General features: G+C 60.5%; 48 protein-coding genes and 1 pseudogene (2 of these 49 running past the window's edge). 23 read left to right on the forward strand and 26 right to left on the reverse strand.

Annotated elements, in window-relative coordinates; translation table 11 throughout:
* Positions 1 to 511, forward strand: partial view of a transcriptional regulator GcvA gene (gcvA, locus tag AC097P_RS08670; protein ID WP_479609992.1) — the 3' portion only. It extends 386 nt beyond the left edge of the window; only the last 511 of its 897 coding nucleotides appear in the window; its start codon lies off the left edge, out of view; it ends in the stop codon at positions 509 to 511.
* Positions 512 to 543: 32 nt separating this feature from the next.
* Here the strand turns inward: gcvA and AC097P_RS08675 are convergent, their stop codons facing one another.
* The 3 genes from AC097P_RS08675 to AC097P_RS08685 all read right to left on the reverse strand — a co-directional run bounded on the left by AC097P_RS08675 (position 544) and on the right by AC097P_RS08685 (position 3,139).
* Positions 544 to 1,599, reverse strand: coding sequence for an alpha/beta hydrolase family protein (locus AC097P_RS08675; protein ID WP_479609993.1), 1,056 nt, complete (start codon positions 1,597 to 1,599; stop codon positions 544 to 546).
* Between the two features lie 113 nt (positions 1,600 to 1,712).
* Positions 1,713 to 2,903 (reverse strand): AraC family transcriptional regulator, encoded by a 1,191-nt coding sequence (locus AC097P_RS08680; protein ID WP_479609994.1) that lies wholly within the window; start codon positions 2,901 to 2,903, stop codon positions 1,713 to 1,715.
* On the reverse strand, positions 2,894 to 3,139 hold the full coding sequence (locus AC097P_RS08685) for a hypothetical protein (RefSeq protein ID WP_479609995.1): 246 nt from the start codon (positions 3,137 to 3,139) through the stop codon (positions 2,894 to 2,896). The genes AC097P_RS08680 and AC097P_RS08685 overlap by 10 nt, the downstream gene beginning before the upstream one ends.
* Positions 3,140 to 3,273: 134 nt before the next feature.
* On the opposite strand from AC097P_RS08685, the gene AC097P_RS08690 reads away from it, so the two are divergent.
* The gene (locus AC097P_RS08690) at positions 3,274 to 4,053 is read left to right on the forward strand and encodes a substrate-binding periplasmic protein (RefSeq protein ID WP_479610428.1); all 780 of its coding nucleotides are present in this window, start codon (positions 3,274 to 3,276) and stop codon (positions 4,051 to 4,053) included.
* Positions 4,054 to 4,080: 27 nt separating this feature from the next.
* Here the strand turns inward: AC097P_RS08690 and AC097P_RS08695 are convergent, their stop codons facing one another.
* From AC097P_RS08695 to AC097P_RS08715, 5 genes are all read right to left on the reverse strand, one after another.
* Complete coding sequence (locus AC097P_RS08695) at positions 4,081 to 5,637, reverse strand: sensor histidine kinase (protein ID WP_479609996.1); 1,557 nt, start codon at positions 5,635 to 5,637, stop codon at positions 4,081 to 4,083.
* Positions 5,638 to 5,734: 97 nt separating this feature from the next.
* Positions 5,735 to 7,027 (reverse strand): hypothetical protein, encoded by a 1,293-nt coding sequence (locus tag AC097P_RS08700; protein ID WP_479609997.1) that lies wholly within the window; start codon positions 7,025 to 7,027, stop codon positions 5,735 to 5,737.
* Positions 7,024 to 8,001 (reverse strand): ABC transporter ATP-binding protein, encoded by a 978-nt coding sequence (locus AC097P_RS08705; RefSeq protein ID WP_479609998.1) that lies wholly within the window; start codon positions 7,999 to 8,001, stop codon positions 7,024 to 7,026. Before AC097P_RS08705 ends, AC097P_RS08700 begins: the two co-directional genes overlap by 4 nt.
* A gap of 137 nt (positions 8,002 to 8,138) precedes the next feature.
* Positions 8,139 to 9,467 carry an MFS transporter gene (locus tag AC097P_RS08710; protein ID WP_479609999.1) on the reverse strand — a complete coding sequence of 443 codons (1,329 nt, stop codon included), beginning with the start codon at positions 9,465 to 9,467 and terminating at the stop codon, positions 8,139 to 8,141.
* Between the two features lie 80 nt (positions 9,468 to 9,547).
* Positions 9,548 to 10,585 carry a MerR family transcriptional regulator gene (locus tag AC097P_RS08715; RefSeq protein WP_479610000.1) on the reverse strand — a complete coding sequence of 346 codons (1,038 nt, stop codon included), beginning with the start codon at positions 10,583 to 10,585 and terminating at the stop codon, positions 9,548 to 9,550.
* A 103-nt stretch (positions 10,586 to 10,688) separates the two neighbouring features.
* Here AC097P_RS08715 and AC097P_RS08720 point away from each other — a divergent pair, with 103 nt between their 5' ends.
* The 7 genes from AC097P_RS08720 (at position 10,689) to AC097P_RS08750 (ending at position 16,683) form a co-directional block, all read left to right on the forward strand.
* Positions 10,689 to 11,996, forward strand: a complete 1,308-nt coding sequence (locus AC097P_RS08720; RefSeq protein ID WP_479610001.1) for a leucine-rich repeat-containing protein kinase family protein — start codon at positions 10,689 to 10,691, stop codon at positions 11,994 to 11,996.
* 114 nt (positions 11,997 to 12,110) lie between these two features.
* The gene (locus AC097P_RS08725; RefSeq protein WP_479610002.1) at positions 12,111 to 12,635 is read left to right on the forward strand and encodes a Clp protease N-terminal domain-containing protein; all 525 of its coding nucleotides are present in this window, start codon (positions 12,111 to 12,113) and stop codon (positions 12,633 to 12,635) included.
* Positions 12,636 to 12,665: 30 nt separating this feature from the next.
* Entirely contained in the window at positions 12,666 to 13,100 is a 435-nt protein-coding gene (locus AC097P_RS08730) for a GNAT family N-acetyltransferase (RefSeq protein ID WP_479610003.1), read from the forward strand.
* An 8-nt stretch (positions 13,101 to 13,108) separates the two neighbouring features.
* Entirely contained in the window at positions 13,109 to 13,513 is a 405-nt protein-coding gene (locus AC097P_RS08735) for a nuclear transport factor 2 family protein (RefSeq protein WP_479610004.1), read from the forward strand.
* 251 nt (positions 13,514 to 13,764) lie between these two features.
* Complete coding sequence (locus AC097P_RS08740) at positions 13,765 to 14,319, forward strand: GNAT family N-acetyltransferase (RefSeq protein WP_479610005.1); 555 nt, start codon at positions 13,765 to 13,767, stop codon at positions 14,317 to 14,319.
* Between the two features lie 341 nt (positions 14,320 to 14,660).
* Positions 14,661 to 16,331 (forward strand): methyl-accepting chemotaxis protein, encoded by a 1,671-nt coding sequence (locus tag AC097P_RS08745; RefSeq protein WP_479610006.1) that lies wholly within the window; start codon positions 14,661 to 14,663, stop codon positions 16,329 to 16,331.
* A 76-nt stretch (positions 16,332 to 16,407) separates the two neighbouring features.
* Positions 16,408 to 16,683 (forward strand): hypothetical protein, encoded by a 276-nt coding sequence (locus AC097P_RS08750; protein ID WP_479610007.1) that lies wholly within the window; start codon positions 16,408 to 16,410, stop codon positions 16,681 to 16,683.
* 66 nt (positions 16,684 to 16,749) lie between these two features.
* On the opposite strand, the gene AC097P_RS08755 is transcribed toward AC097P_RS08750, so the two are convergent.
* The 8 genes from AC097P_RS08755 to AC097P_RS08790 form a co-directional block, all read right to left on the reverse strand.
* Positions 16,750 to 17,043, reverse strand: a complete 294-nt coding sequence (locus AC097P_RS08755) for a hypothetical protein (RefSeq protein ID WP_479610008.1) — start codon at positions 17,041 to 17,043, stop codon at positions 16,750 to 16,752.
* Positions 17,044 to 17,082: 39 nt separating this feature from the next.
* Positions 17,083 to 19,482: an MCP four helix bundle domain-containing protein gene (locus tag AC097P_RS08760; protein ID WP_479610009.1), complete on the reverse strand. Its 2,400-nt coding sequence runs from the start codon at positions 19,480 to 19,482 to the stop codon at positions 17,083 to 17,085.
* 218 nt (positions 19,483 to 19,700) lie between these two features.
* The gene (locus AC097P_RS08765) at positions 19,701 to 20,069 is read right to left on the reverse strand and encodes a response regulator (protein WP_479610010.1); all 369 of its coding nucleotides are present in this window, start codon (positions 20,067 to 20,069) and stop codon (positions 19,701 to 19,703) included.
* 18 nt (positions 20,070 to 20,087) lie between these two features.
* Positions 20,088 to 21,062 (reverse strand): chemotaxis protein CheX, encoded by a 975-nt coding sequence (locus tag AC097P_RS08770; protein WP_479610011.1) that lies wholly within the window; start codon positions 21,060 to 21,062, stop codon positions 20,088 to 20,090.
* Positions 21,063 to 21,093: 31 nt separating this feature from the next.
* Positions 21,094 to 21,648, reverse strand: coding sequence for a hypothetical protein (locus AC097P_RS08775; protein ID WP_479610012.1), 555 nt, complete (start codon positions 21,646 to 21,648; stop codon positions 21,094 to 21,096).
* 11 nt (positions 21,649 to 21,659) lie between these two features.
* The gene (locus AC097P_RS08780; protein ID WP_479610013.1) at positions 21,660 to 22,313 is read right to left on the reverse strand and encodes a methyl-accepting chemotaxis protein; all 654 of its coding nucleotides are present in this window, start codon (positions 22,311 to 22,313) and stop codon (positions 21,660 to 21,662) included.
* A gap of 400 nt (positions 22,314 to 22,713) precedes the next feature.
* On the reverse strand, positions 22,714 to 23,265 hold the full coding sequence (locus tag AC097P_RS08785; RefSeq protein WP_479610014.1) for a methylated-DNA--[protein]-cysteine S-methyltransferase: 552 nt from the start codon (positions 23,263 to 23,265) through the stop codon (positions 22,714 to 22,716).
* 8 nt (positions 23,266 to 23,273) lie between these two features.
* Positions 23,274 to 24,389 (reverse strand): ABC transporter substrate-binding protein, encoded by a 1,116-nt coding sequence (locus AC097P_RS08790; RefSeq protein ID WP_479610015.1) that lies wholly within the window; start codon positions 24,387 to 24,389, stop codon positions 23,274 to 23,276.
* A 412-nt stretch (positions 24,390 to 24,801) separates the two neighbouring features.
* Between AC097P_RS08790 and AC097P_RS08795 the strand changes: the two are divergent.
* A pseudogene (locus tag AC097P_RS08795) lies at positions 24,802 to 25,221 on the forward strand (lectin-like protein); the annotation flags it as partial.
* Between the two features lie 5 nt (positions 25,222 to 25,226).
* Here AC097P_RS08795 and pbpC read toward each other — a convergent pair.
* The gene (gene pbpC, locus AC097P_RS08800) at positions 25,227 to 27,521 is read right to left on the reverse strand and encodes a penicillin-binding protein 1C (protein WP_479610016.1); all 2,295 of its coding nucleotides are present in this window, start codon (positions 27,519 to 27,521) and stop codon (positions 25,227 to 25,229) included.
* Between the two features lie 265 nt (positions 27,522 to 27,786).
* Here pbpC and AC097P_RS08805 point away from each other — a divergent pair, with 265 nt between their 5' ends.
* The 3 genes from AC097P_RS08805 (at position 27,787) to AC097P_RS08815 (ending at position 33,079) form a co-directional block, all read left to right on the forward strand.
* Positions 27,787 to 28,992 (forward strand): efflux RND transporter periplasmic adaptor subunit, encoded by a 1,206-nt coding sequence (locus AC097P_RS08805; protein ID WP_479610017.1) that lies wholly within the window; start codon positions 27,787 to 27,789, stop codon positions 28,990 to 28,992.
* Positions 28,993 to 29,007: 15 nt separating this feature from the next.
* Positions 29,008 to 32,130: an efflux RND transporter permease subunit gene (locus AC097P_RS08810; protein WP_479610018.1), complete on the forward strand. Its 3,123-nt coding sequence runs from the start codon at positions 29,008 to 29,010 to the stop codon at positions 32,128 to 32,130.
* Positions 32,131 to 32,233: 103 nt separating this feature from the next.
* Positions 32,234 to 33,079 carry a hypothetical protein gene (locus AC097P_RS08815; protein WP_479610019.1) on the forward strand — a complete coding sequence of 282 codons (846 nt, stop codon included), beginning with the start codon at positions 32,234 to 32,236 and terminating at the stop codon, positions 33,077 to 33,079.
* A 51-nt stretch (positions 33,080 to 33,130) separates the two neighbouring features.
* Here the strand turns inward: AC097P_RS08815 and AC097P_RS08820 are convergent, their stop codons facing one another.
* Together AC097P_RS08820 and AC097P_RS08825 are read right to left on the reverse strand one after the other, a co-directional pair.
* Positions 33,131 to 39,151, reverse strand: coding sequence for an alpha-2-macroglobulin family protein (locus tag AC097P_RS08820; protein ID WP_479610020.1), 6,021 nt, complete (start codon positions 39,149 to 39,151; stop codon positions 33,131 to 33,133).
* An 81-nt stretch (positions 39,152 to 39,232) separates the two neighbouring features.
* On the reverse strand, positions 39,233 to 39,976 hold the full coding sequence (locus tag AC097P_RS08825) for a substrate-binding periplasmic protein (RefSeq protein WP_479610021.1): 744 nt from the start codon (positions 39,974 to 39,976) through the stop codon (positions 39,233 to 39,235).
* A gap of 95 nt (positions 39,977 to 40,071) precedes the next feature.
* Between AC097P_RS08825 and AC097P_RS08830 the strand changes: the two genes are divergently transcribed.
* Positions 40,072 to 40,995: a histone deacetylase family protein gene (locus AC097P_RS08830; protein ID WP_479610022.1), complete on the forward strand. Its 924-nt coding sequence runs from the start codon at positions 40,072 to 40,074 to the stop codon at positions 40,993 to 40,995.
* 147 nt (positions 40,996 to 41,142) lie between these two features.
* Positions 41,143 to 42,354 carry an MFS transporter gene (locus AC097P_RS08835; protein WP_479610023.1) on the forward strand — a complete coding sequence of 404 codons (1,212 nt, stop codon included), beginning with the start codon at positions 41,143 to 41,145 and terminating at the stop codon, positions 42,352 to 42,354.
* Positions 42,355 to 42,406: 52 nt separating this feature from the next.
* Here AC097P_RS08835 and AC097P_RS08840 read toward each other — a convergent pair whose 3' ends face one another.
* The 3 genes from AC097P_RS08840 to AC097P_RS08850 form a co-directional block, all read right to left on the reverse strand.
* Positions 42,407 to 42,814 carry a hypothetical protein gene (locus AC097P_RS08840; RefSeq protein WP_479610024.1) on the reverse strand — a complete coding sequence of 136 codons (408 nt, stop codon included), beginning with the start codon at positions 42,812 to 42,814 and terminating at the stop codon, positions 42,407 to 42,409.
* Positions 42,814 to 44,352, reverse strand: a complete 1,539-nt coding sequence (locus tag AC097P_RS08845; protein WP_479610025.1) for a S41 family peptidase — start codon at positions 44,350 to 44,352, stop codon at positions 42,814 to 42,816. Before AC097P_RS08845 ends, AC097P_RS08840 begins: the two co-directional genes overlap by 1 nt.
* 100 nt (positions 44,353 to 44,452) lie before the next feature.
* Positions 44,453 to 44,962, reverse strand: coding sequence for a TlpA family protein disulfide reductase (locus AC097P_RS08850; protein WP_479610026.1), 510 nt, complete (start codon positions 44,960 to 44,962; stop codon positions 44,453 to 44,455).
* A gap of 47 nt (positions 44,963 to 45,009) precedes the next feature.
* Between AC097P_RS08850 and AC097P_RS08855 the strand changes: the two genes are divergently transcribed.
* The gene (locus AC097P_RS08855; protein WP_479610027.1) at positions 45,010 to 45,501 is read left to right on the forward strand and encodes an aminoacyl-tRNA deacylase; all 492 of its coding nucleotides are present in this window, start codon (positions 45,010 to 45,012) and stop codon (positions 45,499 to 45,501) included.
* A 34-nt stretch (positions 45,502 to 45,535) separates the two neighbouring features.
* Positions 45,536 to 46,177, forward strand: a complete 642-nt coding sequence (gene plsY, locus AC097P_RS08860; protein ID WP_479610028.1) for a glycerol-3-phosphate 1-O-acyltransferase PlsY — start codon at positions 45,536 to 45,538, stop codon at positions 46,175 to 46,177.
* A gap of 23 nt (positions 46,178 to 46,200) precedes the next feature.
* Here the strand turns inward: plsY and AC097P_RS08865 are convergent, their stop codons facing one another.
* From AC097P_RS08865 to AC097P_RS08875, 3 genes are read right to left on the reverse strand one after another with little or no spacing between them, the layout of a single operon-like run.
* Positions 46,201 to 47,160, reverse strand: a complete 960-nt coding sequence (locus tag AC097P_RS08865; protein ID WP_479610029.1) for an HD-GYP domain-containing protein — start codon at positions 47,158 to 47,160, stop codon at positions 46,201 to 46,203.
* A 9-nt stretch (positions 47,161 to 47,169) separates the two neighbouring features.
* Positions 47,170 to 47,820: a retropepsin-like aspartic protease family protein gene (locus tag AC097P_RS08870; protein ID WP_479610030.1), complete on the reverse strand. Its 651-nt coding sequence runs from the start codon at positions 47,818 to 47,820 to the stop codon at positions 47,170 to 47,172.
* Entirely contained in the window at positions 47,820 to 48,305 is a 486-nt protein-coding gene (locus AC097P_RS08875; protein ID WP_479610031.1) for a YajQ family cyclic di-GMP-binding protein, read from the reverse strand. The genes AC097P_RS08870 and AC097P_RS08875 overlap by 1 nt, the downstream gene beginning before the upstream one ends.
* Positions 48,306 to 48,394: 89 nt before the next feature.
* Here AC097P_RS08875 and murB point away from each other — a divergent pair, with 89 nt between their 5' ends.
* Positions 48,395 to 49,465, forward strand: a complete 1,071-nt coding sequence (gene murB, locus AC097P_RS08880) for a UDP-N-acetylmuramate dehydrogenase (protein WP_479610032.1) — start codon at positions 48,395 to 48,397, stop codon at positions 49,463 to 49,465.
* A gap of 16 nt (positions 49,466 to 49,481) precedes the next feature.
* On the opposite strand, the gene AC097P_RS08885 is transcribed toward murB, so the two are convergent.
* Positions 49,482 to 49,820 carry an Mpo1-like protein gene (locus tag AC097P_RS08885; protein WP_479610033.1) on the reverse strand — a complete coding sequence of 113 codons (339 nt, stop codon included), beginning with the start codon at positions 49,818 to 49,820 and terminating at the stop codon, positions 49,482 to 49,484.
* 63 nt (positions 49,821 to 49,883) lie between these two features.
* Between AC097P_RS08885 and AC097P_RS08890 the strand changes: the two genes are divergently transcribed.
* The 5 genes from AC097P_RS08890 to AC097P_RS08910 form a co-directional block, all read left to right on the forward strand.
* Positions 49,884 to 50,843, forward strand: coding sequence for a complex I NDUFA9 subunit family protein (locus AC097P_RS08890; RefSeq protein ID WP_479610034.1), 960 nt, complete (start codon positions 49,884 to 49,886; stop codon positions 50,841 to 50,843).
* Positions 50,844 to 51,099: 256 nt separating this feature from the next.
* Entirely contained in the window at positions 51,100 to 51,258 is a 159-nt protein-coding gene (locus AC097P_RS08895) for a hypothetical protein (RefSeq protein WP_479610035.1), read from the forward strand.
* A 932-nt stretch (positions 51,259 to 52,190) separates the two neighbouring features.
* Positions 52,191 to 53,336, forward strand: coding sequence for a Fic family protein (locus tag AC097P_RS08900; RefSeq protein ID WP_479610036.1), 1,146 nt, complete (start codon positions 52,191 to 52,193; stop codon positions 53,334 to 53,336).
* Positions 53,337 to 53,613: 277 nt separating this feature from the next.
* On the forward strand, positions 53,614 to 55,503 hold the full coding sequence (locus tag AC097P_RS08905) for a DNA methyltransferase (protein ID WP_479610037.1): 1,890 nt from the start codon (positions 53,614 to 53,616) through the stop codon (positions 55,501 to 55,503).
* Between the two features lie 4 nt (positions 55,504 to 55,507).
* Positions 55,508 to 57,671: the 5' portion of a DEAD/DEAH box helicase family protein gene (locus AC097P_RS08910; RefSeq protein ID WP_479610038.1), read on the forward strand. Its footprint extends 470 nt past the window's final position; 2,164 of the gene's 2,634 nt are visible here — the first part of the coding sequence; its start codon is at positions 55,508 to 55,510; its stop codon lies beyond the right edge, outside the window.

Here is a 57,671-nt window from a genome sequence, read left to right on the forward strand (position 1 = left end):
CAACCTCAGCGTTGTGAACCTGCACAACACCGGCATAGACCTGGCGTTTCGCTACGGCCCCGGACAATGGCCCGGCGTGCAGGCCGAGCGCCTGATGGGTGAAGAGATGCTGGCCGTGTGCAGTCCGACCTATCGCAACGGAAAACTGCCCACGCGGCCGCGGGACCTGCTGCGCCATCCCTTGCTGCGCGACGAGTCCACACGGGCCTGGCACGACTGGTTTCGTGCTGCCGGTGTCAGCGGTGCCGTGCCCAAGCTCGCGATGGCTTTTAGTGACGCCGGCCTGTTGTTGCAGGCCGCATTGGCAGGGCAGGGCGTGGCATTGGTGCGCTCGGTGCTGGCGCACGACGACATTGCGGCAGGTCGCCTGGTGCTGCTGCCGGGCCCACGCCTGCCTGCAGCCTATGCCTACTATCTGGTGACCGATCTGCGCGACACTCTGCCCGCCAAGGCCCCGGTTTTTCTGGACTGGGTGCGCGCCCAGGTCAAGGCCATGGCGCCACAGGGCTAAGCACGTCTTTCAGCGGCGGCGACTGGGCAGCTTTAGTGCACCAAGTGGCGCGCAAAAAACGCGGCGATTTTTTGGTCCACGCCGTGCATCTGGCTGCGGTCAAACCCAGGCGGGTCGTTCAGCATGTCCCCCACCAGGCCGGTAAGGCCCGGTGGCAACGGCGATAGCAGCGCTCCGTGGCCGCCGTGGGGCAGATCGGCGATGTGTTCGCAAGTGGTACAAGCCTGCAGCACGCGGTCACTGTGGAAGCGGGGCGTCAGCCAACGGTCTCCTTGCGCGGTGATCAGGCCCAGTGGCACGCGCGGTGCGGCCAAGGATGCCATATCGAAATCGGCCGCCGCAGGCACACCGGCCACCACGGCGGTCACCCGCGGGTCGGTATGGGCGTGTGGCGTGGCGTCGTCAAAGCGGTGGCGTATCACGGCCCGTGCCACCCATTGTTTGATGCCGTCCAAGATGCCACCGGTCAAGCGCGTGATCAGCCCTACGCAAGCCTGGAAGTCGTCGACCAAATTGGCCTCGCAATGCTGCTTGAAGCCTGCAGGCGACCATCGTCCGCCCGCCATCGACAGCGCCGTGTGGCCCCCGGCGGACATGCCATACATGCCTACCTGGTCTAAAGACAGCAGCGGCGCAAAGCCCGCATCGCGGCCCACGGCGTCGATCGCGCGCGACACCTCTTGCGGGCGAATGGCCCAACTGGCAGGGCCGGGGTTGCTGCCGTCCCGGCTGTTGTCGGCATGGTGCTGGGGCACAGCGACGACAAAGCCGGCTTCGACCAGGGTGCGGGCCAGGTCGGCGTGCACCCACGGTCCGCCGCCCGAACCGTGGGATATGACGACGAGCCGGCCGTTGCCGCGCTGTGGCGGCGCTTGCTCAGCCAGTTGCAGCGTGAACGGGCCACGCCGCACGGGTGCAGCAGCGGCTTGGGTGGGGTAGTACAGCGTGACGGGGCCGTCGCCCTCGACGCCCGAGATGGTGCTGAGGCCTACTTCGGCCTGGGCCCCGCCGGCGCCCAGTGTGCAGACGAGGGCCAACAGCGCAGGGCGCCCAGCCTTTGAAACGAAAGAATGCAAATGTGAAAACATAGTCCGATCCCCCAAAAACCAGCGGCGTTTTGCCGGTGGGTGGGCGGACTGTGCCGGGCAGACGAGCCAAAGTCTTGCCAAAGCCTGCATGTGCAGCTTTCGGCCAGCCGATTTCAGGAATCGGTGGTATGTTTTTTACGAAACTCGGTCGGCGTCAGGCCGGTAGCGGCTTTGAATGCCCGGTTGAACGGGCCTATGGACTGGAAGCCCGCATCCAGCGCCAGCGTCAGCACCGGCAGGTCGCGCTTGGTTGGGTCCCGCAATGCGGCCTGCACCGCGTCCAGCCTTAGGCCGTTGATGAAAGCGTTGAAATTGCGATAACCCATGCGCTGGTTGATCAGCCGGCGCAGCTTGTATTCAGGCGTCTTCAGCCGTGCGGCCAGCGTGGCCAGGCTCATATCCTCGGCCCGGTAGGCGTGCTCCACAGCCATCAGGTGTTGCAGCGCCTGGGCCAGCCGTTCCTCGGCCGGGTCGGGCGGGGGCAGGGCTTCTTCTTCTCCCGGGGCTTCGGCCACTTCGCCGGTAGGTTCCAGCGGGTTGCTCAAGGCGGTGATGTCCGGGTCAGCGACCAACGGCAAGTGCACTTCGACAGAGGCGGTAGCCGGAAACAGGTTGGAGCTGCCCAGGCGCAGCAAACGCGCAACCAGCACCGTGACGATCAGCAGCAGCGCCAAAACATCCAGCGTGGCGGTTGTACCCGTCAGCCGACCCTGCGGCGCGTCCAACCGCGCGGCCAGCATCGCCAGTGAATAGATGACACCGGTGACAACCACAAAGATGCGCAGGCGCCGGCGCTCTTCGACCAGATCGCTGTGCCAGTGCCGGGCGGCAGCCACTGCGGCCAGCACGGCAAACACCAGTGGTACCGCGCGCTGCACGCCCATCGTGACCGGCGCGAGTATCGACGCGCTGTTGGCAAGCAGCGCGCAATTGAGCCCGCTTAACGTGGCGGCCGCCAACCAAGCCACCCCATGCACCGGCCGCAGCACAAATTCGTCGTCAAACAAGGCCTGCACAAAGATCCAGAACAGCACGGCATTGCCGACCGAGACCGCCACCCACGGTGCCTGCCACAGGCGCGGCACCATGTCTTCAAACAGCGGCGTGGCACTGATGACCTGGATGCACAGGCCCAGCGCCATCGCCACGCCAATGCGTGCGGCGGCCAGGTGGGGCCTGTCCCGGCGCATCACCGCGGCCAACACAACCAGCAGCGCGATCAGCGCGCCGCGTATTGCAACGTCGGCCAGCACCAGTGGCCAGGAGCCGGCGGCCGACAAAAAATGGGCGTTGCTCAATCCCATTTGGCAAAAACCAGGGCGCTCAGACAAATACCCACGCACCACAGCAGCCAGGTCTCTCCGACGGCATAGGGGTACAGCATCAGTGCAACCCCGGTCCAGGTCAGCAGCGGCTTTGGTGCCTTGCGGCCCCGGCGGAACGCCACTATGCCGATCAGGCCGAACACGATGGCGCCAATTATGTAGGCCGTGCTGGGCAGCACAAAGCCCATGGATTGCAGTGCTTCTATTGCATTCATGGGCGCTATGGTAGTGCGCCGCAGCCCCGCGCGCCCGTGACACTAGAGACCTCAAGTATTTGTATCCACTTTAGCCAATGGGTGCTAGGCTGTGCACCTGTCGGTCTGGTTTTTGGAGGTGCACTGTGAAAAGCATGCGCGTATTCGCGTTGATGATGGCCGCTTCGCTGCAGGTGCTGGCCCAAACCCCTACCCGCTCGCTGAAGATTGCCACCGGCGAGCTGCCTCCCTACATGACCGCTGCCCGGGCGGACCAGGGCATATCCTTAAGCGTCGTGCGCCGGGCGTTCGAACTGGCCGGTTACCAGGTGGAGTACACCTTTTTGCCCTGGTCGCGCGCGCTGGCCGAAACCCGGCTTGGCAAGTGGGACGCCACGGCCGCCTGGGGCAACAACCCCGAGCGCAACCCCCCTTTCTTTGTCAGCGACAACGTGGTCACCGAGAAATGGGTGTTCGTGTACCGCAATGCCGTGAAGTTCGGCTGGAATAATCTGGCTGACCTCAAGCCCTACCGCGTGGGCCTGGTCCAGGACTACACCTACACCCCCGAGATCTGGAGCATGGCCAGCGCCGGTGATTTCAAGAGCGACAAGCTGCCCAACGATGTGGCTGCCATCAAGATGCTGCTGCTGGACCGGCTGGACGTGGCTCCGATGGAGCGCAATGTGGCCTGCGACGTGCTGCAGAAAAACTTCACCGATGCAGACGCCGCCAAGCTGTCGGTAGACCCCAAGCAAATGATCGACACCTTCACGTCGCACGTGTTGCTGCCGCGCGCATTGACCGATAGTGCAAACCGTGCGGCCGACTTCAATGCCGGGCTGAAGAAGCTCAAGGCATCGCCCGAGTACGCCAAGCTGCTGTCGCAGGTGAAATGCCCATCGGGCTGGAGCAGCGGCACCGCTGGCAAGTAGGCCCGGGGCTGCATACACGCGCGCTGATCAGGGCTCGTCGTCGAAGTCGTTTTCCTTAGCCACGCATGGCATCGCCAGCACAAAACGCGTGCTCTTGCCCGGCGTACTGTAGACGTGCACCGTGCCACCCAGCACATCCTTCATCAGGTTGTAGACGATGTTGAGCCCCAGGCCGCTGCCACCTTGGCCCAGGCGTGTCGTGAAGAACGGGTCAAAGATGCGCCGCAGATTGGCCTCGGGTATGCCAACACCGTCGTCTTCCACCACCAGCTCCACCGCATCGGGCGACAGACTGCGTGCGCTGATATGGATGGCGCCAGGTCTGCCGTCGGTAAAGCCGTGCAACACGGCGTTGTTGATCAGGTTGGTCAGTATCTGCCCCAGCTGGCCAGGGTAGCTGGTCATCGTGATGCCGGCGGGCACCTCCACGGTGATGCGGTGGTGCTGGTTGCGCTTGAAGGAGGGGCTGAGGATCAGCAGGGTTTCGGCCACCATCGCGTCCAACGCAAATTCGCGCCGCTGCGCCCGCGTGCGGTCTACGGCCACCTGCTTGAAGCTGCGTATCAGGTCCACGGCCACGTCCAGGTTGCGTGTTAGCAGTTCGCTGGCGTGCTGGGTGCTTTCAACATAGGAGTTCAGGGCCGAGCGGGTGATGCCCTTGGCGCTGGCCCGAGAGAACTGCATGCTGATGTCGTACAGCGTACTGGCTACCGTGACGCAGTTTCCGATAGGGGTGTTGAGTTCGTGCGCGACGCCGGCTACCAGCGCCCCCAGGGCGGCCAGGCGCTCCGAACGCTGGATCTCGTCATGCGCATTTTTCAGCGCGGCCATGGCGCCCACAAGTTCCTGGTTGGCGGCGTTCAGCGACTGGGTGCGATCGCTGACGCGCTGCTCCAGCGTAGCGTTCAAGTCGCGCACGTGGGATATCTGCTCGCTCAGGTTTTCGCGCATGGTGTCCAGGCCTTCGGCCAGTGCCCCGATTTCGTCATGGCGCATCACGGCTACCGGCTGGGTCAACTCGCCGCTGGACAAGCGTCTGGCGTCGCCCAGCAATTGGCGCAGCGGGCGCATCAGGCGGTGCTCGAACAGCAGAAAGAGCAGGCCAAACGAGATCAGCACCTGCAGTACCAAGGCCACGGTCGCGGTGACCAGCTTGCCCAGGAAATGCTGCTTTACGTACGTCGTGGTCATTTCAATGCTGACCCGGCCAATCGTTGCACCATCGCGCAGCACGGGGCGCACCTCTTGCACCAGTTCACCGCCGCTGGGGACGGGCTTCTCCGCCAGGATGAAGGGGCCCAGCGACGCATCTTCTACCCGCACACGGATCACGTCGGGGTTGGACATCAGCGAGTTGACGAAGGACTCTGCGGTCGGCTGGTCCACATGCCAGATTGGAGTGGACATGCTCTGCGCCAACATGGTGCCGTATTGCTTGAGCAGTGTGGTGATGCGGGCATCGATCTCGCGCTGGTAGCTGTCCAGCGCCAGCACCGGGCCTACGGCCAGCACTGGCAGCAGAATCCCGAGTGCCATGCCCAGCACAATGGCGCCCTTGAGCGACAGAGACGCTAGCCAGCGCATGCGCCGGGGCCTTTCAAAGTCACTGTGCAATGTTGGGTGTGGTTCACTGCAATCTCCGCACGTGAGGAAGAACTATGTAGCACGTAGCTTCTGCCGTTTATGGCGCCGTCGTGCGCCATCGCCAGTGCAGCAGGCCCAAGGCTGCGGCTACATGTACAGCGGCAAACGCCACCGACAGATTGCTATCGGAAAGCAAGGGCAGTGCCACGCCCAGCAGCAAGGCGCTGCCGACCGCGTTGAGCAGCCATGGCAAAAGCATGTACAAAACCAGCATCAGCACCACAAACGACAACACTGGCCGCCGGTCGGTGGTCGAGAACGCGAAAAACAACGCCAGCGCGCAGTCTCGGCCCAAGAGCAGCGCAAAGGCCAGGGGCTGCACCAGCACCGCGGTGGACAGCGTCCACGGCACTGCCGCGTAGGGTTTGAGGGCGGTGGTGGTCAACACGGCAAATGGCAACACCAGCAGCAGCGTCGTGGGCCAGCGCGGCAGTTGCAACAGCGCGGCTCGCCATTGGCCGCTTCGTGCGCGGTCGACCACCCGTTGCCACATCGGGCGTTGCTGGGGCTCGGTCAGCAGCGCGAAGTAAGTCAGCACTGCGCAGGTGCTCAAGCCCACCACGCCCAGCACCGATGTACGCTGCGCCCAGGCAAAACCGCTGATGTAGGCGGTGGCCGCCAGCGCCAGTGCCGGCCAAGCCCAGGGCATTTGCCGCACGGCCAGCACTTCGGCCATCGACCGCCAAGCCGCCACCAGCGCGCAGGCGCTAAAGAGGGCCAGCGACGCCAGCGCAAAGTCCAACCGCTCGAACCCGGTATCCCACCACACGACCTGCCCGCTCCTTAACATGGCCAGCACGGTCCCGCTGCTCCATAGCAAGACCAGCAGCAGCGCTGCCACGCCACCGCGGCGTGATACCCGGGTGCCAGACCTGAGCAACTGCAGGTTGATGGCCACCAGAAGGGCCTGCAGGAACACGCCCACCAGCACGGCCAGCAGGCTGGCCTTCAAGACGTAAGCCGCCGGCTCCAGCACCAGCGCGCTGGGCAGCGCAACCAGCAGGCACAGCGCGCCGCCATACCAGCCATAGGCGCTGGCGCCGGCCAACTTGCCCCAGGTCATGGCCCAGGGCTGCATGGCGCTCATGCGCTGCTGGTCCCAGGTGCGGTCGGCTATCTCGTCCATGATGCTGCCACCCGCAGCAAAGGTGCCCATGCCCATCACCAGCACGCCGAACAGCAGCGCCGAGGCTGCGGTCAGCGCAACCGCCGGTGTCGCCGGCACACTCAGGTAGATGGCGGTAAAGATGCCGGCCAGCAGCAACGGAAGCAGTGCCAGACGCGTGGTGGAGAACTGCAGCCAGAGCTGGCGGCGGAATTCGGGGTTCATGCTGCCCTCCTAGGCGCGGAGGCTGTGGCGCGCTCGGTCGCCAGCGACTTCAGGTAAGACTGCTGCAGGTTTTCGGTAACAGGCGCAATGCTGACCACGGCGTGCCCCGCTGACACGCAGGCAGACACCAGCGCCGCCTGGGCGGTGCGGTCCCCGGCAAAGTCAATTTCCACCGCGTAGCTTTCAGTCTGGCGCAGGCGCACATGAGCCTGGGTTTGCAGCCAGGCAGCGATGGCCTCGGCTGGTTGCACAAACTCCAGCCGCAGCACGCGTTCCATCGGCCCACCGTCGCCGCCATTCGCTGCTGTGGTGCCCAAGGCACGGTGCTCCAGCACACGACCCTGGTTCAGTGCCAGCATGTGGGTGGAGTAGGCGTCCAGCTCGGCCAGGATGTGGCTGGATACCAGCAGGCTCATGCCCTGGGCCTGAAGTGCCTTGAACACTTCGGCCAGCGCGCCGCGGGCTTCGGGGTCCAGCCCGCTGGCGGGTTCGTCCAGTAGCAGTACTTTGGGCGAGTGGATGATGGCCTGGCCAATGGCAAGCCGTTGCCGCTGCCCGCGCGACAGCGTGTGGGCCCGGTTGCCCAGCTTGTCGGACAGGCCCAGGCGGTGGGCCGTTGCGCGCACGGCGTCCAACACAGCCGCGGCTGGCAGGCCCTGCGATCGCGCCGCGTATTCCAGGCCCTGTGCCACGGTCAAATCGCTGTACAGACCAAAGTTGTCGGACAGGTAGCCCATCAGGCGGTGCACCTCGCGCGGTGACTCGTACACGTCAAGTCCCATCACGCGCACCGTGCCGGACAGCGGCGTATCCAGCGCGGCAATGCAGCGCAGCAGCGTGGTCTTGCCCGCACCGTTGGGGCCGACCAGCGCCGTGACGCTGCCGGGCGCAATGGACAGGCTGACGCGGTCCAGCGCGCGAAAACCGGGGTAGTCGAAGGTAAGGTCGTGGACCTCGATGACGGGTGGGATCAATCTGTCTCCTGCTGCAGTGGCTGACATGGATTATCAGCAAACCGCACAGAAGATACCGCCAGAACCCGATTTGGGCAAATTTCTTATGCCGAATCGGGCTGCAGCCCTCGTCCAGCGCGCGTAAGCCGCTCCTGAATTTATAGCGCTTGGGGCGACGGTGCGTCGGTCACCTGCCGCACCGGTGATGCCACCAGGGCCAACAGCGCGATGCACACCAGCAATCCACCGCTACCCACGAACAGCTGGGTCAGCGTGATGGAGCGCAGCATCCAGCCGGTAACCGCACCCGACAGCGGAGCGAGCCCCAGGAAAATGAACATGAACATGCTCATCACCCGGCCCATCAGCGCCGGTGGTGTGCGCCGCTGCAGCCACGTGAAGATGGACACCTGCATGAAGCCGCCCAGCACGCCGATAGCGCCCAGCAATGCTGCGCCCTGCCAGGTTGCGTTGATCAGGCCCATGGGCATGAAGAGAGCGCCCACCACCACATCAATCACCAGCATGGTCATGCCCAACGTACCCAGGCGCATGCCCGGCCGCGCGCCGGAGATGGCCATGCCCATCAAGGTACCTGCACCGTGCGCACCCAGCAAAATGCCGAGCGCCGCGGCACCCAGATTCAGCGTGGTCGCCAGCACCGGCACTGCAATCTGTACCGGTCCGGTGATCAGCACCGCCACCACGCCCCAGTAGATGAAGCACAGGCGCATGTCGCGGTCGTTCCACAGGTGGCGCAGGCCCGCACCCACCGCCGAAAACACCGCCTGGTTGGCGGAGGCCGGAGTGGCAGGGTGGGCTGCCACCTGGCTGTGCAGGCGCACCTGGGACAAGGTCCAGGCAGACGCCAAAAAGCTCAGCGCGTCGAAACCAAAGGCAAGGCCCAGACCGGTGGCATCGGTCACCGCGCCGGCTGTCGCGCTGCCGCTGGGGCCATCACCAAACAGCACGATCAGCAGACCCGCCAGCAGCGGACCCAGAAACATCGACAACTGGCGCAAGCCCATCATCACGCCATTGGCGGCGGGCAACTGGGCGCGCTGCATCACGTGTGGCAGCATGGACGTGGCCGACGGAATGCTGAAGGCCGTGGCCAGGCCGATCGCAAAGGCCAGTGCGTACACGGCCCACAGCGACAGGCCGCCGGCCAGCACCAGCACGGCCAGGGCAGCCAGCAGCACGGTGTTGATGTACTTGGTGACCATCAGCACCTTCTTCGGCGAGTAGCGGTCTACGACGGCACCCCCGATCAGGATAAAGGCGGCACGCGGCAGGCTCATCAGGGCCAGCACGGTACCCAGCACCAGTGTGTCGCCGGTCATGCGCAGCACCAGCCAGGGCAGGGCCACCAGCGTGAACTGGTCGCCCAGCATGGAGATGATGGAGCCGGCCATCAGCCAGACGAAATTCTTGTCGCGCATCAGTGCGGCGCGGTCGTTATTGGGTGGGTGTTGTTGTGGGTGCATGGTCAGGCCTTGCTTATTGCGTTTGCGTATCCAAAACCGCAATGGTCAGCCCTGACGTTGCGTAAGGGTCAAGCGCTTTTTCAACTTTTCTCGAAGAGCGGGTTTGCCAGTGGGTGGCCCTGCACATCCATCGACCGTTTGATGACCTCCAGCGCCAGGCTGTCAAACACTGTAGTGCCCTGCAGCAGCGGCTCCGCTGTGTAGGCCGCGATCAGCTTGCGCAGCAGTGCAGGCTTGTTCCCACAGACCCGCAGCATGAATTGCTCCCAGCGTGCGACCAGCGCACGTGCGGCCGGCCCCGTGAGGTCGGCCTGGGCTGTGTGCAGCGCATGGGCGTCTCGTGCCAGCTGGTCAACGTCGGCCTGGGGCCCCGTGCGCAGCGTATGCAGCTCGGCCAGTGTCATATGGCGCAGCATGGCTTCTATGCGCAGCGCAATGGCGGCGTTGATGAAAGTAAGCACTTCGGGGCCGGGGCCGTTCTTGAACTGCGCCTTGGGCTCGGTGTTGTACATCTGGCCCCAGCGCTCGATGAGTTTGAAGTCGTCGTCCATCATTTCCAGCGTCAGGTTCATCCAGCGCAGGGCTAGCGACTGCACGGTCTTGCTATCGGCGGCCAGCTGTTGCTGGATGGCGGTGTGCACTTCGGCGATCAGGCGTTCCCAGATCGCACCTTGGGCCTTTCGGTTGTCCAGGATGCGCTTGATCTCGGCGGCGCTGAAGTATTTGGAATAGGTTGTCATCAGGGACAGAGTGTTCAGCCAGTCCGCCATGTCGGGCGCGCTGCCGGTGGCCAGGCGCTCTTGCAGCAGTTGCAGCCGTGCCTGCAGCTCGGTGGCTTGCGTGATCTCATGGTCCAGCGCGCGGATCTGCCGGGCGATGGTGTCGCCCAGGCCCTCGCCACCGCGCGCCAGCATGTCGCCCACATCGGCCAGCGACAGCCCCATGTGGCGCAGCGCCTGTATCGCGTGCAGCCGCGCCACATCGTCCTGGTTGTAGAGGCGGTACCCGGCGTCGGAGCGTGCCGACGGCTTGAGCAGCTCTATAGTGTCGTAGTGGTGCAGGGTGCGCACCGTCAGGCCCGTGCGGGTGGCCAGTTCGCCAACTTTCAGTAGAAGCACTACACGTTTCCTTATAAACAGACCCGCAGTATCAACCCTTACGTAGCGTGAGGGTCAAGTGTGGATGCCGCTCGGCGATGTCCCGGCGGGATAATCGGCCCGCATGCACACCCTTGAACAACTGCGCAGTGGCGAGCTGATTGGCACCCGCCGCCTGGACCTGTCCTGCGACCTCGAGACACTGCCGCCCGAGGTGTTTGACCTGGCCGATACGCTGGAGGTGCTGAACCTTTCCAACAACCGGCTGCGCACACTGCCGCATGAGCTGCCGCGGCTGCGCAAGCTCAAGGCCATCTTCTGCTCCAACAACCCCTTCACCCGGCTGCCTGAGGTGCTGGGCGACTGCGCAGTGCTGCAGCAGGTGGGCTTCAAGGCCTGTGAGATCACCGAGGTGCCCGGCGCCGCCATGCCACCCCTGCTGCGCTGGCTGACGTTGACCGACAACGCTATTTCCCAATTGCCGGCGGAAATTGGTGAGCGCCCCGCCATTCAGAAGCTGATGTTGGCCGGTAACCGGTTGCACGATCTGCCCGCAGGTCTTGCCAATGCCCATAAGCTGGAGCTGTTGCGCATCTCTGCCAACCAGTTTGCGCAGTTGCCGCCCTGGTTGACCGATCTGCCACGCCTGGCCTGGCCCGCATTGGCCGGCAACCCGCTGGGCTGGCACCGCGCGGCGCCCGCGCCCATGGCCAGCGTGCCGTGGGCACACCTGCGCTTGGATGGTGTATTGGGCGAGGGCGCGTCCGGCCACATCTACCGCGTGCACCAAGAGGGCAGCACCGAGGGCTTGGCGCTCAAGCTGTTCAAGGGCGCCGTCACCAGCGATGGCCTGCCCGAGCACGAACTGGCCGCCTGCCTGGCCGCGGGCCAGCACCCCGCCCTATGCACACCCAGTGCGCAGCTGACCGACCATCCGCAGCGCACACCTGGCCTGTTGTTGCCGCTGATACCCCCGCACTTCGTCAACCTGGCCGGGCCACCCAGCCTGGACTCGTGCACGCGCGATGTGTATGCGAGCGGCTTGCGCATATCCGTACCCGCCGTGCTGCGGCTGGCGCAGGACATGGCCGGCGCACTGGCGCATCTGCACCAGCGCGGCGTTCTGCATGGCGACTTCTATGCACACAACATCCTGTGGGACACGGCCAGCGGCCAGGCTTTGTTGAGCGACTTTGGCGCCGGCACCTTGTTGCCCGTGGACCAGCCTGTGCTGAGCCGCGCGCTGCTGGCGTTGGAGGTGCGGGCGTTTGGTTATCTACTGGAGGAGCTGGTGGCGCATGCAGAGCCGCCTAGTGCGGCCCAGGCGAGCACGCTGGCGGCGGTGGATGCGCTGGCGCGGGCGTGCCTGCACGACAGGCCTGCGGACCGCCCGGAGATGGCGGATGTGGTGGACACACTTGCGCGCGCGTAGCACACGCTGGGGCGGGGACTCAGCGAGTGCTACTGTTTTGGTAGCGGGTTACGCACGTTACACGAGGGCTACAGCCTAGTTTGTCAAATATTCCTCTTCTTAGGACTTACCAACATGTTTGAAACCATCAAGCAGCGTGTTCGGGACATGAGCACCATCAAGGCCCTGTGTCTGGCTGCCGAGCAGCACGCCAACGCGGACGGCCAAAAAGAGCCGGGCGCGGAGCATTTTGTACTGGCGGCACTGGAGGCGCCCGACGGCACGGCACGCAAGGCATTCGAACACATCCATGTGGACCCCAACGGCTTTCGCACAGCCATCGCCCAGCAGCATGCGGATGCGTTGAAGGCTGTCGGGCTGGATATGCCAGCCGGCATTGGCGACGCTGCGATTGCAGTGCCGCCTGGAACAGGCCCCTACCAGGCGCAGGCCTCAGCCCAGACCATGATGCAGCTGCTGGCCAGCCAGCAGAAGGCCAACGCTGGAGCGCCCTTGTTGAGCGCACATGTGCTGGTAGCCGTTGCCGCCGTCCAGCACGGTGTGGCCATTCGCGCACTCAAGGCCATGGGCGCTGATCCCAAAGCGCTGGCAGAAGCCGCCGCGGTGGAAATCAGCGCTGCGACCGTCTACGAAATCTGAACAACCCACCATCGCCGCTAGGAACCCCGCATGTCTTTATCCTGGTCCTATGACCTCACAACGGTCGACTGGCACGAACTCGAAGCGCTGTACCACGCAGCCCCGCTCGGCCGCAAGCAAGCCGATGAACTCGCAATCGTCTTTGCCAACAGCCGCTTCCGCTGCTTTGTGCGCGACGAAGCCGGCAGGCTGGTAGCCGTGGGCCGCGCGCTGGCCGATGGCATGGACTGCTCTTACATCTGCGACGTGGCCGTGATGCCCAGCCACCAGAGCACGGGTTTAGGGAAAGCGGTAGTCGAAAAGCTGATGGAACTATCCGCAGGCCACAAGAAAATCATTTTGTACTCGGTGCCCGGCAAGGAAGGTTTCTACCGCAAATTGGGCTTTTTGCGCATGCTCACCGCCATGGCAATATTCCAGGACCAAAGCGCTGCCATCGCACGCGGGCACGTCAGCGAATCATGACAACGTTGATGGTCAACCACATAGACTCTGCCGCTGTTTACCCCTCCCAAGAAGATCACCTGCGCGCAGTAGAGCAGACGCGTTTGAAGGCCTTGGTAGCCGGTGATATGGTGCTTGCTCTGCAGCTTCATGCACCCGACTTCCAACTTGTTACCCCGGGCGGAACATCTTTTACGCGAGAACAATACCTGGGCAAGATCGCAAACGGCGCTCTACGCTATCTGCGGTGGGTGCCAGGCCCTATTGCCGTCCGTATGCAAGCCACCAGCGCTGTGCTGCGGTACCAGGCCACGCTGGAGATGGATTCGGGCGATGGATCGGGCACGCCCTTTCAATGTTGGCACATCGATACCTATGAGCTGGTCGATGCGCATTGGCAGGTGGTGTGGTCGCAGGCCACTTCGATCAAGTAGTTGGTAGCCCTGCATGACTGCGTATTCCGGCGTGACTGACCACATATTCCGGCAATTGTTGACCACCTGTCTTCAATTCTGCCGCGGGTGTTCTACTTGGCGGTTGGAAGGTCCAGAGATGGGTGGGCATCCTACAAACCTAAACTGGTCCAGTCAAGGTCTAACGCACCTTCGGTTGACCGCGCTGGTTAGTTCAAGCAGGCTGGTCAGCACTTTTCGGATCGATGGTCGGTGGTTTCTAGCGTACGCACATGACAACAGATAACGTCACTTTCCACCTTGCCAACCCGGTTACTTACCGAGAAGCACTGCTGGCCACCAACCTCGAATACATGGCCTGGGTAGCTGCTGGCATAGAGCAGTCGTTCGGGATGACACCGCAGGCATTGCTGGGCATGGAGTTACCCGACTACGTGGCCAGCGTCATCGATAAAGTGTGCGGCGAGCCACCACCGCGCGGGGCGTTTTATCTGGTCCATGTGGGTAAAGACGTGGCCGGCATGGGTGGCTTGCGGCCGCTGGGCGATGGCGCTTGCGAGATCAAACGCATCTACGTACGCCCGGCCTTTCGCGGCCTGAAGTTAGGCCAGTCCATACTGCAACGCTTGCTGGGTGACGCGCGGGCATTTGGCTACCAACGCGTGCGCCTGGACTCGGCTCCATTCATGCACTCTGCCCAGCGCCTGTATGTTGCCGCTGGATTTGTTGACCGCGGACCGTATGAGGGGTTGGAAGTGCCTGATGTGTTGCACCCAGTGTGGCGGTTTATGGAGCGTGCGGTAGAGTTGCCTGCGGATCTATCTTGATCCACTGACACCCTTCGTTTACGCCTACACCCAACAACGATGATCACCGAAATTTATCCTTGGCTGTACCTGCTTCGAACCCAATCACCGGCCTGGATCAGTGCTTGGAATCCTAGTCTCTGGGTACCAGGCCCCCGTCGTCTCCCGCGATGCGCCGCTGGCTATTAACCTCGAATACATTGCCTAGGCGGCCTCCGGCGGAGAGTGGTAATTGGCTGACACATTTGGCCCCGCGAAAGCTTTGCTGATTCTGCGGATAAACTGGTAAGAAGGTAAGCAAAAACCTAGGGGCTTTCAACTCGATGAGGTGCTGGGACTGCGGCACAGAAAGAGGGCTTATTGTGAACAACACGCGCATTTCCACACGGCTATTTGTTTTGCTGGGCGTTTTGTGTGCCCTCCTGGTTGCAGTGGGCAGTTTTGGTCTTTATGGCACAAACAGTGCCAATGCAGCGTTCAAGGGTGTTTACGATGATAGGGTCGTTCCCCTAGGGCAACTGGCTGAAATAAGCCGACTGTACCAGCGCAACCGAATTTTAGTTATGGATATGGCCATGTTCCCTGAGCCCTCGGTAATCGAAAAGCGCAGCCGGGAAATCGCGGAAAATTTAACAAAAGCTACCAAGCTGTGGGACGCGTATATGGCTACCACATTGACTTCTGAAGAAAAGGTGCTTGCCGACGAATTTGCGCGTACCCGCGCCGTTTATGACAAAGAAGCCATCTTGCCTATGAACGAAGCGCTCAAAGCCCATAAGGTAGACGAGGCGCTGAAAATCTACAAGGAAAAAGTTAGCCCGTTGTCGCCCAAATCATCGGACATCTTGAGCAAGCTTGTCACCCTGCAGTTGGATGTGGCCAGCCAAGATTATGAAGCGTCAGTAGCCAGGGCCAGCGTACTGCGCAAGCTGTCTATCTTTGCACTGGTTGGCGGTCTTATTTTCGCTGCAGGTTTTGGTTCGCTGGTCGTGCGCAGCATCGGACGTCAGCTTGGAGCAGAGCCAGGACAGGTGTTGGCGATTGCTAGTGCTATCACCGCAGGTGATTTGACCACTCGCATAGACGTCGCCCAGGGTGGAGAGCAGAGTGTAATCTCGGGCATGCTAGCGATGCAGCAGTCGCTTAGCATAGTTGTGGCATCTGTACGCCAAGGTTCGGAAGGCGTGGCCACCGCCAGTGCTGAAATCGCCCCGGGTAACCACGACTTATCCGCCCGTACCGAGCAACAAGCTAGTGCCCTTGAACAAACCGCAGCGTCTATGGAAGAACTCGGCTCCACGGTTAAGCAAAACGCAGACAGTGCACGACATGCCAATCAGCTTGCCGTGAACGCCAGTACAGTGGCAATGCAAGGTGGTGAAGTGGTAACCCAGGTGGTGGAAACCATGAAGGGTATCAACGAAACGTCGCGCAAGATATCGGACATCATCAGCGTCATTGACGGTATTGCTTTTCAAACCAATATTCTTGCCCTCAATGCGGCGGTCGAAGCAGCCCGTGCCGGGGAACAGGGTCGAGGTTTTGCCGTGGTTGCCAGCGAGGTACGCAGCTTGGCGGGACGCAGTGCGCAAGCGGCCAAAGAAATCAAGAGCCTCATCAGCGCGAACGTAGAACGGGTGGAACAGGGTACTGCACTAGTGGACAAGGCGGGAGTTACCATGACAGAAGTGGTCTCTAGCATTCGTCGGGTGACAGACTTAATGGGCGAAATCAGTGCTGCCAGCAATGAGCAGGCTATGGGGGTGGAGCAGGTTGGCGAGGCAGTTACCCAGATGGACCAAGCTACTCAGCAAAACGCTGCATTGGTCGAGGAAATGGCGGCTGCGGCCAGTGGTCTCAAACTTCAAGCGCAAGAGCTGGTTAACACAGTTGCGGTGTTCAAGGTGGAGAGCGGATCACCGGGCGTCCTGATTGCACAACGGACATCCGCGGTGTGCGCGACATATGCGGACACGGTGTACGAAAGCCCTAAGCGTCTCACTCGGGGCGTTCTTCCGGGGCGTGCCACCTAGTCCATCTCAAGATTGGCAGTGAAGATCATTGTTCAAAACATGTGGTAGCGACGACACGTAAGACCTAAGACAAGCCATGTTCAAAATCTATTGGACCGACAACAACAACGATGTGCACGGCCAAGAGGCATCAGAGATCGTGAAAGCCCTGCAAATCACCAAAGAAAAACGCGACGCCGGCTACACCTTTGTGACCATGGCCAACGAGAACCCGCAGCATGTGGGCAAGCAGGGGGTGGACACGGTTGCGGATGGCAAGACGCCGGATGGAGAGGACTACGACTGGTCCAAGGCGGGGCGGGCGGGCAGGCCGCGCAGGAACGACCGCATCATCACCAAGAAAGATCATTGACCTATGGCCTCGCCGGTCTTTAAAGTGCTACAAACTTAATAGCTGCTTACGCTTGCTGGACGAGGGCTAGAGCCCGCTTTCATCTCCGTTGAAGTCGTCACCTAGCGCAAATTCACCGCGTTCGTATGCGGCAATGACGGACTTGGCTTCATCCACACAATCGGCCGGCACACGGACGCTGGCGCCGCCGATGGCGATGGACAACAGGGCGTGGGTCTGGGCGAGTTGGGTGTCGGCGGTCTCGGCGGGTACGCCGCCCGCGCGCAGACAATTGCACAGCATGTGGGCCTCCGTCGCGGACAGGTTTTTAGCGACGGTGGTGAGGTCGCCTTGGTATCCGGCAGTGTCGTCGTCATCCATTGCTGTCCCCCTAGGCCGCTGGGCGATGGCCTCAAACCCCTAAGCTATCGCCTGAACGGCAAACTTGGCTGGCATGCTGATCACCGTATCAAAGGCACGGTGGCTACTGCTGGTGTCGGAACTGCGAAACACCAAGCTTATGGTTCCGTCTTCGCGCTCGACAAAACTCTTCACTGCGTCCATGCCAACACCCCTGCCCGACACCTCTGTCACCACTGCTGCAGTAGAGAAGCCCGGGGCGAAAATGAGTTGGGCAATTTCTTCAGGGCTGGGTTGTTCATCGGCCCCTAAGAGACCTTTTTCAATCGCCCTTTGCTGTATCAAGGCAACCGCCAGTCCAGCACCATCGTCGCCAAGCTTGAGCAGCACACGCCCGTCAGCCAACGACACGTCCAGGTGGATGTGCCCCGCGGCGGGCTTGCCTTTGGCCAGGCGCTTTTCTGGCGCTTCGATACCGTGGTCGATGGAGTTTCTGTAGAGATGCATGAAGACGTTCTTCAACAAATCGGCAATCTGCGTACGAAGCACAATGTTGTGGTCGTCGATGCTGACTTTTGGCGGCTCTTTAGACAACTCCTTGGCAAGCGATGGAAGAGATTCCACAATGCCCTCCAGAGCTTCCTGCACACGCACGGTGCCTAGCATTTGCAGCATGTTGTGCACGCGCATGTGGGCTGCCCTCATGAGCTCCAAATCATTCCCGCGCACGGAGTCGTCCATCAAATCCAGCGCGTCTTGAATGTCTACCTTCTGCACCATGAGGTATTTCTCGACACCCGCACGACGCCCCGGCCCTGTTCGGCCCAATTTGACCTTGTTGATATGTGCGTATTCTTCAATGGCAGCCGATGCGCTGGCCAGTTCACCCAGCAGCTTTTCTTGGTTCCACTCGGCATCTGCGTTTTGGCGCAGTTCTTCGTAGGTCTGCTCAGCTTCGTGAACCAAGTTTGTCAGGTGTAGCAGGCCGTAGGTACGCGCATTACCTTTGACGGTGTGCATGTTGCGAAACAACTGGGTGGCCGTATCGGGGTCAAGGCCACCCTTGGGGGTGACGCCCACGGCATCGATAATTTTTTTGTTTTCAGCCAAGAATTCGACTGAGCCGTCAATAAATCCGGAGAATTTTTCTTGGCTGATGGCCAGAATTTGGCCAATGATGTCGAGCTCTCGCTTTTGCTGTCCCGCCTCTGCAGCCAATGCCTTCAACTCGGTCACGTCGCGCACACATAGCATGAGCTTATCAACGACACCGCTGGTGTCAGAGATCGGCGACCAGCTCAGCGCCACCGACTTCACGCGCCCATCAGGCATCGTCAGGTCAAAATCGGTAACGAGCAAGTGCGAATTGAATTCGTACTGCATCTCATCCTCGCCGATCACAGAGCTGATGGTGGTGTCGATTTGCGACAGTATGTCGGCGCCAAGGTTAGAGCCGCTGAACACCAGCTCCATCACCGGCCGATCAGCGATAGCGTCTGTTTCAAAAATAGTGGCCATGTAAGCGGAATACTCGGGGTGGATGTTGCCACCCTTGACCACCGTAAGCACACCCTGGGGCATGTTTTGCAGCATGGCATTGATATCGTTCGTTTTCTGCCGCAGCTGCTCTGTGCGCTCTGCCAAGCGGTGTTGCATCTCGTGCAGGGAGTACAACAGGCTATGTGTGTCGTTTTCGGCCAGTTTGATGACCATGGTCAAATCCCCGTCGGCAATGCGGCCGGCAATGGACTTGGCATAGGCAGGCTCGCCGCCAAGCTGGCGCGTCAATCGCAAGATCACCCAGCTTCCTACAGCGACGGACATGGCTACCAGTAGCACAACGATACCAATCACCCACACCACAGAGGTTTTGTAAATCTCACCCGTCTTTTGCAGGGTGGCCAAGGCGGACTGGCTGCGTTGGGCCACCAGGCTGTCGACAATTTTTTCGACCTTGCGGGTTTCGTTCAGCAAACCGGCATCTTCCAAAGAGACGCCGACATCCATTTCCAGGTAGGACAGCGGTTGCTCCTTGACGAACTTCACATATTCACGCAGGCGCTTGGACCACTTGGCAAGGATTTCGACCAATTGCTTGGTCGTTTCGGCCGCCTCTGGGCCGCTGGACAGGCCCTGGATGACCGCGATCTTCTTATCCACTTCGGCCAAGCTTGTCTCAATGTTATTGCCCAAGGTTTCGCGTTCTTGTGCCGTGCTGGCGGTCAACAATTGCGTTTCTGCACGGCTGGCACGTAACACATTGCTGCGCACCTGCTCGGCGGCTTGCCCCGCGGTGTATTCCTGGTCGTAAATGACGCGGGTGGAGGCATTCAGTCGCCCCATCTGGAATAGGGAGAACACGCCAATAACCAGGGCGCCCGTGACCACGCAGGCAAAAGCCAGCCCCAGGCTGGCGCGCACCGACAGTCCATCGATCGCCTCCCGAATCGTCTGGACCATGCCACCCGGCGCTTTTGGGGCCGGGTTGTCTGGAGATGGCCGACCTTTTGATAGCGAATCAGATACCACGGCCCTCGAGCTTTCTTTTGGATCAGATTCCATTTTGCGATTCCTAAATTGGACGATGCGAAAACAACATTTTCACTGGATGCAAAGACACCTTGGCAGAAGCCAAGCAAGTATCGTTCCACCAACCATGGGTATGGAGGCAGGGCGAATTACATGCCGACGAGCTTTTTGAACGACGGCAACACGGCGTCGCCCTTGAAGGGTTTCACGATCCAGCCTTTGATGCCCGCTGCCTTGCCACGCTCTTTCATGACCGGCGAATTCTCGGTCGTGAGCATCACAATGTTCACCGTGCTGTTGTTCAGTTCGCTGCGAACTTTTTCTGCCATAGTCAGACCATCCATATTCGGCATGTTCACGTCGCAGACGATCAGCTTGATCGCAGGGTCCGCCTTGAGCTTTACCAAGCCGTCTCGCCCATCAACAGCCAGGGCAACCGTCAACCCATTTTTCTGCAAGAAGTCGCCCACTTCGTTGCGGACGGTGCTCGAATCATCAACTACCAAAATTTGCGCCATGTCCAACCTCTCAATGTGTTAAAAAAATTCCAATTCACCCGAAGAAACCAACTCGTCTACCGAAGTGAGATTTTCAGAAAACTCCTCAGGAGACCAATTCAAATTGAAAACGAATTTCTGTTGCAGCACCAGCGGCTGAAACGCCGGATCATTGGCATCTGTGACGGTGTACTTGAAGCACAGTTGTGGGTTGTCCGAGCCGAACGAAATGTACCGGTGTAAATTGTTGATGATGATCGGCACCTGAGACAGGTAGACACCGTCACGGACACTCGACAGGTAGCGGTTTTTGATCGCACCCCAGATCAGGTTGGTGATTTCACCCAGTAGCCCATTGAGGTTTCGAAAGTCGTAGGCTTCTTCAGGGTTGACAAAAGTCCGACCGGACTTCACACAACGCATCAAGGCTTCTTCTTCCGTTTGCAACATCATGTAGCCTCGGCACCAGCTACTTTCCAAGGGGATAAGCGTGAAGATTTCGCCGAAGATCAAACGATCCCGCACCAGGTAGGGCGCTTCGACTTCAACTTGCATGGACTTGAATTGGCTCTCCAGCGCAGGAATCGCAATTTCTGTGATCCCACGGACCAGCGCATTGGGGTAAGACCGGCTGAAGATGAACTCATCAATAACCGTTTGCAGTTTGGAAATATTGCCGATGGTGTACGCCGCACTGTAGAGCAGGCGATCACGGTCAGACAAATCGTTCAGACCGTCTTCCACTTCACGGCGCAAGAAGATCGGCAACTCTGGCCTGACCGCATGGATTTTCCGCGCCAGTACGTTGCCCCCCTGCGCGCTGCCGGCGTATGTTTCGGACAACAAAATAGCGCCTAAGTCGAGGTTGGAGCGCAGCACTGCCATGACGTTGTCGGGTAGCACTTTTAGCCCCACCAGACCATTGCTATCGCAGAAGACTTTGATACTTTCAAAGCAACCCGCATCGCCGTCAAGTACCAAAACTTTACTGACTATCTTTGTCTGCTCGGACATTTCTATTCCCTTCGAGACCATTCAATCTTTGCTAAAAGAACTCCATCTCTCCTGCTGCAGTGGTTTCTTCGATCATCGTCCAATCAAAATCGATATCTGCGTAGTCACGCACGCATACGCTCGCATGCAACTGCTGGCCCCCGTCCATGGTGGCGCGAAAATATTGAAGATGCCCGCCATTCAAAGAACTCAAATGGTCGACGCACTCGCGCTCAATAATATTGGGCGTGGACATGGCAACATGCGGACAGACACGGGCCAATTCACGGTTCAAGGTACCGCAACAAATGTTGCCGCACTCCCGGATAGCATCCAGGTATGCCTGGTCTGTCATCTCTGCCGGGTCAATATTGTTGAGGCGCGCAAAATAGGCTTTGGTCGTGTCATCCGACGAAAAATAAATCACCACTGAGAGTCGGAACAGGAACGATGCTACGGTGAGCATTACCACCGTGGTTTCCCGAATTTCCTCTGGATTTGCAAGTACTTCAATCTGGCAGGTCTCCGGAGATGCGCCTCCCATACTGGCTTTCATGCCCAGCATCAGCATTTGGTCAAAACTGTTGCGTGCTCGGTTGCTGATCATTTGGCGTCAACTCAGGAAGTCAATCCATCTTTAATCTTGTTGTTGATCAGGTTCAGCCCTGTCAGGGAGCCGATGATCATCTTTCCACCGGCTTGGAGGTCCTGGAACGTGGTGGTCGTAATCAAGTCATTTTGGTGCAGGCTATTGCGATAACCTTCCGACAGGCTCTCGGCACGCGCTGCCAGATTTCGCATTTCATCGGCAACCACTGCGAAGCCGCGTCCGGAAGCACCAGCCCGGGCCGCCTCAATGGAGGCGTTAAGCGTGACAATAATCATGTACTTGACGATTGATGCAAACTCGTCATTCTTTTCATGCATAGCCCGGTTGTGAATGATGAGCTCATTCATATCGGCATGCCAGCGTTCAAAGGTTTTGACCAAATCCAACAGCGTGAGGATCTCGCCGGATAAAGCCTTGCTTCCGTCCAGCGCGGTGGCACTGGATTGCTGGATTTTTTCAAGCTGATCAAGCGCGTCCGGGCGGACTTCCGATCGTAAACGTGCCAACTCTGACTCAAGCGCGGCCTGCTGCCGCTCTGAGGCTTCACGAAAATCTTTGCTTTCTCTTCGTTCCGCATCCAGCAACTCGTGCAAGTGTTGCTCTTTGGCTGCTGCCTCTTGCGCGTCCACCATTGTCGCAAGCGCACCTTTGAGTTTCAACATGCGCCAGCCCAGGACACACGCTACGGCAACAGCCGCAAAAAGTAAAACCAATGATGTGTTACCCATGGCACCTCAATGCATTAACGCTTGGTGTGACTAGCCTAACATAGACAGCCGACAAGTGGAAAGAAAGTGAGATGCGATCATCGAAAGTGACTCTATTGCGCTATAGAAAAACTCGCAGGCGCGGGGGGTGCGTCAACAGGTAGTGATCCCTCAATTTGAGAGCCAGCGCAGCGTGTTCTGTAGAAGGGGTTTCGGCACTTGCTCCCAGAGGTTGGTATCGCCACAGAAAACGATTCGACCCTTGCCCAATGGCATGACACCAAGCCCGGCCGGTTTTACGCTCTCGCCGGGATCTTTTATGCCGTCACCATCGAGGTTCTTGGGAGTTGCGGTGCTAGTCGAACAGCCCGGGGCCGTTGAACTGTGCGCGCTCGGTCAGCAGCATGCGCAGCTTGGTGGATACGCCGCCTGTGGCCGAGAATCCGCCCGAGCGCCCGTCGGCTGCCAGTACACGGTGGCAAGGTACGACTGGGGCAAAGGGGTTGGACCCTAGCGCCTGGCCCACGGCGCGGGCTGCACCGGGTTCGCCCAGCTGCCGCGCCAGTTCGCCGTAGGTCAGCGTTTCCCCCGGCGGTATCTGGCGCGCCAGTGCGTAAACCCGTTGGTGAAAGGGCGGCACGCCCTCCATGTCGAGCACCAGGTGGCTCAGGGTTGCAGGTTGCGTTGGCGCACCGTCCAAAAGAGCGGTTACGGCAGTGATGGCGTCTTGCACGGCGGCAGGCGGTGCGGCCTCAGTGCAATAGGGGAACCGCTGGCCCATGCGGGCGAGGGTGGCGGCCTTATCGGCCTGGGGCAGTTGCACGCCCGTCAGGCCCCGCTCACCCCAGGCGATGCCGCAGTACCCCAGCACAGTGGGGAACAGGGCATACGCTTCTGTGGTGGGCACGGTCGGGCTTACTCCCGCACCCGCCCTGTGGCATCGATGACTCCGAGCTGCACCAGTTTGGAAGCTACGCGGTCTTGCGCAAAATGCACGCGGAAGTCGCCAATATTGACGTCGTCCATAGCGTCCATGGCGCTGTGCAGCTTGGTGCGGGTCGGGTCTTTGCCGGCTTTGCGCAGCGCATAGGCATACACGCGGGCGGCAATGTAGCCCTCGAGCATGTAGACGTTGGGTTTGCCCAGTTTGGCTGCGCTGATGTCGGCCAGCATCTCGCGCACCAGTGCAAACTTGCTGTTGTCGCTCTTGGGCACCACGCGCGCCACCACCACACCTGCTCCCGCCCCGCCCAGCTGGTCGGCCAGCAGGCTTTCGCCGGTATTGGAGAAGCCATATACCGGGCCACGGAACAGGCGCGTACGCAATTCCCGGATCGCGGTGGCTGCTCCCTTGGGATCGCTGATCACCAAGACGGACTCTGGCTTGGTCTGCAAAGCCTTGTCGATGTTCTCGATCGGTGTCTTGATCAGCAGGTTGGCACCCAGGCTGGTCATCGTGCGCTCGGCCGATTCCAGTGCAGCCATGGATTCGCCATCGGCCGAATGCAGTATGGCCAGCTTGCGGGCACCCAGGGTTTGGGAGTGGTTGGTAATGGCTGCGGCTTCTTCGGAGTAACCCGGCCGCACCGAGTAGACGTTGGGGTAGAGCGCGCCGCGGAATTCATCGCCGGCAGCCATCGGGGCGAAGAACATCACGTCGTTGCCCTTGGCGGCGGCATAAGCCGCTGTTAGTTGCGGTGAGCCGTAATAGCCAAACAGTGTGAACACACCTTGCGCCAGCAGCTTTTTGGTATTGGCTACCGTGTTGGCGGGCTCGCCACCGTCATCCAGGGTGACCAGTTCAATGTTTCTGCCATGCACGCCTCCGGCCGCGTTGAGGCGGTCAAAGTACAGTTTGGCCCCCTGCGCAAAAGACTGACCCAACTGGCTGGACGGCCCGGTCAGCGCAACCGACTGCCCAAGAACGATGCTCGTCTTGGAGACACCTTCTTGCGCGTGGGCGGGCGCGCCCAGTCCCAACACGGTGGCGATGGCAAAGATGAGCAGCAGCACGGGCTTGTGTGGAATCAAGGTCTACCTCTGACTTATGTGTTTAATTTTTTACACAGGCCCAACTTGCCTGTGCAGCAGACTATAGGCCTATGTGTTCGCGATGTGCGTTGGGGTTTTCACCCCTGACGGAGGCCAAATTTGCATAGCATGAATCCTGTAAAAGGGGCCAAGGGGGGCCGCTGCGCAGAGGTCCGCATAGTCCGAACGGACTATTGTTCGACCTGCCTATCCACCCTATATTGGGCCGCTCAAGCGCTGATTCGGTGCTTTAATTTTCTTTGCAGTACTGGGGAACCCCGTGATTAAAAGTTTTGTTAAAGCGGCCATCGCGGCAAGCGTTCTGGTTTGCGGTGCGGCAAATGCCATCAGCATTCTGGACACCGCCACCTACAACGGCAACACCTACCAGCTGCTGTCCGAAGCCAGCTGGACCGACAGCGAGGCTTATGCCGTCTCATTGGGCGGCCACCTGGTAGCCGTGGACAACGCTGCTGAAAACACTTTCTTGACAACCACATGGGGCTCGCAGACGACACTGTGGCTCGGCCTGTTCCGCGTTTCCCCCAATGCACCGACCTTTGCCTGGACCAATGGCCAGGCAGTCACCTATACCAACTGGGCCAGCGGCGAACCCAATAACTGCTGCAGCGGCGAAAACTACGCCCATACCTACAGCAACGGCCAATGGAATGATCTGCAGAACGTGTCAACTTACGCCTTTCCCCAGCACGGTGTGGTCGAAATCTCTGCCGTGCCCGAGCCAGAGTCTTACGCCTTGATGCTGGCCGGCTTGGGACTGGTCGGCGGTATTGCACGCCGCCGCGCGAAGAAGGTCACTGCGGCCACCTGATCGGTTCAGCGGGCGACCACCCCGGCGCCGCGCACCTCCAGCCGCACTTCGTCCAGCACCTGGCCTTTGGCATCGGCTATCTGCACCACATGCCGGCCTGGCCAGGGCAGCCACTGGGCTGACGGGCCTTTGGCAAAGACCTTGCCATCCATCAACCAGCGCAGGTCGCTGCCTTCGGCCACGAAGCTCACGCGCTGGTGCTTGGGTGGAATGTCGGGGTCCAGCGCGATGATGGTGCCAGTAGTGGGTGCGGTGATGCGTGCCACCTGTTTGCCGGATGCTTCCAAGCGTTTTGGGCCTGTAGCCCTCGTGGGACGTGCGTAAGCAGCTCCTGAATTCATAGCAAAGCTTTGCTGCTGGGTGCTTTGCAGAAACCACTCGGTGCGGGCAGCCTCCGCCGCAGTGGGGCCGCTGGTCTTGGGGTTGGGGTCTGCAAACTGCACTGTGGCCTGCACGACGCCGGCCGGCGGCTTGGGAGCGCGGCTGGGCTGTTTGGCGTGCAGGTACTGCATCACGGCGGCCCAAATCGGGGCTGCACCGGTGGTGCCGCTCACATCCCACATGGGCGCGCCGCTGGCATTGCCCACCCATACGCCCACCGTGTAGCGTTGCGACCAGCCCATGGCCCAGTTATCGCGCATGTCCTTGCTGGTGCCGGTCTTGACGGCGCTCCAGAACCGGGTGGCCAGCACGCTGTCGGTGCCAAAAGTGCGGGCGCGGGAATTGGTGTCGCTCAGGATGTCGCCGACGATGAAGGCGGCGCGCGGGTCCAATGCGGTGCGCCAGGCGGGTTTGTTGTCGGGTGTAGTCTTCAGGGTCAGCGTGATCGGGCTGGTGCGCCCGCCGTTGGCCAGCGCGCGGTAGGCATTCGCCAGATTCAGCAGCGAGACCTCGGCACTGCCCAGCGCCAGGCTGTAGCCATAAAAATCGCCACCCTCCTTGAACGGCAGGCCCAAGCGGACCAGTTGTTTCTGGAAGGCGTCTGGCGACACCATGACCAGCGTGCGCACCGCCGGCACGTTCAGCGACGCGCCCAGCGCGGTGCGGGCAGACACCCAGCCCTTGAACTGGTGGTCGTAGTTCTGCGGAATGTAGAGTCCGCCTGATGTTTGTATCTGCGTGCCCGAGTCTTCCAGCAGCGACGCCGCGGTGATGCGCCGTTCGGCAATCGCCTGGGCATACAAAAAAGGTTTAAGCGTAGAGCCGGGTTGGCGCAGCGCGGTGACACCGTCCACCTCGGCCGCGTTGCTGATGTCGCCACCGGACGAGCCGACCCAGGCCAGCACTTCGCCGGTGGCGTTGTCCAGCACGACCAGCGCGCCGTCTTCTACGTGTCGGCCGGCCAGTTCCCGCAAGTGCTGCCGCAACGTTTGTACCGCGTAGCGTTGCAGCGCGGCGTTGAGGGTGGTGCGGATGGAAGGGGTCCGCGCGCCGCGCACCAACTGCCGCGCCACATGCGGCGCAATGCCCTCGCTGGCCGCATAGTCGCGCCGCTGCAGCACGGCCGTAGTGAATAGGTCTAGCGCTTCGCAGTCGGTGTCTGTGCCGGCCCCTGCGGTAGCACCGGAGCCGCGCTTGGCACCGGGCGGTGCCAGGCTTTGCAGCACGGCACAGGCGCGCTGCACCACCTGAGCCGGTTTGGCATTGGGTGCGCGCACCAGCGCCGCGGCCACGGCGGCCTCGCGCGCGTCCAGCCCGTGCGCTGCCTTGCCGAACAGCGTCTGGCTCATGGCGTCTATGCCAACCAGCTCACCCCGAAACGGCACCAGGTTCAGGTAGGCCTCCAAAATCTGGTCCTTTCGCCAGCCGCGCTCCAGCAGGCTGGCGGATACTGTCTGGCCCAGCTTTTGGGCCACGCTGCGCCCGCCGGAGTTGCGTTTCAAGTCTTCATCCAGCAGGCCGGCCAACTGCATCGTGATCGTGGATGCACCGCGTGTCTTGCTGTTCCACAGGTTGGCCCAGGCTGCGCTGGTGGCGGCTTGCCAGTCCACGCCGCTGTGCTCGTAGAAGCGCTTGTCTTCGGACAGCACCAGCGCCGTGCGTAGTGCGGGCGAGACGTCGGCCAGCGCTACCCATTGGCCGCGGCGCACGGTGGTGTCGGTACGCAGGCGGTGCAGCAGCTCGCCCTGGCGGTCCAGCACCAGCGTGTCAGACGGCTGGTAGGCTGCCTTTACTTCAGAAAAAGAGGCTGCAGCCCACGCGCAATGAGCGTAAGCAGCTATGAAAAAAGTAGCAAACAAAATTCGCGTGCGATGGGCGCGCGGTGCTGGGTGGTCGAGCAGGGGGCAAAAAGCTGTCATGGTGTGGGCCACAGAATAGCGGAATCGGTAGAGACCCATTGGCGGTTTGGCACGGGCCGCGGCCCGGGCGGTCAAAATTGCCACCCATCCCGCCAATTGCCCGGTTCATCACAAAGATCCGGCACTGGGTGGCAGATTGCTTTAAGGTCCGCGCAGTTTGGACAACAGCCTACAATTTTTGGCGTGATGGAAGCTGCAGTGGCAGCCGCAGAATAGACCGTACACCATGGGCCGCTTGCGTTCAAGCACCCTTTAGAGACACACCATGCAACACCCTACATTTTCTTCCTCGGCATCCACCCCCGCGCGGCGCAAGCTGATCTGGCTGTCGCTGATCGCGCTGGGGGCTGCGGGCGGCACTGCGGCTTTTTTGGTTTCCAAGAACTCGACAGCGCGTCCTGCGGATGCCGACAAGAAGAATGCGCCGGCCGTGACGCTGGAGTTCACGCCCAATGACATCGCCACCGTTCGCCTGCAGCCGTTGGTGCGCACCAGCTCGGTATCGGGCACACTGATGCCGCTGACCCAGGCTGTGGTGAAGGCCACGGTGGCCGGGGAGGTGCGCAAGGTGCTGGTGCGCGAGGGGCTGGCCGTGAAGCAGGGCGACGTTCTGGCGGAACTGGACACCACAGATTTGCGCACCCGCCTGGACGCGGCGAAGGCCGAGCAGGCCGAGCGCCGGTCAAGGCTGGCTATTGCCGAGCGCAACCGCGACACCAACCAGGCGCTGCTGAAGCAAAACTTCATTTCACAGAATGCATTTGACCAATTGCTCAGTACTTACCAAGGCAGCCAGGCCGCGGTGCAGTGGTCCGATGCCCAGGTCCAACTCGCCAAAAAAGCACTAGACGACGCAGTGGTGCGGGCGCCCATCAGTGGCACCGTGTCCAAGCGCATGGTCAACGGCGGCGAGCGCGTACTGCCCGATGCGGCGTTAGTGACCATTGTTGACCTGTCTCGGCTGGAGCTTGAGGTGTCGGTGCCGGCGTCTGACATTGCGGGTATTGCGCCGGGACAAAAGGTGCAGTTCAGGGTGGATGGTTTTGGCGACCGCGCGTTCGAGGGCAAGGTGGAACGCATCAACCCGGTGGCCGACGCCGGCTCGCGCGCGATCAAGCTGTTCGTGGCGGTGCCCAATGCGGGTGGTTTGCTCAAAGGCGGCATGTTCGCGCAAGGGCAGATCACGTTGTCGCAGTCCAAGCCCGTGCCCGTGGTACCGGCCAGTGCGCTGTTTGAAGAAGCGGGACAAAGCTATGTCTTTACGGTGGAATCCGGCAAGCTGGCCAAGCGGGCCGTGGGCCTGGGCACCCGTGACGAGGCCAGTGGTCTGGTAGAAGTAAACAGCGGCCTTGCGCAGGGCGTGGATGTGGTCCGCGTGCGCATGGGCAGCCTGAAGGTCGGGGCACCGGCTGTGGTGCGCGCCACCGCAGCGCCGGCCAGCGCACCGGCCAGCATTGCCAAGCCTGCTTGAGCCCGGAGCACGACCATGTGGATCACCAAAACCAGTATCAACCAGCCCGTATTCGCCACCATGGTCATGTTGGCCCTGATGGTGCTGGGCGTCATCTCCTACACCCGTCTGGGCGTGGAGCAAATGCCCGACATCCAGGTGCCCGGCATCTGGATGCAGGTGCGCTACCCCGGCGCCTCGCCCGAGCAGGTGGAGGCAGACCTGGCCAAGCCGCTGGAAGAAGCGGTCAACACCGTCAACGGCGTGCGCAACATTTTCACCAACTCCATGGAAGGCCGTGCCGAGATCTGGACCGAGTTTGCGCTGTCCACCGACATGACCAAGGCCGTGCAGGACATGCGCGACAAGGTTGCACAGATTCGGCCCGCGTTCCCGCGTGATGCCAAAGACCCGCTGATTGTGCGTGGGCAGTTTGACAACGCCCAGCCCACCGCTACCTTCGGCATCTTGTCCAATGGTCGCAGCATGCGCGAGCTGTCCACCTTTGCGGACCAGCAGATCGTCAAGCGACTGCAGGGCGTATCCGGCGTGGGCCAGGTCACGCTGGGTGGCGCGGTGCAGCGCCAGGTGTCCATATCCTTGAAGCCGCAGCAAATGCTGGCTTACCAGATTGGTGTGGACGAGATCGTTAACGCCATCCGCCAGATCAACCAGGATATGCCGGCCGGTTCGCTGCGCGCCACCGAGCAGGAGCAACTGGTGCGGGTGGAGGGCAAGCTCAAGAGCGTGGATGCCTTCCGCCACATCATCGTGGCGCGCCGCGCTGGCACACCGGTGACGCTGGAGCAGTTGGCCACCATCGCCGATGGAGAGCGCGAGGCGCAGTCCATAGGCCGCATCAACGGCCAGCCGGCGCTGACCGTCAGTGTGTTCAAGACGCAGGATGCGAACCTGGTGGCCGTGGGCGAAGACGTGGCCAAGGCGGTGGACAATTTGCGCAAGCAGTTGCCGCAGGATGTGGAGATTCGCTCCATTGCCGAGAACGCCAGCTATGTCAAGAGCTCGCTGGAGAACGTCAAGCACACGATTATCGAAGGCGGCATGCTGACCATCCTGATCGTGTTTTTGTTCCTGCATTCGTGGCGCAGCACCATCATCACGGGCATCACATTGCCCATTTCGGTGGTGTCCACCTTTATCGCCATGTATGCCTTTGGCTTCACGATCAATTCGGTGACGCTGATGGCCTTGTCGCTGTGCATCGGCCTGTTGATCGACGATGCGATTGTGGTGCGTGAAAATATCGTGCGCCACGTCGGCATGGGCAAGGACCACATCACAGCCGCACGCGACGGCACGCAAGAGATCGGCCTGGCCGTGCTGGCCACCACGCTGGCCATTTGCGCCGTGTTTATACCGGTGGCCTTCATGAGCGGCATCATCGGCAAGATTTTCTTCCAGTTCGGCATCACGGTCACCGTGGCGGTGCTGGTGTCCTTGTTCGTCAGCTTTACGCTGGACCCGATGTTGTCGTCGGTGTGGAAAGACCCGGTCGAGTCGCGCTTTACCTGGGCGCCGTGGTTGGGCCGGCTGATGGAGCGTGTGGAACACCGCGTGGACTGGTTGCACGTTGTCTATGGCCGCTTGCTGAACCGCACACTGTTATGGCGCAAGACGACGCTGGCTATTGCCGCGGTTATTTTCGGCGCGAGCCTGGTCCTGGTTCCCATGGTTGGTGGCGAGTTCATGCCCAAGACCGACCAGGGCGTGTTTGCGTTGAAGATCAAGACACCGGTGGGCACCAGCTTGCTGTACACCGACAGCAAGGTGCGCCAGGTGGAGGAGGCGATCAAAGCCTTCCCCGAAATCGAACTGGTCAGTACCACAGTCGGCGGCAACAACCGCAACGAGGCAGAGTTGCTGATCAAGCTGGTGGACAAGCGCAAGACGGCACGGCGCAGCCAGACCGAGGTAGAAAACGCGGTGCGCCAGCGCCTGAAAAGCATTCCCGGCATTGAGCCCTCGGTCGGCTTCAACAAGCCAATCTGGATCAACCTGATTGGCCCGGCCTCTGCGGATCTGCCCAAGCTACTGGAAGAAGTCATGGGTACGGTGCGCGCGGTCAAGGGTGTCGTGGATCTGGAGCACAGCCTGGAGGCTGCCAATCCGGCCATCATCATCAAGGTGAACCAGGCCGTGGCCAGCGATGTGGGCCTGTCTTTGGAGCGCGTGGGCAGCGCCCTGCGGCCTTTTGTCAATGGCGACCAGGTCAGCAACTGGCTGGCGCCAGACGGCCAGAACTACGAGGTGAACGTACAACTGCCGCGCTCTGGCCGGCAAAAGCTGTCGGATTTGGGTGATTTGTATATCTCCACCAACAAGGTCGATGCCACTGGCACGCCCGTGATGGTGCCGCTGCGCCAGGTGGTGGAGTTTGTGCCGTCTACCAGCCCGCAGGTCATCAAGCGCCAGAACCTGGAGCGCCGCGTTGGCATCTATGCAAATGTGGAAGGGCGCCCGACCGGTGACGTGGCCAAGGAGGTGAAAAAGGCGGTGCAAGCTATCAGCCTGCCGCAGGGTTACCGCTTTGACATCAAGGGCGAGGCAGAACAAAACGACGAGGCCGGTGCCGCAGCAACCGTGGCCATGGTGTTGGCCGTGATTTTTATCTACTTCATTTTGGCATCGCAATTTGCGAGCTTCTTGCAGCCGATTGCGATCATGGCCTCCCTGCCGTTTACGCTGGTGGGCGTGATGGCGGCGCTGATACTGACGGGCTCCACGATGAACCTGTTTTCCATCATTGGCTTCATCATGTTGATGGGGCTGGTGGTGAAGAACGCAATTCTGCTGGTGGACTTTGCCAACCAGTCGCAGCGAGAAGGCATGAACCAGCATGACGCTGTGCTGCGTGCCGGCCAGGTGCGGCTGCGCCCCATCATCATGACCACGCTGGCCATGGTGTTCGGCATGCTGCCCATGGCCATTGGCCTGGGCGAGGGCAGTGAGGCGCAGGCACCCATGGGCCGCGCGGTCATTGGCGGACTGATCACCAGCACCTTGTTGACGCTGGTGGTGGTGCCGGTGCTGTACACCTATCTGGATAACTTGCCGCGTTGGTTCAAGCGGCGGTTTGGCGCGGCACAGGGCGCTGTTGCCGCATCGTCGGTATCCCCTGCAAAAGTGCCGGCCGTTTAAGCGCGTCCGGCCCTGACTTCACGGTGTCGTTGCGGGACGCGCACAAAAGTGCCAATGTTCATCAGCTATGCTTGGAGGCCTTTTTACATTCAAGCTGTCACACATGAATACCAAAAAACTTACCAATCCCAAATTGCTTTTGAGCACGGTCGCGCTATGCGCGTTGTCCGCATGTGGTGGAGGGGGAGGCGGGGGAACCGCAACACCTGCCAGCGGCACCACACCGCCTACGACCACAACGCCTACTCCTTCTACAGTGAATGATTGTGGTGAAGAGGGCAATGTCATGACGGTTGTGGGCAATACTGCCCAAATCGATACAAACGTCTATGGGGCTGATGGCACTACCATCGTCTCTACCCAGCAGCGCAAGTTCGCCACATCGGGCGGCGCAAGCTTCCGTGGCCAGACGGGGCTTTTCCTGGTCAACCAGGTGAACACCACCACCTATACCAATGTGGCCGTCAACGGTATGTTTGCAGGCAGCGTGGTTGCCACGACCGAGAACAACTACTCCAAGGTGGTGGGCAACGAACGTCAGACGTACGGCCTGACCGTTTCCACCGTTACCAGCGTTTCCCCAGGCGTCACCACGGCGGCCAGCATCTACTTCACGCCCTACGCATCCACGGGTGCGCCACTGAGCCCCCTACTCGATAACGCTTACACGAGCAAATACTCTGCTACTACGGAATTCAATGGCACAACGCAGGCGCCGCTCGCACAGACCAGCATTACCACCTACACCACCGAGCCGGTTACTGTATTGGCTGGCACCTTTGCGGCCTGCAAGGTAAAGGTCGAAGTGAGCGGTGGCGCCACTGTTTCCAATGTCAGCTACGCCTGGCTTGTCGGCAGTGGCCGCTACAAGGGCTTGGTCGTGCGCACCGCCAATGGCAGCGGCGTCAAGACCTCCGAGGCTACGCGTCTGGTAGTCAACGGGCAATAAAGCCCATGGGTGAAGTGGTGCAGAGTTGCACCGCTTCTTCCGCTTCCTCCATTACTTGGCTGCTTCGACCTTGACCCGCGCATTGGGCGCTTCACCAAACATCTCCGGCGCATACATGGCCTCTACGCGGGACGGTGGCAATGAGAACTCACCGACGTTGTTCAAACGGATGGTGTATTCCATCTTCACCACGCCCTTGGGCATGAACTGGTAATAGCTGCGGAAGGACTCAAAACTGCGCTCCTCAAACGCAGCCCAGCCAGAACCCGACTGCTTCTCGCCCTGCGTTGCGATCTCGCTGTCGCGGCCCAGGCCGCTGCCTAGAATGGTCGCGCCGCCAGGCACCGGGTCGGTGATGACGGCCCAGGTCATGTCGGCGCTGGCATTCACCTCCAGCGTGATGCGCAACACATCGCCACGGGTGTAGCTGCCTGCGGGCAGGCTCTTGTTGGCTTGCTCCACCGGCGTGATGGTCTTCTTGATCTGGTAACCGGCGTTGAACGGTTCCTTGAGCTGCACGGCCGCTACCGATTGCAGTGTCAGCCAGGGCTTGCCAGGGCCTTGGTGGGTCACGCTCAGCGTGTCTTTGGGCAGCGTCTTGCTCCACGGCAGGAACATCGTGTTGTTGCGGAAATTGCCAGGTGATGCGGGTGCGCCAAACCACGTGGTCTGGTTGGGTGCGCCCAATGTGTCGGTGGTCTTGATGCGTTCCACCTTGTTCCATTCCACGCTTGCAGCACCCACGCCGCCCGCGGCGTTTTCCAAGCTCTTCAGGGACGCCTTGGTAGACCCTGCCACAGTGACTGCTTCAAACTTGGTCGAGAACTTCTCCAGCGCCAGCCCTCCCCACAGGTTGGCGGTGGTGGTGTGCCAGGCGCCATTTTGTTGTCGGCTGATGAATCCATTGGCCAGGCGGCCCATGTCGTCTTTCCAGGCGGGGTCGTCCATCACGGTCAGCATCAGGCGTGCGGTGTTCACATCGCCGTTTTGCATCAGCCACCACCAGTAGTCATCCTTCTCGGTGCTGAAGATCATTTTGGTGCCTTGGTAGCTGATGCGGCTGCGCAGGATCTGGTTGGCCTCTGCCATGCGCTTGTCGCGGTCTGGCACATCCTGCACACGCTTCAAAATGTTGAGCCAATCGATGACCGCATGCGTGGGCCACTGGTTGGGCGCGATGGTGATGCTGCCCACCATGCGGCCCTGGGCCTTGCCGTAGCGCGACAGGGCTTCCAGCGCGGCCAGCTTGCGGATGTCCAGATCTTTGCGGGGGCTCCAGAACTCGCGCTGGATGCGGCCCTCCACAAACGCGATCAGACCACGCTCCATTGGTGCACGCACCGTGTCGCTCAGTGCAAAGGCGGGGTTGACACCCGCAGCCTCGTGCGTTGCGGCCAGCAGGTAGGCCGTCAGCGTGTCACTGCCGTGGTTGGCCTCTCCATCGCGCGGCGGGAAGTAGTTGGCCAGGCCATCGCTGTCCAGGTAGCTGGGGATCTGCGCGGCCACGGTTTCCCACAGTTTGCCATCGCGCAGGCCCACCGACTTGCTGGTCTTTTGTTCCAGGCAGGCAAAGGGATAGCGTGCAAACCAGTCGCGTACGCCCGGCAGTCCTTCGGCCAGTTTGGGTTGCAGCGACATCTTCAGGCCACCACGGCCGGGTATTGCGTCGGCCGGTGGGTTGACGTCCAGCGTGAAGGGTCCATCCAACTGCACCAGCGTGGCCTGTTGCACCGTTAACGGCACGGCGGGGACGATGCGCTGGCGCGCCTTCAGCGCGTCACGTGCGCCGCTGACGGTGTCCTTGGCTTCAATCTCCCACAGGATGGCTTCGGAGCGGATCTGGGCCAATTGTGCAGGGGCGGTCACCATCCACGCCACTTCGCGCGCATCGCCTGCGGGAATGTCCACCGTTTGCATCGGCAACTCCAGCAGCGTGGCACGTGGTGTCACTTCCACCTTCATGGCCTGCTTGGTCGTATTGCGCAGCGTGATCTGGGCGCGGAACTGGTCGTCCTCACGCACCAGGGGCGGCAGACCGCTGATGATTTGCAGGTCTTGCGTGGCGCGTATGCTGGTAGAGCCCGTGCCAAACAAGCCAGTGGAGGCATCGGCCACGGCGACGATCTTGAAGGTGGTCAGCGCGTCGTTCAGCGGCACGGTCACTACCGCTTGCCCGTTGGCGTCCAGCTTCACGCTGGGGTTCCACAGCAACAGGGTCTCCAGCAGCTCACGCGCGCCGCTCTTGCCCCCGCCGCCACCGGCGGGCACGGCCTTGCGGCCATAGTGCCGGCGGCCAATGATTTCCATTTGTGCGGTGGATGTTTCCACGCCCCAGAAGCGGCGTTGCAGCATCGCATCGAGCAGGTTCCAGCTGCTATTGGGCATCAGCTCCAGCAGGGCCTGGTCCACGGCGGCCAGCGCTACTTCGGCGTTGGCTGCGGGTTGGCCGTTGGGTAGTTTGACCTGGATCGTCACCTTGGCCTGGCTGCGCACGGCGTAGCTCTCTTTGTCGGCCTTGACGCTCACGTCCAATTGGTGGGCCTTGGTACCCACGCGGATCTCGGCTACGCCCAAACGGAAGGCGGGCTTGCTCAAATCCACCAGTGCAGTCGGCGCCACATATTCACGGCCTTCGTACCAGAAGGATGTCCACCACTCTCGCGGCGCCTTGAAGCCCCAGGTGAAGAACGAATACCACGGCACCTCGCGCAGGCGGCCGCGCAGGGCCAGCACGCTGACGTACATGTTGGGCCCCCATCCGTCCTTGATCTTCAAGCTAATCGTAGGGTCCTGACCATTGAGCTGCACCACTTCGGTCTCGACAATGCCTTCGCGCTCCACGGCAACGAGGGCGGTCGCAAAGCGGAAGGGCATGCGCACCTGGAACTTGGCGGTCTCACCGGGCTGGTAGCTCTTCTTCTCGGGCAGCAGGTCGATACGGTCGTGGTTTTCGCCACCAAACCACAGCTCGCCTTGTTTGGTGACATACACGGAAGAGGCGGCCTGGATGCTGTTGCCTACGCTGTCCTTGGCGGTGACGACCAGTTCTACCTCACCCGCTTCGTTGAGCGCTGTTTCGCACAGCAGCAGGCCGCGCGAATCGCTCTTGCCGGTGCACACGGTGCCCAGATCCTTGACGCTGGTCTTGTTGTCGTAGGTGTAGAAGCCGCCCACCATCCGCTTGCGTGTGGTGGTGACGATGCGGGCCGTGGCCTTGACCTCCATCGCCACATCGGCCTGCGGCTTGCCTGTCAAATCGAGCGCCAGGGCCTGGAACTTGATGCGCTGGCTGCTCGACACCCAGCCCTCGGTCTTGATGCCGGTCACCACGCCCGCGGGCCACAGGGTTTGTGTGCTGCGTATAGTCTGCACCTCGCCATTGGGGTCGGAGTAGGTGGCTTCCAGCAGCAGGTCTTGGGGCTGGCGGCTGGCGGGTATCTTGTCCACCGTTACTTTGCCTGCGCCGTTTTTGTCCAGCGTCAGCGGCAGCTTGTCGGCGATGACCTTGGCGTAGGCCGTGGCGTCGGGCTCTTCTTCACCTTCGGGGCGGTTGTCTTTGTTGCCGCGTGGCGCCTGGAAGTTGAATTCAGAAAAGTCGGCATAGTTCAGGTACTTGCCACGCACCAGGGCCGACACGCGCACCGGCAGGTTGTTGGCGCCGCCGCCGGATACGTAGTTGATCTGCACATCCACGGGCACAGTCTTCACATTCACCAAAGCCTTTTTCTCGGCAGGTGTGACGCGGCCTTCCAGCACCGGCAACCGGAATTCTTCCACCCGGAACATGCCGGTGGAGAAGGTGCGTGCATCGCTCTTGTCGCTGCGCAGTTCCACCTGGTAGACGCCCAGCTTGGCGGCGGGCGGAATCGCAAATGTGCTCTCCGCGCTTTGGCCACCGGTAGCCGTCTTGCGCCAGACCAGCGCCTGTGTGTATTGCTGGCCACTGCCCACATGGGTCACGACCAGGGTGCCGGGTTGGACCGTGGTCAAACCAAAGCCCTGGCTGGTTTCGGTGCGCAGGATGTGCTTCATGGACACGGTCTCGCCGGCGCGCAAGAGCGTGCGGTCGAAGATCGTGTGGGCACGTTCATCGGGCCGCGCCTCGCGGCTGGTGGGCAGGTTGAAGCGCCAGGGCTCTATGCCACGGTTCCAGTCGCTCCATGTAAAGGCCATGTCCTCGACCGTGCTCTTTCCATCGCCCGAAGGCTGTGGCGCACGGGCACTGACAAAGTAGGCACTGTTGTAGCTGTCGTCACTGTTGCAGGTAGGCGCCTGTGGCGGGATTCCGCTCAGGTTGGCGATGCCCTGCGCATTGGTTTTGGCACTGCCCACCTCACGGCCCCTGCAGTCGGACACGCGCACCTTGGCATTGGCCACGGGTGTGCCTTTGTCCAATGTGGTCACCCAAGCCAATGCGTTCTCGCGGCCCAGCTTGAAGTGCACGCCCAGGTTGGTGACGAGGGCAGAGGTGCGGACCACCATGGTGCGGCCATTGCCGTGGCGTTCATCCAGCAGGGATGCGCCTAGTTTTTGTGACGAAATTTCAACCACATGGAAACCGGGGGCCAGTGGAATGCCCACCACCTCAAACGGGCGTGGATCATTGCTTGCGGGTTTGGGCAGATCCAGCGTCTTGACATTGGGCTGACCACCCAGCAGCGACACCATGCGCGACTGCACCGTGCTTTGGTCGTTGCCATCCACTGGTTTGGGGAGCGGGCCCTTGACGTCCTTGGCTGCGGCGCTGCGCGACACCGTGAAGTTGTCGTAGCGCTGCACTTTCAAGAACCATTGGATGATGGAAGCATCGGTGCCGGGTGTGACGGTGCTGACCTTGGCCTGCTCCACCTTGAGTCCCTTGGTGGCCAAGGCCGCCTCCACATTGCGCAGCGTTACCGGCAGCATGGCCACGCCATCAGGCTCCGCAAAACGCTCGACGATGCCAAAAGGGGCGGCAGCAAACTTGGCCAGCGGCGGCAGCATACCGGTGGCGACCTTCAGCGGAAAGCTATCGGCGTTGCGCAGGGTGCGGCCGGAGGCATCCTTGAAACCCTTGGGCAGCTCCAGCGTGAAGGACGTCTGTTCGGTAAAAATGCCGTTGAAGTTCACACTGTTTTCTACGGAGTCTTCGGCCGCAGACTCCCCGCCATTCGCATCCGGCGTAGGCTTGATCGTGTCCTTGTCAGACTTCAGGCGTATGCCTTCCAACAGCTTGGCCGACACCGGAGCGTTGAAGCTCAGGCGCATGGGGCGTATCGGCAGGCAGGCGCTCTGCGCGTTTTCGCGCTCGCAGCTGAAGGTGGCAGCAAACGGTTCGCGCACCTGGAAACTGAAGCGTTTTTCAGCTGAGTTGGCCACGCCGTTGGGGTTGCCACTGCTGGCCGGTGTGCTTACCCCCTGTCCAAAAACGATCTGTACCTTGGCCGATGGCGTAAGGGTGCGGTTGCACGCCAGCGTGACGATACTCAAGGGGTCCTTGGCGGCTGCGGCTTCCAGCCCTTGCGATTTGAGCAGCGCCGCGCGGTCTTTTCCGTCGATCAGCCGCACGGCCACGCGTTCCCCCAGGCCCTCTACCGAGCACCACACGTTGGCCTGCACGCTGGCCAGTGTCGCCGGGCCGTTCAGCCGCAGCGTGAAGAACTGTTCTTCGTCGATGCGGTTACCGCTATAGGGTTGTGTGCTCTGCACAAAGGGCCCGCCGGTATTGAACTTGAAACTGGTGGCGCCAGTCAGATCCGCGCCTTTGGCCGACTTGAAGCCGCTGCGCACCTGCAGATTGCAGGTTACGCCTGGGGGTAAATCGTTTTCAAACTCGTAGGCCCAACTGCGGTCAGTGACCCAGCGACCAGAGCCCTTGGTGACCTGGGCGTCGCTGCAGCTCAGGCTCAAAGGCGCCTCGGCCTTGGGGTCACCAAAGTTGACAGCACTCTCGTCAAACTTGGCCACCACCTGGCGTACGCGTGCCACTTCACCCTGGGGCGAAACGCTGATGATCTGGATTGCCTGTGCCTGCAAGGCGGCGGTCGCCAACAGCGCCGCGCAAGTTTTGTAGAAGAAGGTCGTCTGGCCCACAATTGCTCCCGGTTTGAACCGGTGAGGTTAGCCGATTTTGGTAGCGTGGCCCCGCCGTCCAGGGCAGATTGCGGTAGGGTGCTACTTGACCATGCCGTATTTCTTGTAAATCCTGTCGTACGTGCCGTTGGCCTTGATGGCCTCCAGCCCTTTGTTGAATGCACCTATGAGCTCCTGCGCCTTGGGGTTCTGCATACCGGCGGTGACATACAAGGGGTTGACCGACAGAGGAGCCTTTACAAACTCGATCTGCTCCAGTAGCTGTGGTTCTTCTGCAGCAATTGCAGAGCGTGCGACGATTTCGTCCTCGAGCGTCAGGTCAATGCGCTGGCGCACCAACTTCTTGACGTTGGTGATCAAATCTTTGCCGTTCTCGCGCACAAAGCCGGTTGACTGCGTGAACGGGTCCCCATAGCCATAGCCCAACACCGTACCGATGCGTTTGCCGTTGAGGCTATCCAAGCCATGGAAGTCAAATGCATCGCCCTTACGTTTGATGAAACGCAGGTTGCCCACAGCAAAGGGCGTGCTGAACAACAGCACCTTCGCCCGCGCATCGGTGCGCCACGTAAAGGGGAGGATGTCGTACGTGCCATTCTTGACCCCCGATTCGGCCCTTGCCCAAGGCACGTATTCCATGGTTACCTCGTGCCCCTGTGTTTTGTAGGCTGCGCGAATGATCTCCATGCCAAGTCCACCGTCCGGGTTCTTGGGGTCGCCATAGGGCGGGTAGGGGTCGCCTGCGGCGGTGATGGTCATGGCGTGGCTGACAAAGGCCAAGGCCATGGTTAAACACGCGGCGATCAGCCGCACGGGCGCATTCATGTAGTTCTCCAACGGTTTCGCAAACTCTCGCAGCATAGATGGGGGCTGTCAAGCGCCTACCTCTCTAAACGCGCGATCTGCAAGAATCACCCACCATGCAAGCCTTCTACAGCGACCAGTTTGTACTGCCCTTGCCACAGGGTCACCGCTTTCCGATGGCGAAATACCGTATGTTGCGCGAGCAATTGGCCATCCATCTGCCGGCGGTAGGGTGCCATGAAGCGCCCCGCGCCTGCGATGCCGACCTGGCACTGGTCCACAGCGCCGCCTATGTTGATGCCATTGCGCAGGGCACTGCCAGCCCTGCCGTCTTACGTGAAATTGGTTTCCCGTGGAGCGAAGCCATGGCCGAGCGCGCCCGCCGATCCGTGGGCGCCACCGTAGCCGCCGCGCAGGTCGCGCTGGATCAGGGCGTGGCTGCCAACTTGGCCGGTGGCACCCACCACGCCTATGCGGACAAAGGGGGTGGTTTTTGCGTGTTCAACGACGTGGCCGTGGCCAGCCGCGTCGTGCAGTCGCAGTGGGCGCGTGCCAGGGCACCCGGGGCAGATCCCCTGCGCGTAGCCGTCATCGATCTGGACGTGCACCAGGGTAACGGTACAGCGCACATTTTTCAGGGCGACGATACGGTGTTCACACTTTCGCTGCACGGCGACAAGAATTTTCCATTTCGAAAGGAGGCCAGCGACCTGGATGTGCCGCTCCCAGATGGTTGCGCCGACGCAGACTATCTGGCGGCGCTAGATGGCGCGCTGGCTGAACTGGGCCGGCGCTTTACACCTGGGCTTGTGATGTATCTGGCCGGTGCCGACCCTTACGAGGGTGACCGCCTGGGGCGTCTGAAGCTTACGATGCAAGGCTTGCAGGCACGCGATCAGCGTGTATTCGACTGGTGTGCCGTCCGCGGGCTACCAGTGGTGGTGCTGATGGCTGGTGGGTATGGCGTGCGGATTGAGGAGACCGTGGCGGTGCAGATCAATACCTATCGGGTAGCGCTGGAGTATTGGCGGACCCGCTGAGTGAAAGTTTTAGTCAAATCTGCCTCTAGCCCTCGTGCAGCAAGCGTAACCAGCTATGAAGTTTATAGCGTTCCACCGGATACAGTTGGGGTAAATCAGCGCTAATTTTTCACGCTGACGCTTTAGACCCGACTGAATTGGAATCGAATGACGCGAACCCGCAATGAGTACCTTTTGCTTGCCGGAGACGGTTTCTCAGCCTTTGGAACATGGATTGACTTCCTGGCAATCCTGACGCTTGCGGCCTACCAGTTTCACGTCTCCTCGTATGAGATGGCCATAGTCAGTGCCGCCGGACTGTTGCCGGGCATGCTGCTGTCCCCGTACATCGGGCGTTGGTGCGACAGGGGTAGCCCCAGGCGATTGCTGATGGCATCGATTCTGCTGCGGGTAGTGGCCACCGGAGCCATCATTCTTTGCGGTGATTTCATGGTCTTTCTGGGCTTGGTTGCGCTGCGCTCGGTCTTTGCGACGGTCGCGCCACCGGCCATCAACGTGTTGGCCGTACGCTCTGTCGATTCAGACGGGCTTCCCAGGTTCTATTCGCTTCTGAACGTTGTCAACAACTCGGCCAAAGTGCTGGCGCCGGCCATCGGAACCATTTCAAGTTCTTTGTCCAGCGAGCGGGCCGCTCTTGGCCTGTCGCTTGCCTGCTCGGCCGCATCGCTTTGCGTTTTTGCCTTCGTCCGCGCTCAGCCAAATGTGGAAAAAACCCTGGCCGCGCCCGCTCCGTCAGAAAAGGCATCGGCAGGTGGTGTCAACATGGTCCCGTTGCTTTGGGTGGCTACCACCTGCGCCTTCTTCATTTTTATGGTGAACAACCTGTTCCCACTGGTACTGCAGCGGGCTGGCTTCGACAAGGCATTGCTGGGATTGTTGATCAGTTGCTCAGGGGCTGGGAATATTCTGTCGGGGCTGTGGCTGGCCAAGAGGTCTGGCGCAAAAGCGATGCAGGGGCGTATGGGGGAGCTCACGCAACCTGCGATGCTCCAGGCCGCGGGCTTCGGTGCAATCGGCGTTGGGCTGTACGCACAACCCGCGCACTTGGCCGAAATCTTGCCGGTACTGTTCTTCCTGATCGGCACGTGCAGCGCGCGGTATGCCATTGCCTTGAATGTCTATGTTTCAAAGCACTTTGCGAACGCGATTGGCGGCGTGTGGGGAACCCTTCAATCGTGGCAAAACGCGATGATTCTCGTGGCGCCGATGATTGGCTCGGTCATCCTTGATGCGTTGGGCGCAGGGTGGCTATTTATATTTTCGACTGGTGCGGCTGCTGTGTCGTTCGCGTTGTTCTATGGCTTGCGCGCGATGGGTATGCGCCCATTGATGAACCCCAGCGCTTCGATACCGGCCTAGCGCGGGGGCTAGTGCAAAGCGGCGTGCATTCAATGCACGCCGTATTCACCAACTACTGAATTGCGACGCAACTGCATGCCGAAAGCGGCGTAGTGCGTGCATCACTCTCACGAACCATGGTGCATAGGCCGTTGCTGAGGGACAAGCGGTAGCTGTCCGCCGAGCCAAGCAGGCGGCCGTTACCAGGCTGCCCCGATGCGTCTGACACCGTGTCCGAGGGGACAATGCTCAGCCGGTCTTCCGTCGCGAACGCGGCGGCGGTTAGCACAACCGGGCCAAGGCCTGGCCGTTGCGCAGCAGTTTCCATTTGCGCCAAGCACTGCGCGCTGGTTTTTTCAGCGACCATGCGGGCCGGAACCGGCGCAGACGGCGCATAGCTTTGGCAAGCGCTCAGCAGCGCGAACAATGGCGCGCAGATGCCGGACACATAGACCGGCCTGCAAAAAATAGGTGAAGTCATCAGCGTTGTGGGCCAGGGCTGAGCAACAGCTTGACGGTTTCGGATGGGTTGCGGTCCATCACGTAGTTCCCTTGCCCCAACTGTTGGACCATATCCTTGGCGGAGGATGCTGCTGCTACAGGGCAGGCCCCTGTGCGCACATAGGTCAGCGCACCGGAGAGCATGCTCTCTGCCGGGTCGCCGCGCTGGCGGGATAGATCGTCTGCCACCGGGCAACTGGCTGCAAAGCCGTCGGCATAGTCACCGAACCCCACCGCATTCACCCCTTTGAATTGCATGGCCGCGTAAGAAATGCCGCAATTGTCCTTGTAGGAAAAGCCGTAGGGCTTGCCGCAAGTCGTGTTGCCGATACGTATGACCTGCATGAATGGGGACAAGCCGTTGATGACGGATTCACTGGCTGAACAGGTACTGCCCGACGTCAGCACAAACACGCGCTTGAGCCCCAGCTGGGGCAGCGATTGGCCCTGCGCAACCGAAAATCCCTGGGTCGTCTGGTGGAAGGTACTGGTCGTGTTGCAGAAAGACAGGGGGTTTTTGTCGTTACAAGTCAGCTTCTCAAAGGTTTTGCCGGCGAGGCTTGCGTCACCAATCATCCACGCAAGTTCGCTGGCAAGGTCCAGATAGCCGCCGCCGTTGTAGCGCAGGTCGAGCACGAGTTCATTGACGCTGGCGTTCTTGAACTGGGTGATGGCATCGACCAACTGCTTCTCCGCACTTACAACACCGAAAGAGTTGAGCACCAGGTAGCCCACCTTGTTGGCCCCCTCCGCGATGACCGTTGAAAGTGCAACCGGGGTAATTGCAACGGTGGGTGACGACGTAATCGTCACCGTGCGCGGTGTGCTTGCGTTGGCAGCCAACAGGCCAAAACGGGTAGTCTTGACGGCCACCGTCGGAACCAGGCCGGCATTGAGCGTGGCGATACCGGCAGGCGTTGTGTCGTTGATGTCCACACCGTCAATGGATGTGATCGTGTCACCGCGCAAAATGCCGCCCAGCTGTGCGGGCGAGCCTTGTTCCACATACAACACACGCACTACACGGGGCACTGAGCCACTGAGGACGGAGCGGCGGAACCCGTATCCGGATGACACACCGGACTGCTGGTTTAACAAATCCGCTGTGGGTGTCGTAAAACTGAACTGGTCAACCAGCTTGCCGGAGGCAGTGGTGTTTTTGGTCTTGAGCGCCCTGAAGTAGGCGTCGAGCGTTTGCAGGACGCTATTGCCGTTGCTCTCCAACGTAAAGCTTGCCGCATTAACTACCGGGACATCTTTGTACCAAAGGTAGGTCTCGTCCATGAAGGAGCGTACCCACGATTTCTCGGTATCGATAGAGCCCTGGCGATCGCTCGTACCGGCGCGCGGCGCGGCGCATTGCTGGGCTAAGGACGATGCAGGAGCAAATACCGTTGCGGGCGGGTCGGTCGGCGTAGGCGCGCCGGCTTGGGCAGGCGCGCCACCCCCGCCACCGCCGCCACAGGCGACCAACAGACCGATAACAGGCAATACGGAGGCAAAAGATTTAATGGACATAAGGTTGCTTTGCAGCAGGCTCGAACGCAAAGCGCCGTAGCAAGGGGCATGCTGCTGGGTTGGTGTTTTTTAAATTCTACCAACCAGGAGACCCGGCCTGCTAGGGCATGAGGTCGGCCACCCCATCCCACGCTTCGGGCGCGAGTCGCCCTTCGTAGCGCGCAACCACTTTGCCCTTGGCATCTACCAGCAGAGTCAGCGGCAGCTTGGGGGGGGCGGCTTTGTTGGCGTCTTGCCGCAGCGCAATCAGGCCCTTGGGCGGCGCCTGGGTCTTGCCAAGGATGCGTTCGTAGGCCAGCCAGTCGTCCACGCTTTTGTCCACGTTGACGGTGACCAGTGCAAACGGCTTGTCGCGCCAGCCGTTCAGGTTCATGCGCAGTTCGGACAGGCTGTCGCGGCACACGGCGCAGGCGGTTGACCAGTAGAAGACGATGGACACTTTGCCGCGGATGCGCTCCGGGTTGAAGGCCTCTCCGCTGGTCGTGGTGGCGCGCAGGTCCAACGCGGGCGGGGGCGTGGCCGCTGTCGTGGAGGCCTGAGCGGACGCAACGCCGCTGGTGCAAAGGGTGGCTACAGCAACCAGGCAGCAAGCAAAGAAGGTGGTGTTCATGCTGCTTGGTCGTGCCAGCGGCCGATTCATTACAGGAAAATACCGCCATGGCCAAAAAAGATCATGTTTCCGAAACCCCCGCTACCCAAATGCTGAAGGCGCACAAGGTTGCCTACACCGAGCACCCCTATGAATATCTGGAGCATGGCGGTGCCCAGCACAGTGCGCAGGTGCTGGGATTTGACCCGTTCAGCGTTGTCAAGACGCTGGTGATGCAGGACCAGGATGCCAAGCCGCTGTTGGTGCTGATGCATGGCAACCGCAAGGTCTCCACCAAAAACCTGGCTCGGCAGATCGGCGCCAAATCGGTGGAGCCGTGTGCCCCAGAGGTGGCCAACCGCCATAGCGGCTACTTGGTGGGCGGCACATCGCCATTTGGCACGCGGCGCGACATGCCGGTGTACATAGAGGAGGGCATTCTGGCCCTGCCCAAAATCTTGATCAACGGTGGCCGCAGGGGCTACCTGGTAGGGATTTCGCCTAGCGTTTGCGTCGAATTATTGGGGGCAAAGCAGGTACAGTGCGCACTGGCTGATTGACAGCCCCGACGAACGTCTTTCAGGAGAACTGGTTTTGGATTCCCTTCGCGCTTTTTACCCGCTGCTGGCGGTTGTTGCCGCCTACCTGGTGGGCTCCCTGTCGTTCGCGGTCATCGTGAGCCGCTCCATGGGCTTGAACGACCCCCGCACCTACGGCAGCAAGAACCCTGGCGCTACCAATGTGCTGCGCTCAGGTAGCAAGGCCGCCGCCATCGTCACGCTGCTGCTGGATGCCCTCAAGGGATGGCTGCCAGTGGTATTGGTCAAATGGTTTGGGGAACCCTATGGCTTGAGCGACGGTACTGTTGCCTTGGTGGGATTGGCGGCTTTTCTGGGCCACCTGTTTCCGGTGTTCTTCCGCTTTGTGGGGGGCAAAGGCGTGGCCACTGCGCTGGGAGTGCTGTTTGGCATCAGCTGGATCTTGGGCCTGGCCACCATAGCCACCTGGTTGATCATTGCCTACTTCTTCCGCTACTCTTCGCTGGCGTCTATCGTTGCGGCCGTGTTTGCGCCGGTGTACTACGTCTTCGGCGCTGATGTTGCCTGGCCGATGGAAAAGAGCATCGTGTTCTCCATCATCGTGATGTCTGCCCTGTTGATCTGGCGCCATGCGGAAAACATTTCGCGCCTGGTCAAGGGGAGTGAATCCAAGCTCGGAAGCAAGAAAAAAGTCTAATCAGGAACGTCGGGGGCTATATGTCACGGGTTCTGCGCCGCAAATGCCCCCAGGCGCAGCATCTGGAAGTGATTGATGCGCGCCCGCACCGCAGATGCCGGTAGCGCGGTCTTGATCTTCGGCCCCTTGCCTGTGGTGCGGTGCAGCCGCGGACTGGGCACAAACTCTCCGTTCGCACTTGCAATGATGGCCACATGCGGATGGTTGTACTCGCCGCTGCGACGCAGCACCAGGGCGGTCTCGGCGTTGTCCAGGCGCACATAGGTGCCGGGCGGGCACAGGCCCACGGCGCGCACCAGCGCATGGCCGATCTCATCCGTTTTGGCCGAAGCATTGGCCATCACCGATCGGGCCGATTCGGTAGCGCTGCGGCCGGCACGCGACATGCGCGGGCTGATCATCGCCGCATAGCGGTCCACCACCTTCAATATGCGGGTAAGCCGTGTGACCGGTGGGGCCGTGCGCAGGTCGGCCTTGTCGATGGCGTCGTCGTGGTGGCCTGACACGATGTCCAGCCACTGCACATCCACCACGCCCAGATTGCCCAGCATCAGCGCTCCCTTGGCTGCGTGCATGCGGATGGCGTCTTGCTGCTCTGGAGTGGGTTTCTCCACCTGCGTGGCCAGAGCATCCTGCATGGCCGTCATGCCGATGTTCATTGTCAGCGCGGCACGCACCAGGCTGTCGCGCTCGGGCTTGGCAATGCCCAGTTCGATGGCGATCAGGTGGCTCAGCACCGCGCATACCAGCGCGTGGGATGCGCTGTAGCCCACCGGCGAATTGCCGGCCAGCTGGAACAGCAGGTACAGGCCGACATCGGGGTCGCGTTGTAGCAACCCTTGCATCCAGCGGTCGTATTGCAGCACGCGGTGGCCAAATTCCTGTGTGCTGGCCGGGCTGCCCAGAATGACACCCAGACCGGATTCCAGGTCCGACCACAGGGCCAGCAGGTCTTCGTATTCGTTTTCGCTCTGGATGCTCACAGTGCGAGTCTAGTAGCGTTTTTCCAGCACCATCTGGTCATTTGCGCGCGTCATCTGGAAGCGGGTCAAAAAACTATTGCCCAGCAGTACGATGTTCATGGAACCGCTGGTCACGGCGGCATCCACGTTGTGCACCACCACATCACCCACGCGCACCGTATTCAATTTGATCAGCCAGCCTTGGGTGATGCCGTTGGCCGTGCTCATCTGGATCGGTTGCCCCGATTTGTATTCAACACCCAGGCGCTGGGCCTCGCCCACGCTCATGGCGACCGATGTAGCCCCGGTATCGACCACCATTTGCGTGGACTTGCCGTTGATTTGGCCCAGTGCGAAGAAATGGCCTCCGTCGCCAGCGCTTAACACGATGCGGTTGCCGCCTGGGCCGCTGCCTCCACCACCACCCACGCTGGCCGGCGCATCGCCCACACGCAGTGTGTGCTGCTTGCCGCCAATTTCCACCACCGCCTGGTCGCCCTGCGTGGAGACGATCTTGACGCCCCTGTAGCTGTCACCCGCCGCCACGGTTTTGGGCGGGGCGCCATCGACGATGACCAGCGCCTTCCCGCCTAGCATGCCCGACAGCCCCACGGTCTGGGCCATCGCCGCCAGCGGACTCAGCAGGCAGCCTAGGGAAAGGACGAGCGGGGCGGCTTTCATCAGTCGCGGAAGTTGTTGAAGCTCAGCGGCAGATCGGCAATCTCTTTGCGGATCAGCGCCATCGCCGCCTGCAGGTCATCGCGCTTGGCGCCGGTGACGCGCACCGCATCGCCCTGTATGGCGGCTTGCACCTTGATCTTGCTGTCCTTGATCAGGCGCTGGATTTTTTTGGACACTTCAGACTCAATGCCGTTGCGCACCTTGATGACGACCTTGACCTTGTCGCCACCCATCTTCTGCACATCGCCCTTGTCCAGAAAGCGCACGTCCACTTCCTGCTTGGTCAGCTTGTTGCGCAGCACGTCTTCGATCTGGTCGAGCTGGAATTCCGCGTCGCCGACCAGCGTGATCTCTTTCTCTTTGAGCGTAATGGCGGCCGACGTTCCCTTGAAGTCAAAGCGCGTCGTGATTTCCTTGGAGGTGTTGTCCACCCCGTTCTTGACCTTGGAGAGTTCTGCTTCGCAGACGGTATCAAATGAAGGCATCTTGGGTTCTATGGTTAAAAGTGAGTTGGTGCGCCAGCCCGCCGGCCCGCCGTGGGCGTGCGCAGGTTCACGGGTGCGACAATCCTGCCATGTTAGTCGAGAAAAACGTCCCACTCCAGCCCTTTAACACCTTCCATATCGTGGCCAAGGCACTAGCCCTGGCGCGTATCACCAGCGAGGCCGATGTGCAGGCCGTGCTGGCCGATCCCGAGTGGACCAACACCCCAAAATTTGTATTGGGCGGCGGCAGCAACATCGTCATCACTGGCGACGTGAAACCCCTGGTGCTGAAGGTCGAGGTCAAAGGCATACGCCTGGTGGGCGAAACGGCCAAGGCCACCATCATCGAAGCCGGCGGCGGCGAGGGTTGGCACGATTTTGTGGCCTGGACGCTGGCCAACGGCTACCCTGGCCTGGAAAACATGGCGCTGATCCCTGGCACCGTGGGCGCATCCCCCGTGCAAAACGTGGGCGCCTACGGCGTGGAGCTGCAAGACCGGTTTGAATCGCTGGACGCCATGGACCTGCAAACCGGCAAGGTGTTCACACTAAATGCCGCCCAGTGCGCATTTGGCTACCGCGATTCAGTCTTCAAACACGGTGGCACCGTGACCAGTGGTGGTCAGCAAACGCTGGGCCTGAAAGACCGTGCGCTGATCCTGCGCGTGCGCTTTGCGCTGCCCAAGGTCTGGAAGCCGGTGCTGGGTTATGCCGATATCGAGAAGAAGATGGCGGAGCATGCCGTCACCGAACCTACGGCGCAGCAGATCTTCGACTGGGTCTGCGCCATCCGCCGCGCCAAGCTGCCCGACCCTGCGGTCATCGGCAATGCCGGCAGCTTCTTCAAAAACCCGCAGGTGTCGCCAGAGCAATGTGCCGACATCATCGCCCGCGAACCCCGGGTGGTGCATTACCACCTGGCCGACGGCTCCATCAAGCTGGCGGCGGGCTGGCTGATTGACTCGTGTGGCTGGAAGGGCAAGAGCGTGGGCCAGGCTGGCGTTTACGAAAAGCAGGCACTGGTGTTGGTGAACCGCGGAGCCGGCGTGGATGGCAATGGCGCCACCGGTGGCGAGGTCATGACGCTGGCCAAGGCCATACAGACAAGCGTTTACGAGCGCTTTGGCATCCTGCTGGAGCCGGAGCCGGTGGTGGTCTGAAAGCCCCGCTCGGGGCCTACAGCACCTTGACCTTGCCCAACCACATGTCCTTGTACATGACCCAGTCGCCCATGAAGCTGTATAGCGGGCGCTTGAAGGACGCGGGCTTGTTCTTCTCAAACCCGAAGTGCCCTATCCAGGCACAGGCGTAACCGCAGAACAGGCCCAGCAGCAGGAATAGCGGCTTGCCGGTGGCGATCATCAAGCCCACACACACCAGACCCAGGCTGGATCCCAGAAAGTGCAGCCTGCGGCAGGCCAGGTTGCTGTGCTCGCCCAAGTAGAAGGGGTAGAACTCGGCGAAGCTGGACATCTGTTGGATGTCGGTCGGCTGTGCAGCGGGGGTTGGATCCATGGTGCTGTCTCCTTGTTATCCCGCCATTGTGATTGGTCTATGGGATCCACGTAAAGTGTGGCCATGCAATCTATTCTGGTATTGGGCGGAACCGGCTTTGTCGGGTCTCAGATTTGTAAACAGCTCGTGCGCCGGGGCTTTAGCGTCACGATTCCCACTCGTCGTGCGGGCAACGCCCGCCACCTCCAACATCTACCAGGCGTAAATGTGGTGGAGCTGGATGTGCACGACGAAGCCGCTTTGGCCCGGGCCGCCCACGGCCATGGGGCCGTGGTCAACCTGATCGCCATCCTGCACGGCAGCGCCACCGCGTTCGACAAGGCACACGTTGTTTTGCCACAGAAGCTGGCACGCGTTTGCCAGGCGCTGGCCGTAAGCAAACTGGTGCATGTGAGCGCGTTGGGCGTGAACGACTCCCAGCCGGACTTAGCCCCTTCGGAATACCTGCGCAGCAAAGGCAGAGGAGAGGCTGTGCTTCGACAGGCTGCGGCCGAGTCAGCCTTGGAGTTGACGGTGCTGCGCCCCAGTGTCATCTTTGGAGCGCAAGACAAATTTCTCAATTTGTTCGCCCGCCTGCAGGCCGTGTTTCCGGTCATGCCGTTGGCGGGCGCCGATGCGCGGTTTCAGCCCGTGTGGGTGGATGATGTGGCTGCGGCCATTGTGTGCAGCCTGCAGCGCAGCGTGGTGCGCCAACCCTCGGGCGCGGCCTTACGCATCGTGGAGGTGTGCGGCCCCGACGTGTTTACCTTGAAAGAGTTGGTGCAAATGGCGGCGCAGTTCAGCGGTGTTAACGGCGGACGTGGGCGACCGGTCATTGCTCTGCCGGATGCGCTGGGCCGCCTGCAAGCCATGCTGATGGAATTTGCGCCCGGCCCCACGCTGATGAGCCGCGACAACCTGAATTCGATGAAGGTGGACAACGTGGCTACCGGATTGGTGCCGGGTTTGCAGGCCTTGGGCATTTCACCCGCGCATTTGGAGCCTATTGCACGGGGGTACTTGCGAAAGACTCCGCGGGCTTAGGCAGCGCCGACCTGATGCGCGAATTCCCGGATGTAAAGGGGTTTTCGGTCCGCAACCTCAAATACATCCGAAAGTGGCACAAATTTTGGCTGTCAACTGCAATTGGGCAACAAGCTGTTGCCCAATTAGCGAAACAGCATGCATCGCAAATCCTGTCCCTCCCATCGGGCCACAATCTGCCTGAAGCCCTGCGCGACTAACTGCCCAGCATTGAGGCGATTGAGTGGGAGTTGGGGCTGGATGGCCGTGACAAGGCATGACCCATGACCTGCGTCAACTGGCCGGGCAAATGGTGCACCTGTTCCGCCAAGCCGTGCGGGTTGCCAACGCAGAAGTGGATGCCATCATTCAGAGTGGCGAGCGCGACACCCAGCGCATTGAGAACAGAACGCCAGTTAAAAGTATTTGGCGATAGAGAGCTGGAGGAATCTTTAGTTATCCGGAAATTCCGGATAACTGCCTCTGACGGAAAGAGCTACGACACCCAGCACTACAGTCTGTCCACCATCTTTGCCGTGGGCAGTTCACCATCAAGGCCTATGTGATGGACGATGACCGCATGCCTAGGCTCTGGATCTCCATCCGACCAAAGACATCGACTAAACCAGTCTAAAAGCGCCGATGAGCTCTGCGCCTACTATGTTTTTGATAGCTTCTCAGTCATATTTCACGGGGCTCCAGGCCAATTTCTCCTAAGCGGTTTCGCCTAGAGACCGAAACAGAGCAGCGCCGCCAGCCGCAACCAAAGCCTGTTTGTGCTGCGCTGGAGCGTGTTTTGAAGTTCCCTAAATTGCAATTTGTCGACACGCCGTGCAATTCATGTCGTCCAGAATGACCTGAATCCAGAACGTGTCGCAAAAACAAGTTTTTTGCACCATGACTGACGCTGCCTCCGCTTGGCTCGCGACATTCAGCATCTGCTGGGCTACACCGAATGGGAGAACTTTCTCAATGTAGTCATTAGGCAAAAATGGCTTGCGAGGTGTCCGGACATAACACTGCAAACCATCTTCCCGACGTCAGGAAAATGGTCGACCTAGGCTCTGGCAGCCAGCGTGAGATCGAAGACATCGTGCTCACGCGTTATGCCTGCTAGACACCTGAACACCCCCTGCTGTACTTGACGGTTCAAACCGAGGGTGACCTTGGCCGTTCCGCAGATACTACATTTTTGATAGCTTCTTAGTCATATTCCACGGGGGCTACAGGCCAATTTCATCTAAGATATCCCGCCAAACCGGCTTGCCAAGCCACCTGCTACTCTACTCAAGCCCGCTTTCATACTAGCGCCAAATATTAAAGAATGCTTTAATGTGATTTAATTGCATTAAAGAAGTCTTTCACACCATGCGCACTACCGGCACCTACTCACCCTCCACCACCATGGGCGAATTGGTGCAGGCATTCGTGCCGCACGCACTGCCGCCCGCCAAGCCCGTGCTGGCGCCCGAAAGCTATGTGGAAGCCAACCGAGTGGCCGAGCTGGCGCTGGCGCGGTTGTCCGGAGTGGCCGGGCTGGTGCCTTCGGTAGATTGGCTGCTCTACAGCGCCATCCGCAAAGAGGCGCTGCTGACCTCGCAGATCGAAGGCACCCAAGCCACGCTGGCAGACCTGTTTGACGAAGAAGCCGGCTTTGCGGTGAGCAACACCGACGACGTTGAAGAGGTCACCAACTACCTGCGCGCCTTCCGGCTGGTGCAATCGCAGCTGCGTGACCCGGCGGGGCTCCCTTTAAGCGTGCGTTTGCTATGCGATGCACACCGGCTGCTGATGGACGGCGTCCGCGGCAACGGCAAGCAGCCGGGCGAGTTGCGCCGCTCGCAAAACTGGATTGGCGGCACCCGGCCTGGCAACGCGGTGTTTGTGCCGCCCCCGCCTGAGCGGGTGCCCGCACTGCTGGCAGACTTAGAGCGCTTCATTCATGACGCAGCGCAGCCCTTGCCGCCGCTGGTGAAGACGGCACTGATCCACCTGCAGTTTGAGACGATCCACCCGTTCCTGGATGGCAATGGCCGTATCGGGCGGCTGCTGATTGCCGCGCTGCTGGAGCATTGGCGCTTGTTGCCCGAGCCCTTGATGTACCTCAGCGGCTACCTGAAGCAACACCAAGCCGAGTATTACCGCCGCTTGTCTAACGTGCGCACGGAGGGTGACTGGGAGGGCTGGGTGGCGTTCTTCCTGGAAGGCTTGGCCGTGGCTGCGCAGAACGCGGAGCGCAACATCGTGGCCATCGCCACGCTGCTGGCCACCGACCGCCGCAGTTTGCTGGCTGCGCCCAAAGCCGGGCCCAGCAGCTACCGCTTGTTTGAGATGTTGCCCATGATGCCGCGCTTCACCATCGACCAAGTGCGCCAGAGGCTGGCCACCACCTTCCCCACCGCCACTGCGGCGGTCAAGGTGCTGGAAGATTTGGGTATCGTTACCGAGCTGACGGGGCAGAAGAAAAACCGCAGCTACAGTTACGCCGCGTACATTTCGTTGCTGGCTGAATAAGAAGTTCGAGGGGAGAGGCAAACATGTTGCTCAAATCAGCCAACGACAAAAGCAAGCGCCTGATCCGTCTGCAAGACCTGCAAAAATCCACCCTGCTACAGGCCCGTCACAATGGCGAGTTGTCCGGTGAATTATTTGATTACTCTTGCTCTCCGTTTCGAAGATGTTGCTTCCGCAATATCAACGTTGCACCCAGCGCAACTAGTAAGCGAGCCCAGCTCAATCTGTGCTTGAAGTTTTACTTGCATTGACGCCCCATTTATTTCAAAACATAAGCATGCAAAACTTATACGAAGATCTTGTAGCTCTGTTAACCACGGACGACCGCCTCGTGGCCGATGGCCACGTGATGAAGAACAAGGTGGTTGAACTGGCGCTGCGGCTGGACGCAGGCCTGTTGCGCCTGGTGCGCTCCCACGAACGGCTGCGCCAGCATTTCTTTGTCGAAGTCGATGGCGTGGTCATCTTCGACAAGGTCAAGTTCCAGCAGTTCGTCAGCAACAAGGCCTTCCTGCCGGACTCCTATACGGCGTTCAAGAACAAGATTGGCTTGATGCACGGGGACCAGTACATGGTCGAGCGTCAGGACGTGGTGCTGTCCTGGCCGTACAAGGACTGTGTTCTGGAAGGGGGCCAGGACCGGGAGGACGCCCAGCGCCAGGAAGTGTTCTGGAACGAGACGCTGGCCCCCGATCAAATTGACCGGCTTCTGACGCCCAAGGTCCTAGTGGGGGCCAAGCGCTACACCAAGGACGGCGTGGCGGACGCCACCAGTCTGTCCAAAGACGACAACCTCATCATCAAGGGTAACAACCTGCTGGCCTTGCATACCTTGATGCCGCTGTACGAAGGTCAGGTGCAACTGGTCTGTATCGACCCGCCGTACAACACCGAAACGGACACCTTCAATTACAACGACCGCTTCAACCACTCAACTTGGTTGACCTTCATGAAAAGTCGGCTAGAAGCGGCCAGACGGATGCTTAACGCAAACGGGGTAATGTTTCTGTTTTGTGACGATTCCGAACATGCGTACCTTCGTGTTTTGTGCGACGGCATCTTTGGTCGTGGCTCCTTCATCACAACCGTGGTGTGGAAGCACAGTGACAACAGCAACAACGATGCCAAGAAGTTTTCAACGGATCACAACTACATCTTGGTCTATGCCAAAAACCCCAAATGGGAAAGCATCAAGGCAGATCGAGGTGAAGAAAACGCCAGCCACTTTTCCAACCCAGACAATGACCCGCGGGGGCCTTGGTTTGATGGCAACCCGGTGAACTCACCCAATCCACGCCCCAATCTTCGCTACACCATTGAGGCACCGAATGGAAACTTCATTCAACCGCCAGCCAACGGATGGCGCTGGGAAAATGACACGCTCATGGAAAAGATGGCCACGGGCGAAATCTTCTTCAACGAAGCCCAGACCAGTATTAAGCGCATCACGTACCTCTGGGAAATGAAGGCCCTGCCACCTTCAACACTTTGGGATGTTGAAGGCGACAACGGCTGGTACGACCTAGATGAGACTGGACACACGCGGCAAGCGAAGTCAGAACAGAAGAAGTTGTATCCAGGCCTGCCAACCAGTTCCCTGTTCAAGACGCCCAAGCCCGAGCGTGTCATCAAGAAGATATTGTCGGTAGCAACCCGAGAAGGCGACCTTGTGGTTGATTTTTTCGCAGGTAGCGGCACCACAGCAGCCGTCGCCCAAAAGATGAAGCGCCGCTTCATTGGTGTGGAACAGATGGACTACATCGACACCTTCACGGTGCCCCGCTTGCAGCGGGTGATGGAGGGGGAGCAAGGCGGTATCTCCAAGGACGTCAAGTGGCAGGGTGGCGGCTCATTTGTGTACGCCGAACTCGCCCAGGCCAACGAGGCCTTTATGCAGCGCATCCAGGTCAGCGCCAGCGAGGACGACCTGGCTATGGTGTGGCAGGACATGCAGCAACGTGCCTTCTTGTCATATCGCGTCGATATGCGCTCCCTCGACCCCAGTACCAGGGAGTGGCAGGCCTTGTCGCTGGACGACAAGAAGCGCCTGCTCATGGAGACACTGGACAAGAACATGCTCTACGTCCCTTTGAGCGAAATAGACGACGAAAGCTGGGGCGTGAGCCAAGCAGAGAAACTACTCAACCGTGGTTTCTTTGGGATGTAAAGACATGCTAACGCCCCCACTTGAACTCTACAAAATCCTACGCGATCAACTGGGTGCCATCCATATCGGGCGCACGCCGCTGCCGCTGGACGTCACCCAGAACTTGAACCCACGTTTTGGGATGCGCCCCTACCAGGAAAGCGCTCTGCGCTACCTCCTGAATTACTGGCAAGAAGATTTCGATGGCAAGCCCAGGGCCAACCACCAGTTGCTTTTCCTGATGGCGACAGGCTCGGGTAAGACCCTGGTGATGGCTGCCAGCATCGTCTACCTTTACGCCCAGGGCTACCGCAACTTTCTGTTCTTTGTGAACAGTGCCAACATCATCAACAAGACGCGGGATAACTTCCTCAACGCCGCGTCTCCTAAGTACCTGTTTGCGCCGTCCATTGTGATAGGCGACAAGCGGGTGAACATCCGCGAAGTGGACAACTTCCAGGCCACTTCACCCCACGACATCAACATCCTGTTCACCACCATTCAGGGGCTGCACACTACCATCCTCAATCCCAAGGAAAACAGCATTAGCCTGGACGACTTCCAAGGGCAGCGCGTGGTGTTGATCTCCGACGAGGCGCACCACATCAACGTGGACACCAGGCGGGGAGTGCCGGTCAATCAGGACGACCTTTTCGAAACCGTGTCCTGGGAAAAGACGGTGATGCAGATATTTAAGGCCAATCCGGCCAACGTGCTTTTGGAGTACACCGCTACGGTGGACCTGACAGACCCGGACCTGGCGACAAAGTACCAACCGCGCCTGCTGGTGGATTACCCGCTGCGCGAGTTCCGCAAGGACCGCTATTCCAAGGAGGTCAAAGTCCTGCAGGCTGACCTGGAACCGTGGCCCCGTGCTCTGCAAGCCATGTTGTTGAGCCAGTATCGGCGCAAACTCTTTGAGCGCCTGCGCAAACCCATCCTGCCGGTTTTGCTGATGAAGTCCAAGACCATCGCAGAGAGCAAGGCGTTTCACAAGACATTTATCGCCAAAGTGCAGGCCATCAAAGAAGCGGAGTTGGTCCAACTGCAAGCTCAGTGTACGGACGCCATGGTCCGCAAGGCCTTCGAATACTTCCAGGCCAACGGCATCACGCCGGAGAACCTGGCCACAGAGCTGTGCGCGGACTTCGGTGCGGACAAGTTGCTAGAAGTCAATTCCAAGGAGGAAAGCGAAGCCAAGCAACTGCTGGTGAACTCCATGGAGACCAACGGCCTTCGTGTGGTGTTCGCGGTGGACAAACTCAACGAGGGTTGGGATGTACTCAATCTTTATGACATCGTGCGGCTGTATAACACCCGCGACGGCAAGGCCAACGCGATTGGCAAGACCACGATGAGCGAGGCGCAACTGATTGGGCGGGGGGCACGCTACTGCCCGTTCCAGGCCAGTCCCGAAGAGCCGCTGTACATGCGTAAGCACGACAGCGACGTGGACCACGAGCACCGCGTGCTCGAAGAGCTTTACTACCACTGCGCCCACAACCCCAAATACGTACAGGAATTGCACACTGCACTGACCGTACTAGGCATCAAGGCCCCCAACACCCGCACGGTGCACATGCGCGTGAAGGAGTCCTTCAAGCAGACCCCGCTGTACAAGGGGGGCTTCATTTTCCTGAACGAGCGCATTCCCTACGCGAAGGAAGACGTGCAGGGACTGCCGGAGGGTTTTGTGCGCACGCTGCACCAGGTGGCCTTGCGCACGGGGTTCACCCGAACCACCCTGGCGTTTGATGCCACTGCAAGTCCAGCAGGCACTGTGGTCCAGGTGGACCGTCAGGACTATGTCATGACTGACCTAGGCTTAGGGGTCTTGCGCAAAGCCATCCAGTGCATCGAGTTTTACGAGTTTGCCCGGTTGCGCAAGCATCTGCCCCAACTGCAATGCATCCTTCAGTTTCTGACCGCACCCGAGTATCTGGGCGCCGTCAAGGTGGAAGTCAGTGGCCCCATAGGGATGGTGCAAAACCTGAACCCGGACCAGCGCCTGGACGTGGCCTTGCAGGTGTTGCACAATCTGGCCGAGGTGCTAGCCAGGGACCAGCGCGAGTTCAAAGGTAGCACCGTGTTCAAGCCCTACATGGTCCACCAGGTGTTCCGGGACAAGTCCCTGACATTCAACCGCGAAGCCGGGGAAGACCAGGAGTTTGGGGTATCGATGAGCAAAC

The sequence above is a fragment of the Rhodoferax sp. ZS1R8 genome, assembly GCF_056521325.1.

Coding starts and splice junctions, on each gene's coding strand:
- AC097P_RS08675 (WP_479609993.1), bottom strand. CDS start 1,599: ATGTTTTCACATTTGCATTCTTTCGTTTCAAAGGCTGGGCGCCCTGCG.
- AC097P_RS08680 (WP_479609994.1), bottom strand. CDS start 2,903: ATGGGATTGAGCAACGCCCATTTTTTGTCGGCCGCCGGCTCCTGGCCA.
- AC097P_RS08685 (WP_479609995.1), bottom strand. CDS start 3,139: ATGAATGCAATAGAAGCACTGCAATCCATGGGCTTTGTGCTGCCCAGC.
- AC097P_RS08690 (WP_479610428.1), top strand. CDS start 3,274: ATGCGCGTATTCGCGTTGATGATGGCCGCTTCGCTGCAGGTGCTGGCC.
- AC097P_RS08695 (WP_479609996.1), bottom strand. CDS start 5,637: ATGCGCTGGCTAGCGTCTCTGTCGCTCAAGGGCGCCATTGTGCTGGGC.
- AC097P_RS08700 (WP_479609997.1), bottom strand. CDS start 7,027: ATGAACCCCGAATTCCGCCGCCAGCTCTGGCTGCAGTTCTCCACCACG.
- AC097P_RS08710 (WP_479609999.1), bottom strand. CDS start 9,467: ATGCACCCACAACAACACCCACCCAATAACGACCGCGCCGCACTGATG.
- AC097P_RS08720 (WP_479610001.1), top strand. CDS start 10,689: ATGCACACCCTTGAACAACTGCGCAGTGGCGAGCTGATTGGCACCCGC.
- AC097P_RS08725 (WP_479610002.1), top strand. CDS start 12,111: ATGTTTGAAACCATCAAGCAGCGTGTTCGGGACATGAGCACCATCAAG.
- AC097P_RS08730 (WP_479610003.1), top strand. CDS start 12,666: ATGTCTTTATCCTGGTCCTATGACCTCACAACGGTCGACTGGCACGAA.
- AC097P_RS08735 (WP_479610004.1), top strand. CDS start 13,109: ATGGTCAACCACATAGACTCTGCCGCTGTTTACCCCTCCCAAGAAGAT.
- AC097P_RS08740 (WP_479610005.1), top strand. CDS start 13,765: ATGACAACAGATAACGTCACTTTCCACCTTGCCAACCCGGTTACTTAC.
- AC097P_RS08750 (WP_479610007.1), top strand. CDS start 16,408: ATGTTCAAAATCTATTGGACCGACAACAACAACGATGTGCACGGCCAA.
- AC097P_RS08755 (WP_479610008.1), bottom strand. CDS start 17,043: ATGGATGACGACGACACTGCCGGATACCAAGGCGACCTCACCACCGTC.
- AC097P_RS08760 (WP_479610009.1), bottom strand. CDS start 19,482: ATGGTCCAGACGATTCGGGAGGCGATCGATGGACTGTCGGTGCGCGCC.
- AC097P_RS08765 (WP_479610010.1), bottom strand. CDS start 20,069: ATGGCGCAAATTTTGGTAGTTGATGATTCGAGCACCGTCCGCAACGAA.
- AC097P_RS08770 (WP_479610011.1), bottom strand. CDS start 21,062: ATGTCCGAGCAGACAAAGATAGTCAGTAAAGTTTTGGTACTTGACGGC.
- AC097P_RS08775 (WP_479610012.1), bottom strand. CDS start 21,648: ATGATCAGCAACCGAGCACGCAACAGTTTTGACCAAATGCTGATGCTG.
- AC097P_RS08780 (WP_479610013.1), bottom strand. CDS start 22,313: ATGTTGAAACTCAAAGGTGCGCTTGCGACAATGGTGGACGCGCAAGAG.
- pbpC (WP_479610016.1), bottom strand. CDS start 27,521: ATGACAGCTTTTTGCCCCCTGCTCGACCACCCAGCACCGCGCGCCCAT.
- AC097P_RS08805 (WP_479610017.1), top strand. CDS start 27,787: ATGCAACACCCTACATTTTCTTCCTCGGCATCCACCCCCGCGCGGCGC.
- AC097P_RS08810 (WP_479610018.1), top strand. CDS start 29,008: ATGTGGATCACCAAAACCAGTATCAACCAGCCCGTATTCGCCACCATG.
- AC097P_RS08815 (WP_479610019.1), top strand. CDS start 32,234: ATGAATACCAAAAAACTTACCAATCCCAAATTGCTTTTGAGCACGGTC.
- AC097P_RS08825 (WP_479610021.1), bottom strand. CDS start 39,976: ATGAATGCGCCCGTGCGGCTGATCGCCGCGTGTTTAACCATGGCCTTG.
- AC097P_RS08830 (WP_479610022.1), top strand. CDS start 40,072: ATGCAAGCCTTCTACAGCGACCAGTTTGTACTGCCCTTGCCACAGGGT.
- AC097P_RS08835 (WP_479610023.1), top strand. CDS start 41,143: ATGACGCGAACCCGCAATGAGTACCTTTTGCTTGCCGGAGACGGTTTC.
- AC097P_RS08840 (WP_479610024.1), bottom strand. CDS start 42,814: ATGACTTCACCTATTTTTTGCAGGCCGGTCTATGTGTCCGGCATCTGC.
- AC097P_RS08845 (WP_479610025.1), bottom strand. CDS start 44,352: ATGTCCATTAAATCTTTTGCCTCCGTATTGCCTGTTATCGGTCTGTTG.
- AC097P_RS08850 (WP_479610026.1), bottom strand. CDS start 44,962: ATGAACACCACCTTCTTTGCTTGCTGCCTGGTTGCTGTAGCCACCCTT.
- AC097P_RS08855 (WP_479610027.1), top strand. CDS start 45,010: ATGGCCAAAAAAGATCATGTTTCCGAAACCCCCGCTACCCAAATGCTG.
- AC097P_RS08870 (WP_479610030.1), bottom strand. CDS start 47,820: ATGAAAGCCGCCCCGCTCGTCCTTTCCCTAGGCTGCCTGCTGAGTCCG.
- AC097P_RS08875 (WP_479610031.1), bottom strand. CDS start 48,305: ATGCCTTCATTTGATACCGTCTGCGAAGCAGAACTCTCCAAGGTCAAG.
- murB (WP_479610032.1), top strand. CDS start 48,395: ATGTTAGTCGAGAAAAACGTCCCACTCCAGCCCTTTAACACCTTCCAT.
- AC097P_RS08885 (WP_479610033.1), bottom strand. CDS start 49,820: ATGGATCCAACCCCCGCTGCACAGCCGACCGACATCCAACAGATGTCC.
- AC097P_RS08890 (WP_479610034.1), top strand. CDS start 49,884: ATGCAATCTATTCTGGTATTGGGCGGAACCGGCTTTGTCGGGTCTCAG.
- AC097P_RS08895 (WP_479610035.1), top strand. CDS start 51,100: ATGACCCATGACCTGCGTCAACTGGCCGGGCAAATGGTGCACCTGTTC.
- AC097P_RS08900 (WP_479610036.1), top strand. CDS start 52,191: ATGCGCACTACCGGCACCTACTCACCCTCCACCACCATGGGCGAATTG.
- AC097P_RS08905 (WP_479610037.1), top strand. CDS start 53,614: ATGCAAAACTTATACGAAGATCTTGTAGCTCTGTTAACCACGGACGAC.